This window comes from Paenibacillus sp. FSL L8-0663 (assembly GCF_038008125.1).
GTDB lineage: Bacteria > Bacillota > Bacilli > Paenibacillales > Paenibacillaceae > Paenibacillus > Paenibacillus polymyxa_D.
Genome location: NZ_JBBOYM010000001.1, coordinates 2,145,829 through 2,203,499, shown reverse-complemented (window position 1 = coordinate 2,203,499; position 57,671 = coordinate 2,145,829). Strand labels below are relative to the sequence as shown.

The following is a 57,671-nucleotide window of genomic DNA, read 5'->3' as shown; positions in this document are numbered from 1 at the left end:
CATATCGACCCTTGCATAGACCTTGCATTGCAGCAGTCGGTAGCTGGCCAGTGCCGCCTCGCGCACACGATGCTCAATAACGGGAGGAAGCTCGATCACCTCCTCCTTAGCACCACCGACCTCATATTTAGCTTTGTAGTCGAACCACTTCGAACGAGCGGAGCTAATACCAATAATCGGCAATACCTCGCCGTCCACGATCGAGCAGGTAATCTCGGTCCCTTTATAATAGGGCTCAATCAAAATCGCTTGATCCAAGCTGCAAGCCTCCTGAACAGCCGGTAGCAGCTCCTTCTCATTCTGTACAAGCTGGATGCCGATGCTTGATCCCCCCGTATTCGGCTTCACAATAACCGGGTAGCCCAGACGCTCCACTACCTGCGGATCATAATCGTCCATCCCCTGCCAGTAAAGGCCTGAAGGCGTATGCACACCCGCTGCCTTCAACAGCATCTTGGACAACTGCTTATTCATGCATAAGCTGCTTGCCAGGACACCACTGCCTGTGTAGGGAATGCCCAGCGTCTCCAGCGCTCCCTGCACCGTGCCGTCCTCGCCATACTGACCATGCAGTGCCAGCAGCGCGATATCGATGCCGGCCTGCTGAACCTGCGTGATTAAATCCGCTCGCTGCTCGATCACCATTGGAACCACTTCATAACGGCTGCGATCCAAATGATTGATCATCTCTTGACCTGTCTGCAGAGAAATCTCACGCTCAGAGGAAATACCGCCCATAATAACGCCAATTTTCATCATGACACCTCATTTTTCTTCAAAATTATTATGTGGCTACGGATTGTTCTTCCGATCGCTGGTGCTTCTCCAGAACAATATTTCATCTCTATAGCTCTTTTCTTAATCCTTATGCCTTAGGAAAGTTACGCGCCTGTTTGCCGATTATTTGAATACCCCGTTCGATATTTTCATCCGTTACTCGTGAAAACCCAAGCCGCAATGTATTCATCCCTTCGCCTTCTTGAATAAAAAACCTGTCTCCCGGTGTAAAAATGACGCCCTGTTCTGTGCAAGCTTCTAGCAGCTGGCGTGTATTCACACCTGCCGGGAAGGTAAGGAACAAATGCAAGCCCCCGTCACCAGAAACCTGCGCCTCAGGAAGATGTGCTTCACAGCATGCCTTTGTCAGCTCATATTTGCGCTTATACTCTGTCCGTGCTTTCTTTACATGTTTATCGAAATTTCCGTTAAGCATATATTGGTATAAAATCGATTGATCGATTGTTGAGGTATGAATGGTGCGCGCACGCTTAATGCTTTCCAGAGTGTCAATCAGTGCTCGGTCTCCAAGCACCCAGCCTACTCGCAAGCCAGGGAACAGCACTTTGGAGAAGCTACCAATATAGATTACTCCGTTCCCTTGCCCTGCTGTCGCTATTAAGGGCGCAACATGCGCTCCCGAGTAGCGCAGCTCCTCATTGAATCCATCCTCGATCACCGGAATCTGATAGCGCATCATTAATTTCATAACAGCGCTGCGCTTTGCTGGCGACATGACGATGCCTGTCGGATTATGATAGGAAGGAGTCAAATAGGCCAAATCGAAGCTATTGGTCTGCAGTACCTCCTCTAGCCGCTCCACATCAATACCGTCACGCTCCATCGGAATGCCAGTAATCTCAAATCCTTGCAACTTCAAATTTTTGATCGCTGTGTGATGGGTCGGATTTTCACAAATTGCTGCTCCGCGGCGTGCAGAAGGGCGTAAAGCCGACAGCACAATGTCAAAGCCTTCTGTAAACCCGCCTGTAATCAGCATATCCTTTCCAATTATATCGACGCCCTTGTTCTCCATATAATGCATAAGGTAAACAATCAGAGGCTTGTAGCCCTTGGCATAGCCGTAGTTGAGCAGCACCTGTCCTTCGATTGCCATCCGATCCATAAAAGCTCGCCTTACATCCCCCAGATCAAACAGCTGCTCATCCGGAGCGATGCTTGTGAACGAGATAGTTCCCTTTTGGGCACGAATGCCCTGCTTCATCATATCCAGATCAACAGCCGATACAGCATACTCGTTCATTCTTGCCTTCCAGTCGATCTCCCAGGTGGCAGAGCTGTCAGACCCTCCGTTATCTACATTCGACCGGCCCACCATGGCGGCCACATAACTACCCTTTCCGGGAATCGCATACGTAAACCCGTCATCCTCCAAGCCTTCATATGCTGCAATGACTGTATTGCGGCTCACCTTAAGCAGAACGCTCATTTCTCGTGTGGAAGGCAGCTTCTGATTTGCCTGAAGCGCCCCTTTTATAATTAAACGATTGACGTATTCTTTTACTTGTATCGAGACCGGGCGGTCACTGACGAGCTTGAAATCCTGGAACATCCTTCATCGCCTCCCCCTATAATGATGACATACAAGACGAGTGAAAAAAAAGAACCACCGCACTGGATTTTTCATCCTTCGGTGGTTCTTCCGCATTTTATCCCCTGTACGCCCTCATATTGTTGCCTCATTCCCCTGCATTCCTTGGCCGGGCCCGCGAGGGTCAGTAGTTTCAAACCTTCACCAAATTATAACACGGTGAGGGGATTGCATTGGGGAAAAGAAGAAAAAACAACTTACAATTAACGTTCAATATTCTGCCGGTCGACGAAAAAGCCACCCGCCTTGCGGTGGAGGAATATTTGGAGACAGTTCGGCAGTATCGTCAGATCGGTTCTGTTCGTCGGGAAGCAGCAACCACTTAGGCGTATTCATATAGAGAACATCAATCTACAAATGCTATCAGCAAGCAGACGGAGGAAATCGCCACATACAACGTGGACAAGGAGGCAGAACTGGAGGCGAAGGATAAGCTGCTGGAGCGGCAATGAGTAGATTGTCTAGTGTGCAGCGTGAGGTTATTATGCGGAGTTACTTGGATGATGAAGGTGAGTTTGATTTCATAGTTTGTGGAGATTTAGGCTTGGGCGACAGGACATTCCGCCGTATAAAGTCGGAAGCCCTTAATATTCTTGCCGCTGCCTTGAGAGTCGAAGTATATGAGGTGGGGTATGTAGAGAGGTTATATAGCTGAATTTATTGGTGTACGACTACTTATCTTTTTTTGGTTTCAGAATTGTGAAGAAGGATTCCGATTATGAGAACCAGTAAAATATAGGTAGTCTCATCACCTTTAATCACATGGATAGTAAACAGAGAGAGAATGAAAACCACGACATAAAACACTATGAGACTGATAAACATGTATAAATAGACCATGTTTATTACCTCCAACTTATTTAAAGGTACTGGGTGGAAATTATCCAGCACCTTATTCTTTTGTGAATTATTTTAGTAAGAAAGGCGTTCCCCGTTTTAATGAGAAACACCTTTTCAAAATACTTTATAATCTTTATTTTTTAATTTGGGGCTCTTCTAAACCGTTATTGTCTACTCCGGGTGGTTCAGCAGTAATCCCTTTTTCAAGTGTCGCCTCTACTTTGTCTTTACTGTTAGCAGCCTTCTCACTTTCAGGTCCAGAGTTCGTCCAAGTTTCACCGCCTAAAGCATCTGATTGCCACCAATAAAAATCACGATATACTAAATCTGCTGTCAAATAGAATAATACTTCATTATCTTTACCATTGATAGTCAGATCGTATTGAGAAATACCATTGCTGTCTTTAGCATCATTTAACGCCATTATCCACTGTTCAATTTTAGGAACCAGACTATTGATCTCGGAGACATCCGCTTTAATCACAATCTTTGCCAGCTTTCCACCAATAACGCTATCTGTAATATCTACCGATTTTACATCCATACCGTTTCCTTGAAGTTCACCATATACAGCTTCCAGGACCTTTGTCGACTCCAGGGAACCTTGGATTTTTTTCGAAAAGTCTGGGATATGAGTAACATCATTAGAAACTTCATCATAAATCGTTTTTCCATTTGCACCTTTAATAGCTAAATCAATATTTTTGATTTCATTGGTTCCGTTGACTCCACTCCGTACTTCATTTCGAACCGCGCGAATCGCTTTAATGTCATCAATTGTAGCTTTCCCAGAACTAGAAACTGATTTTGTTTCTACTTTTAAGTCCTCCTGTTGAGCACTAATGCTTGAAATGGATACTCCTTGCTGAGAAAGCTTGGTTTGGATAAGCTCAGTAGGACTCTCGGCAGAAATGGAATTTATATAAAAAGCCCCACTAAAAATGCCCAGTGCAGCCCCAACGATCAGCAACTTTTTATGTTTCATTATTACTTTCGACCTCCTTTAAAATTATTGGTTAATAGACTTTGTAATTTGAATTATCCGTTTTGCTGACATGATATGGACTATCGGCACGTGGGGCCGTATCATTTGCTTTCCACACACCATTTGTATTTTTGTATTGCACACCTGTAAATTGGAATGGTCCCATTTGGGTATTTGTAGAATGGGTTTCTGCATTCGCTTGTACATTATTATTTGTTCCTAAGCTCCAGCTCCCCTTATCATAACCTCCAATATATGCATGCCATTTACTGTCAGAACCATATTGAACCATATATTTTACAGATGAAGATAAAAGGTGAGTCCCTATTTCCTGCATGCCATAAGCTCCATTAACAGTATGTTCAACGTAAGTTGCAAATCCCGGATATCCTGAATAAAATCGGATACCTGTTTGAATCCAATCTCGACTTGGAGTGACATTTGTTACCCAAGCTGACTCACCGCTAGTACCAAGTGTAGGCAATTTACTCGGAGTTGTAATGGTAGCAGTCATACCCAAATACTGACTTCCGGGCTTCGTGACTCCAGCGTAATAACTCTCTGCATAAGTTGAACTAGAGCCAAAAAGGAAGAAAACTGTGCAAATAACAGAAAATAAAGATACCCACTTTTTCGTCATAATCTTTCCCTCATCCTCTCATGATATAGCGATAGGCTTCCCCTAATCTACATACAGGAGTTTGAATAAATTTGCACTTCCTTTCAATCTTAATTAGATTTGGAAAAAAAAGCCTTCTTAGATAATAGACTGATCATAGATGGAAAAAGTTGCGGAGAAAAAACACTTTTCACAGAAAATTTTTTTCGTGTCCTATATTTGTCCTTAAAGTGGCCTCTAAGTGGCCCGTCCCTGGACTTTTCATGTGGTAAATTTGTATCACGGAAAATCAAATGAGGAGCATGCCGCACAACATGGCAATCACGTGCAAACATCTTTAACTGATGATGAGAGCGGCTACCCGGTCGTTGAGGGCCAAGGCGATGTATATTATGCCTACGAGGATAAAACCTACATCAAGGGCAACAAAGGTGACGGCCAACTCATCCCAACACCGCCAGTGCTCAAACAGATCGCAGCAGAGCTCCTGTAATTCAGCAATATCCAGAGTCACTTCCCGAGTTATTCCGGGGCTTTACGGCACGTTCAGGCGGCAAGGAACCAGTTAACCAGCGGAAACAATAACAGCCTGGTCAGAACCCTTGCGCAGTTCAATTCCGCAACGTGTCTTCTATTCATTTCGATGGGAGCTGTACTTGTGAAATTTCAATCCACGCACTCACTCACATAGAGTGCGACTGAAACAATACTTATAGACCACCAGTTAGGCATATTTCAATCCACGCACTCACATGGAGTGCGACCAATTTCCTAATTACATCACACTTCAACTTGAAATAAATTTCAATCCACGCACTCACATGGAGTGCGACCAGCGGGCAAGGAGTAGCAAGCAAGCCCCTCTCTGACGATTTCAATCCACGCACTCACATGGAGTGCGACTTAGACTCATTCCCGTTTAGGTCATACGCAGACACGCTATTTCAATCCACGCACTCACATGGAGTGCGACTAACCCTGCGGGTCCTTATCACTGGTTTAAAGTGATTTCAATCCACGCACTCACATGGAGTGCGACAGCGAAAATGCAGTAATTGATACCCTAATGATATCAATTCTACACATTGTCGCAAAAACTGATGCCAAAAAGGCTTTAATCAACCATTGACTTTTACTGATGGCAACTGATTCAATTGATTTTCGACAAATTCGAGGTGCGAAGGACCCGGGATTTTTATGTGAGCTTCACATTCGCACCTTACAAAATGAGTGGGCTTTCCATATCATAAGCTTCCTTTGCCCCTATATGCTCTACTTTCTTTTTGTAGTTATCTCCTAAGTTGTAGAAGCGCAAGCTGTCTTCTTTTGGGTCTATTAATTCTTCAAGTTCATACTTTAAGCTGCGGAACTGGGTCGAGTCCAAAATACATTCAAACACAGAATTTTGCACCCTTTGTCCGTGATCTACGCACTTTTTCGCAACCTTTGCCAGTCTTTTTCTACCTTCTCTGTCTACTGTGCTTACATCATACGTGATCAAAATGAGCAAATGTTCACACCTACTTCCACAAAAATGGAGGGTACTCGTCCAAATCTCCCCGAATATATCTAGCCAAGAGCAAAGCCTGTGAATAGGGCACCAGTCCCCAAGACATTTTCTCATTCAAATAAGGATGAATCATTTTTTCCTGTTTTCGTTCTTGCCATGCCTTCAATACGATTTTCCTCGTATCATCGTCCATCATCACAGCCCCGTTTTCTTTTTTGTAAAATCCTTTCCCATGAATCAATTTTTTGTTAATCAATGTAAGGACAAAACGGTCGGCATATACTCCTCGAAGCTCTTCCATCACATCCAGTGCCAAGGAGGCTCGCCCTGGACGATCTCGATGCAGAAAACCTACATAAGCATCCAGACCGACAGCTTCCAGTGCAGATTTCATATCGTTGGACAGCAGTGTATAGGCAAAAGATAATAGGGCATTCACATTATCTAGCGGCGGGCGCTTATGGCGCCCATGGAAGTAAAAATCATCTTTTTGCTGCAAGATCAGATCATCCCACACGGAATTGTACTGAACTGCCGCCGTCCCCTCCAAACCGCGTAATATGTCCAGTTCCTCCACTTCTCGGACTTGCTTCATGATCTTTGTCAAAGAAGCGGTCACCTTCTTCATGCGTTCCGTATCAATACGAAGTGGATAATCCCTCGTTGCCCGTTCCAAAATCCATTTATGGTTATATATTTTGCCTATAATCATATTTCTGGCTACAAGAGCACTTCTTCTATCATCATCGGAAATCCGGTACTGTTCTTTTCTCAGTACCACATTTCCCCGGCTTTCCCCGGTAACTCTCGCCAAGAAGCGTCCGCTTCGTGTCATAAAGGTTAGGTCTATATTGCGTGTTGCACAAGCTCCCATGAGGCCTGGACTGGCCCCTGAATAGCCAAAAGTGCAAACCGCCTCCAAATTGTGCAAAGGATACCGTGCAAGAATGGACTCTTCTTGTTTGATCACGATATTTTCCCCATCTAGTGACAAGTACGTATCTGGCATGGTCACAAATAATGTGTTTAGTAATTTTTTCATTCAGCTATCCTGCTTTCAATAAAGCTTGAAACTGATTTTTTATTCAGTATTTCGGGAACACATATGTTATGTAGTGAGCAGCTCAGGCAGTGTGGTCCCGCTTTGGCTTTAGGTGTATGATTTCGCTCAAAATAATGCCGCATTTCCTGCAAGCTTGTACGCACACGCTCTCGGTCAGCCGCCGTGATGATGACCTCTACACGGTGTTTGATCTCATCGTAATAAAAGTAGCCTTTTGAAATCTCACACACGAGCATTTCTTCAAGACACATCACTTGTGCGACCAATTGTGCATGATCCGAGTCATTTCGTTTCGGTTTGCCACGCTTGTATTCAACAGGAAAAGGAAGGTAGGTACCTTCCTCCCCCGCAAGCGGAACACCAAGGGGATCACATATGAACTCTACCACGTCACAGATTCCTGTAATTCCAAGCTCTCTGGAATGTACAGGTAACGCGCGTACGATGAGCTTATCCCCTCTTTTTTCACGAATCATGGGCTGATCTGCTTTCCTATGCAAATGATTGCCCTCAATCGTCCGCACGTTTTCTTCCCATTGCTGCTCAATATGAATAAGCGCCCACTGTCTTCTACAAAAATTAAAATGCTGTAAACCAGATAGCAGCAAATAATCTTCTTCGTTATAGCCCTGCATACTCTTGGACCTCTAAGCCTTCGAGCGGTGTTAATATACATTCATAATGTGTATCAAAAGATTTGTCGATTGCACTTACATTTTCTTTCGGTTTCACTTCCAAAGATCGGTGTACTTTAGCAGATGAGTATTTTCCAAGTTTGGACTTGTGCTCCCACCAATAGACTTTATGAACCTCCATACTACCGTCAGGACGGGCGGATGAAACATCATTTTCAAACAACGAAATCAGCGCATCCTTGATCTTTCCAGCATCTTCGTTGGTAAATCCTGTTTTTTCTGCTAGTTGTGTATTGATGCTTCCTTTGAAAAGGTACACGCCGAAATCCACCCGATGCTTCATCCCCATCGTATCGGAACCTCTTTCTTTCCCTGGTTCGGAGTTTACACTTTTTGTAATTTGCATACTTGTAATATCAATAGGATCTATACTGGTTGCCGTATGTATAGATACAGGACCTCTTACTCCAACGGACACTCCTGCTCCCTTACTCGCCGCCTTGAACGCAAATACTTGACCGAAGCTACGAACATCTATCCATTCCTGACAGGCAATTTTAGCAAATTCATCACTTGAACCTTCCTTGCCCTTGAAGAATTTTTCCAATTCAGGATTGGCATCTGCACGTTCTCTTAAACTATTAAAAGCATCCGATTTCCGATCATTCGATTGAACAAAAATAGACTCTCCTATATCTTGCAGACGATTTCTCAATTTCCGTTTCAGAGCCACATCTGAAATCTCACCATAACCATCGTAATTTTGCCGCGGACGATTGCCATTCAGGGGATCGCCATTGGGATTTGCTCTAGTAACCGACAAAACAACTGCAAAATCAATTTTGTGATCCAACACGGACATATGATTACTCTCCTTTAATGTACCTACATATTTTTAAAGTTACTTAGGATTCCTGCTGTTCATTCATGTCTAAGGTGTTGTTCTCTTTGTTGTCGTTATTGCTCTCAAGATCTTTTTTATGATTATTATGGTAGATTTCATAGCGTTGGCTACTGAGTCCTAACAAGTATTTCCCGGTCAATGGTTTATTGTTGAATTCGTTGAAGGGGATTTTGTGAAGCACTTCATCAATCATATTGGAATAATAGCTTAAGCGTTTACCAAGTCTGGCCTGATGTGGCTGCAAGGCATTCTGAATGGTCCTCCAGGTTCTTTCTGGATGTTGTGAGAATGCATTCATATATCGGATTGCATTTGTAGATCGTTTCTCATCCTTGTCTAATGCGCTTCGTTCCATCACATCTGCTATCGCCAACAGTCTGCCAAATAAATAACTGCGATCCATATTTTCTTTATCTAATGCCACATTGTATCCCTCCCGTTGGTTAACCAAAGCACATGTCACGCTCAGTGTTTTCTCCCATTCCCACTTGTCCATGGATACCGGGTTAGAGGCGCGGTTAATAGCACTCCTCACAATATCCTGAGGAATGTTTTGACCATCTACTATACAGGGGAGCATTCGTTCCATCAAACCCTTAACGAGTTTATCATTAGCCTTTGAACCGTATGCTGCAAAAGCAATATCTTTCGTTGCTGGAGCACCCCAAAATTGTAAATATTCACCCTGCTCATCCTTCTGATAGCGATGAAGCCATACACAGGTGGAATGCCAGTGAATAAGCTTTTCAAAATACAATTTTTTATCCAAATTACGATAATAGATCACAGCCATCCGCCCTGTTGTTGCTGAGTCAAGTACAAGAATATTGACTTTTGCTTTGGAATTAGATTTGACAGCTAGTGTATTGGCATAACCCGTTAACGCTTTGGCTAATTCAAAAGCAAACTCTTCGTTTGTATGACTTTTTATTTCTTTAGCCTTGGATGGCAAGCCCATTGCAAAGATATTATCATTTTCGGTAAAATTCAGAATACTCGGTTCATCATTTCCCCACACTAGGAAAACACGTTGCTCCATGACTTTACCTTGACGATTAATGAGCCATTTTAAGGCATTATGAGCCTTTTGAGATACTTCATAACTGATACTTGCAGCTTCATGACTGTGGGCAAATCGTCCTCTGAACGTGAATCCACTCGTATCATTGGCGGAAATCAACTTCGCCTTATCCCCGGAATTTCTGATTTTATTGGCATGCTTGTCTGTGCTAGGGAGCTGCTTTCCAGTAACATAGCAAATGTCTTCTTCTCCCAGCAACTGGCTATAGTAACCAACAAATGAATCATACATTTCTTTATCTTCCCAAACTTTAGTTAAAACTTTATCTGGAGAGTACACATTAAAACGAATGAATACGCTCTCTTGTTCACCAGGAACCGCTGTAAATATAGGTGGTTTTTCCCCATGTATAGGTTCGTACTTCTTGTCCCATGTACTTATTAATTTCTGATCCGCATCAAGATATAAAATTGACTCGTCTACTAAGTCTTTAATCAGGCGGCGCTTGCTTAAGTAACCATATATGCTTTTCACCTTTGAAGTGGCATAATCTGAAGTAGCCCAGCCTTCTAACTGCTGAATATAAGCAGAAAATGGTTCTTCTTTTTTTATTTTTCCACCATATGCTACAAAATCTCCGGCAACATAGCTTAATTTATCATGCAGCGGATAAGGTGATATGACAGAGCCGGCTCTACTGGCGGATTTTTCAGAAGAAGGAATCAATGTACTAAACTCATTTTTATCCAATATCCTGGCTGAATGAAAATCACCTTGTTCTGTAACTTCGACTTCGATCTGCGCATTTTGGGTCGTGTGGGAAATAGGCAACAATGTATATTCACGATCATTATGTTTCTTCTCAATCACACCAACACGGTCAAGATTAGATTCATACGTTTCATATAAATTTAGCAACCAGCTCATTTAATTCACCCACCCTTCCCATTGCGCAAGCAACTCATCAGCGGATTGAACGTTATTTTCATCAAACCGTTTAGGTTGCATATTCGCTATTGTGCGAACTTGTGTGCATTCCTCCGGTCGAATAAAATCAATGACTCCGTCCTTCATTACTGGATTCCACAAACGGACTTCCATTTGATCCCTGCCTGTCTCATCTGGATAGTTAATTCCATGTACCATATTGCCTAAATGAATGTCACCATAGTTATCGTAAAAACCTGCTTCTATACCAAATTCACAAGGCTCTACATAAGCTTGGCATTCTCGTGTACCTAGGAAAATATCTCTACGCCCACCAGCAAGTAATGATCGCTTGAGAATGTTATGATGCTTATTCTCATTACGGTCATATTCCATCTCGGGGCGATGCGGATTAAATTCAAAATGAGCCTGAACCTCATAACAGGGATCTTTCAAGTAAGTATAATTAGCAAGGGTATTACCACCGCCATATTCGATGGGGCGAACGCCTTTGGATTCCATCCGAATAGCATGAAGAACACGAACTTTGTCTACTACCATCATAATCGTAGGCTTCCAATAAATACTTTCGACAATACCTTTTAACGCCTGATATGTTGGAACACTATAAGTTAATTTCTCACCACCAAGTTTGGTTAGTGGATCTGTGAACAGTGCATAATCTCCATAAACTTTAAATTCGATCGCATTTCTCAACTAGCATTTACCTCCTTTCTATGACTATTTTTTCCAAACACAGTACCAGAATATTACTTTTGGCAGGGTCAGTCAATGTAGAATATAAGTCCCTAGTCCCAATCAAAGAGTTTTTAAAGGATAAATCCACTAAGCAGACTGTCATTTTCAAGATTGAGGCCATAACAGTCATCGTAAGCTCCATCGGTTAGTGCATATATTTTTCCATCCAAAAAAGAAACTAACCCCTTATTTTGATCTAATCGGTCTTTCTCATAGTTAAATATATTAATAGTGAATTGTTGTGCCCTGCGTAACAAATCGGTAAGGTCTGCTATGCTTTGCTGTCCATTTAGGTCCGCGATGATCTCCTTTCCTTCTTTTTCTCCATCCCCATAAGGAACAATTACCGCGGTAGTATGATCCTTAATGACTTGAAAATGGTCCGCTGCCGTCCTATAGCTATTCGCTAAGAATAAGGGAAGAATCGTCTCATTTTCTTTGCAATAAGATTGAAAATAAGTATTTTCTATACGATTGCCATATAATAGCTCAGTCATATTTTTTCTCAATTTAGGAATAAAATAATTTAAGTCGGTCTTTAACTCGGAATAATATTTTTGAAAATATATTTCCATGGACTGAGCTGATAATACGTTTCCGCCTAAGCAAGTTTTGTTACATTTTAAGTCAATAAACATTTTTCTAGAAATCTCTTTACCTATTCTGATTTCTTTTAATCGCTTGAGATCTTCTTCTTCATGATCAATGACATATACTTGCTTCATTCTTTCTTCTCCGTGGCGATTACATCTGCCCGCCGCCTGAGCAATGGAATCCAAACCAGCCAAGGACCGAATGACACACTTAAAACTGATATCCACTCCCGCTTCAATTAATTGTGTACTGATGCAAACGACAGGCTCTTTATGTTGCAGGTGATTTTTAACTTCCTCCAATATGGAATTGCGATGAGCTGGACACATGGATGTACTTAAATGGTAGATCGGGGCTGTACCACTTCCTTCTTTTAATCTGTGATATAGGTTTTTCACCACCGTTTTTGTATTTAAAATAACGAGCACGCTTTGTTCATCAGCAAGTCTTTCCTCAACAAAGTCGGTAAGTTTCTCCGTATTAAATTTCATATCCGTTGCTTTATCCACAATTTCAACCCGCTTAAACGCTTCTATAACATGGTTCAGGTCATGCACCATTTCTGCATCTGGTTCAATTTCTAGCTTGTTATGTACAAAATCTAATTCGGGTTGTGTAGCCGTGCAGAGAACAATACTTGAATGAGCATATGTTTTCAAAAAATTTACTGCTTGATTAAATAATGAAATACAGTGAGTAGGGACTTTTTGTACTTCGTCAAAAATAATGACAGACTCGCTTAAATTGTGAAGTCTACGAATATTTCTACTGCCACCAGCATAAAAAACATTTAAAAATTGCACCATTGTGGTGAAAATGATCGGCGAATCCCAATTGTCCTTAGCCAGCTTTAATTTTTGACGCGTACTCACAACTACATCTTCAAGCTCATTACTCTCTCCCTCTTCTACATCGTCCATGGCTACATTAGAGTGATGTTCCAGAACATTCGCATCGTCCACTATTATTTTGCGAACCTCTCGGGCATTTTGTTCAATAATGGTCGTAAATGGAACGACATAAATAATATGTTTCTTCTTATATGTTACAGCATGTTTTAAGGCATAACGAAAGCTGGCGAGCGTCTTTCCACCGCCTGTGGGGATCGAGAGCGTATGTATTCCAGAGGGCCTTTCTGCAAACTGTTCGCATTGTTCGGACATTTCTTTTCGAAGTAGATTAATAGGTGTATTGGCATCCTTGGCTGCTTGTAGGGATTTGATGTGCATCATTAATTTTTCGTAATACCCATGAAACAACTTTTGATGATTCATGGCTTCAACTGCGATCTTATCGCCTGTGTTCTTATTTTCTTCAAAGCAGCGAGTATTGGTTCGATCTGCATCTATCAAAGCGCTAAACACAAACTTGGATAAATACATCAATTTGAGTTCAAAATCTGCCCCATCATCTCGGTTCATATATTGATCCAACTCAGCCTTTGCTTGATTCACATAATCAAAAAATGTAGATTTCTCCATGACCTGCTTATAGAAAAGCGCTACTGCATCTTCAAATCCCGCTATCTCTAGGTCACGCACCCGATACAAAAGTTTTGATTCAAGCTGTGGGTTTAGAAAATCCTGCAAATAAGAATGGTGAGAAATAATAGCGTTTGCTACAACTTCAGTCAATATATATTTGATAAATAAATCCTGTTTATCGAATGTGCCTTGAGGTTGAATGTGAAAAAGATTAAATAATAACTTTCCACCCGCACTAGAATGATCTACACTTCCTCGCTTCGGTGGATTGTCAGGATTTTGTACCGCCAAACGTATGTAATTTTGAAACTTTTCCGTGTACTTCCCCAAGTCATGAAGCATGCCAGCGAGTCCGGTGATATGTCGAATACCTATTTTGTCTCCATAGGTTTCTGCTAATTGTCGGGTTTCCAATAGATGTTCGGCAACCGTTTGAATCTCTTGGTCGCTTTCCCGTATGTGGGCGATATATTGCATTTTTTAATCTCCTTTAATTTTCTTCGTGAATAACCTCTTCCAAGTAATGACTAACCACATCGGAAGCCAAAAAAGCATAAATAAAATATAGATCGCAGCAATAACACCTTTCTGACCTATTAAATGATAAAGATCATGTAGAGATTGATAAAGACCCTCTCTAGCTGTTGACAGTTCCTCATCGTTTTCCTCTGGGTTCTCTTGCTGCATTTCCTGTGCACGTTCAGTTAATTCCTTAGATACAAACCAATATCCCACGATAAGGCCTATACCTAGATAGATATAAAAATATAGACCAGGAATAGATAATAAATTCAACTATTTTCCCCCTTTGAGCAAATACTTAAAATGTGTAATCGTGTCATAAGGTACAATATCGATAGCATCTACAATCCCCACTTGGACATTCCCCGTTGTTAAGTGAATCCATAGATAATGATAATATAATTGTCCTAGCGTTGTAATTTCTCTTCCTTTCCTCTCTTATCTACTTAATTTAAGGATTTCGGTTTCACACCCATAGCGCAATATTCATTTTATGACTTTTGGGTGTTTATTGTGAAGAGACTTGTATTTCGCTTAAAAATACTAGACTCTCTTCCACTTACTAATCATATTAGATCTATTCTCGTTATGTAAACAAATATTATTTATAGTCATGTGGAAATAGTATTTTAGAGAGAACTAAACTAATAATCTTAAAGTTCATAAAACAAATTATATATTGACTCCAAACATGTAAAGCCTCCTGGGAGTTATTATGCAAGGTTACGAACACTATAGATACTTCAACCACATACTCGTATAGAGTACGACCAATGACCGCCTGCGGCACTGTTGGACATTTGTGATTTCAATCCACGCACTCACATGGAGTGCGACTTAACGCCGATACATGGAGAGAGCTTGAGGATATATTTCAATCCACGCACTCACATGGAGTGCGACTAAACCCGATGAATGGTTGGCAGTTAATTTAGATATTTCAATCCACGCACTCACATGGAGTGCGACTTTCCTACATGGAGCCCTTCTGCATCAGCATATATAATTTCAATCCACGCACTCACATGGAGTGCGACCGCGCTCTGTCCGCGGCAATGGGAACCCGTTAACATTTCAATCCACGCACTCACATGGAGTGCGACCCTCCAACAGCAGCAGCGCCCTAACCTGGTCTTCGCTATTTCAATCCACGCACTCACATGGAGTGCGACCGCGAAAATGCAGTAATTCATACCCTAATGATATCAATTCCACGCATTGTCGCAAAAACTGATGCCAAAAAGGCTTGTATCAACCATTGACTTTTACTGAAGGTAACTCATTCAATTACTTTTCGACAAATTTCGAGGTGCGAAGGACCCTGGTTTTTTATGTGAGCTTCACATTCGCACCTTACAAAATCAGTGGGCTTTCCATATCGTATACTTCTGGGAATAGGACACCAGCCCCCAAGACATTTTCTCATTCAAATAAGAATAAATAATTTTTTCCTGTTTCCGTTCCTGCCATGCCTTCAATACGATTTTCCTCGTATCATCGTCCATCATGACGGCCCCGTTTTCTTTTTTTAAATCCTTTGCCATTAATCAATTTTTTGTTAATCAATGTAAGGACAAAACGAAACGGTCGACATATACTCCTCGAAGCTCTTCCATCGCATCCAGTGCTAATGAGGCTCGTCCTAGACGATCTCTATGCAGAAAACCTACATAAGCATCCAAGCCCACAGCTTCCAGTGCCGATTTCATATCGTTGGACAGCAGTCTATAGGCAAAAGATAATAGGGCACTCACATTATCTAACGGAGGGCGTTTATGGCGTCCATGCTGCAAGATCAGCTCATCGAGAACGGAATTGTACTGAACTGCCACCGTCCCTTCCAAGCCACGTAAAATCTACAGTTCCTCTACTTCACGGACCTCTTCATGTTTTCGGATAAAGAGGCGCTCTCCACTTATACGACCAAGTGGCGACTGCTCCGTCATGATCCACGTACTCACATAGAGTGCGACTAGTGGCATAGGCACTAATGGCAACTCCCAATATATTTCAATCCACGCACTCACATAGAGTGCGACTACGTTTCCCACGCGGCAAGATCAAACTTTGGCTTATTTCAATCCACGCACTCACATAGAGTGCGACGGAAAGCTCACATCCAACCTATTTTAATACTAGAATTTCAATCCACGCACTCACATAGAGTGCGACGAATCATTGGAGCTTATTTTCACTCTGGCGAAAGAGATTTCAATCCACGCACTCACATAGAGTGCGACTTCAGGCCACATCACCGCTGATTACTGGCAGGCGTGGCTTATTTCAATCCACGCACTCACATAGAGTGCGACAAAATATATAAATCATTAAAGTCACACCAGTCAATTTCAATCCACGCACTCACATAGAGTGCGACCCCGACCTTATAGCTGCCTTTACCGCGAACCGTCATAATTTCAATCCACGCACTCACATAGAGTGCGACTAATATGATCTTATTGTAATAAAAATTAAAAACATGATTTCAATCCACGCACTCACATAGAGTGCGACATCGGCACGCACTATTCACATTATTGCAACTGAAATATTTCAATCCACGCACTCACATAGAGTGCGACGATCTGGAGACTTTGAACGAGTTCGGCCAATGGCTTATTTCAATCCACGCACTCACATAGAGTGCGACTATTGCTCAAAAAGATGCCCTTGACCTCAAGGATATTTCAATCCACGCACTCACATAGAGTGCGACATACTGAGATGATCTAATTGGATTAAAGTTTCATCTATTTCAATCCACGCACTCACATAGAGTGCGACAGCGAAAATGAAGGAATTAATACCCTAATGATATCAATTCCATGCATTTCCGAAAAAAACGATGCCAAAAAAGCTTGAATCGACTATTGACTTCTAACGAAGAAAGCTAATTTAAAACCATTTCGACAAATTTCGAGGTGCGAAAGATCCAGGGTTTTTATGTGAGCTTCACATTTGCACCGTAACCAAGACATACACTCAGGATACCACAAAACATTTCTCTGTCCCAGACAATGCTCTATTTCTAAAACAATAACGACTCTGCCCCGTCAATGACAATTTGTGCGCCAGTAATGTGACGCGAATGATCTGAGGCCAAAAATGTTACCAAATCAGCTACCTGCTCGGGTTGACCCGGTCCATCTGCCAACGGTTGCCCTCCTTCAGGAAACTTGACGGGGATGGTAATTTGCTTTAACCCTTCCGACTTCTCCGTGGTTTCATCAATATTCGTCGAAATGGCACCCGGATAGATGACATTGACACGAATACGAAACTTAGCCAGCTCCAGTGCAGCCATTTTAGCAAAACCAGTTTGACCCGCCTTCGATGTGCTGTAGGCTGACATCCCAAAGCTGGTAAAGCGCTGATTTCCATTAATGGAGCTGGTAATAATAATGCTGCCGCCACCGTTCTTTTTCAAATGTGGTATTGTATACTTCACCGTCAGGAAGGTGCCGTCCAGATTCGTAGACAACGTTTGGCGCCAATCCTCAATGCTCAGATCCTCAATCGGTCCGACGACCCCGTTAATCCCCGCATTGGCAAAAATGATATGCAGCCCGCCAAATAATTCAACCGCTTCAAGAACTGCTTTTTCCACACGCACCGGATCGGCAATGTCCACGTCAAATGCCCGCGCTGACCCTTCACGTATAGCATTAATTTCTCTTTCCGTCTCCAAAATACGATCGCTACTTACGTCAAAAAGAGCGACATTTGCTCCTTCTCTAGCCATTTGAATGGCTGTTGCCTTGCCAATGCCAGAACCAGCCCCCGTGATTAGAGCAGTCTTCCCTTCAAAGCGCGCGCCTCCTGTATATGTGTACCTCATATGTATCGCTCCCTTCAGTAATCTGTATAATCACAAGATTACCCAAAAGGATATACTTTATAATCACCATTTTTGCGCATTTTTTTGCGATTCTTTTGCGATATTTAAGAAAAAGATGAATATTACGCGAATTAGCGCTTCTTTCCTTCTCCTTCTCGTTACATTTTATAAATATCTTAACGAATCGAATGTTCCATGCATTCATCAAAAATCAAAAAAAGGACGTATACATATCCATATCCATGGTTGTATAACGTCCTTTTGCTTATTTATTTACCACTGCAGCTCAATAAATGCAGCATCATCATCAAGTCCCCCGGTATGGGATGCATCCAGCAATACCTGTATCTGCTCATCAGGGACAGGCTCGCGAATGGGGTCCAAATCGGATAAACCGTCCGTATATACCTGTAATCTCATCGGCATATCTGCGGAAATGCTTCTTTCATACCAATGAGGCTTCCCTCCAATCGGCCCACGGCTTGTAGACCAGCGCTCCGCTGTTGAGAAGGTATGATCGAATAGCTCACTGATTTCCTCGGCACCGTTCCATAGTCGCAAACGTGAATCCCCTTGCCAGGCAAGTCGGAGACGACCACGGCTACCACGCTTCGGCAGTTCGATTTTACCACAAATATACATGGACTGGCTTCCCTGACGACGTTTATCTTCCAATACCGAACGCATTAAGCCTGATTCGTGATCCAAAGGCTGCCGATCCAGTTCCTCTGCCGCTGTACCTGCCAAACGTTCAAGGTACACTCTCAATTGATCAGCAGACAGATCTTGTCCCCGTTCCATCCAATCCAGTAAAGAAGAACCCAGATAGCGGGCCGCAAAATCTCCTCGGTAACTGAGCCCGACACCATCACACAAGACAAAACAACAGACGGATTTATGAATACGTACTGCGGCGAAATCCTGTCCGCTTTCTCCCATACTGGCAGATTCGGCAGACCTTCCATAGCCATAACGACACATAAAACGACTGTGATGAGATGATAAAGGCTGATCGCCTGTCTGAGAGCTTATGTAAGCAAATTGCTGAGTCAGCCTTGCATTCATTCCCTTTTTTTTGCTCGCGGGGAGCAGGGACAGCGGTGGATTCATGCTTTTACCTCCTTACCGTACAGGCGTTGCGGCCGACATTTGAAACCCAATGGACACCAGCTCCGCACAGGTTCCGGGCAGCATCATAATGGCTCCTTCACCTAACTGATAATCTGCCTCAAATAGCATTTCCCGATAGCTTTCAGGCAGCACAGAAGACATATCACGCAATTTCACAGCATGTTCATCCTGCAACGGCGTATTATGTGTCAGACCTTTCCAGCGACGGGGGTCCTGAATAGGCGTTTCCAGCAACCTGTCGGATAAAAATATATTTTCCACCAGTACATTACCGTCCGGTACGCTCATGCTCATAATACGCTTCGCAATCGGTTCGGGATCATCACCTGTGGAAACTCCATCTGTCATATGACAGACCAAAGGTGCAGGACAGTCCTGCATCCCTGGTAATTCCGCTTGCAAAATACGCTCAGCTTGCAAGAAGGCCTTTGCTGAATCTGAAAACCGTTTGGGCGTCAAATCGGGCAACGAACCAATGGCCGCGATTTCATCAATTCCCTTGACACCATTCAGCAGGTCATACACGTCGTCACTATAAGCCAAAATCGCAATCCGATAGCGCGCTGTCAGCCGATTTCCTTTGGTTGATCGAAAAACCATCTGCCGGATCGCCAACGATATAGCTTCATATACAACGTCAATACGCCGCCGCCCCTCCATCAGCATGTTCATCGACGCGCTGATGTCAATCAGGTAAATGATCAGGGCGGGAGTGCGTTGTGAAGCCTGTATTGTATAATTCATGGTTTGTACATGCTCCCCTCAGTTACCTTCTATCTCCATCTGTTTCGTATCTATCATTCCGCCTATATATAAACATATGAAATATTAAATTTTAGGCAGTCTAAAATTCGTATCTCCTAAAAAATTATAAATAGAGGAGGCCCGATATCCTACTTCACCTACCGAACGATAATAAGAAGGATTACTATCATATAGTGATCTAAAACGCTTCGCAAAGCTCTTTGCCTTCGCAGCGCTGCCACCTTCCTGAGAGGCATACGCCTTGTTGTACAGGGAAATAAGCTGAAGAACGTTCTCCTTGTTTCGTGCATGCATGGACTCTTTTTGCTTTTGTTCCGCCTCGGCTGCTGCCTTACGAGCTGCCTCTTCCTGGGCGGCACGAGCTTCCTGCTCTTTTTTCAAAGCCAAGTATTTTTCATACTTTGCCTGTTGATCATACGCTTTTTGCTTCGCCAACTTGGCAGCCGCCTGCTTATTTTGTTCCTTTTGAGCGAGATAAGCTTCATATTTAACCTGTTGAGCGATAAGGGCTTGCTGTTTCTTCTGCTCTTCCTGTTGCTTTTGAGCAGCAAGTGCCTGTTGTTTGGTCTGCTGTTCCGCTTCCTGTCGTTGTTTCTCCGTCAGCAATTTTTGAGCCGCTTTCTGCTCGGCTGCCAGCTTTTCCTCGGCCGCCTTTGCAGCCTTTGCAGCCTTCGCTGCCTCTTCCTGCTTGGCTGCCTCGATTTGCCGCTGATTGGACTGATCTGCAAGAATATTCACGGCTGGGATTCCAGCTGCCAATAGAACGACTGCGGCCGCAGTTGTCACGATAAACGCTTTGGAGCGATACCAGGCTTTTGTTTTTTCAGGTTGCTCTGGCGTCATGGGATTCAACTGCTCCTCTAGTCCTGTGATCGCAGCTGACACCTCCACATGCAAAGGACTGCCGTCTTCTACAAAATGATACAACGACCGGTATACTTCCAGCGCTGCAGCAGGTTTGTTTTGCTGCTCCAAATCACGTGCCTGTCGGAACAGCTTGTCCGTTACCCCACGCTCTCCTTGCTCCAGGGCGGCCTGATTTAGCAGTGCAGCCTGTTCAGTCTTGAGCGGTGCAGGCGCTGACAAAGAGGATGCAGCTTCACTGGAAAGGCCACCCACCGCTGCCGATTCTATTGTTTCTGTCGCAGCAGGTTCCGGTTCTATAGCCTCAACTGAAATTTCCTGCTCAGTAACCGCATTAAGTACAACCAGCCATTCGCCAAAAGTAGGGCAACTGCTTAAATCCTGACTATCCCAAGCACGGCTGAACAATTCTACCACCTTGCTGCCCCAACGAGATTCCAGCGATTTTCGTAAAATAAAATAACGTTCGCAAGGCGTCTGCATTTCATGCTGATCAAAATAACTTTCGCCCCACGCTTTGTCGACTACTACACGGTCAGACCAGCCTAACATTTCTCCTATAATGATTGCCCCTGCAAAACGGTCTGCATACGCACTCCACAACCCGCTGTGGACGGTACGATGGGCGGCATACCCTGGCGAACCTGCCAATAGAGCGTCTGGACGATCCATTTTAGTACTATACATTTGTTCCACGTCCACCAATTCCACAGCTGACGTGCCTTCAGGCAGTTCCACTTCAGAAAAAAACGGAAGCATCACATTCGGCGCCGATAAATCACAGTGCGCCAATCCTTTTTGCTCCATAGCTGAACCGATCCCTGCCAATGCTCTGGCTAAAGCCAGACTATCGGAAGCCTCAAGCTGACGCTGATCTGTGAGACAATCGAACCATGTCATACCGTGAACCCATGGCATCAGTACCGCATACAGCAAATCAGGCTGCTCGGCAATCAGACTTCCGTTTCTTTCTGGAGTGAGCACATCACGCTTGCATACCTGCAAACCGGGAATATCCCCGTATGCTTCCATATGCTCAGATTGATAAACCATAGCCGGGATGCGGAACTTCGGAAAAAACACCTTAAGGGCTTTTGCCTCATGTGGCGCTCCGTTTTTGGCATTTAGCTGGTATACAATTCCCTGACGCCCTGCTTGAGCATAGGCTAAACCGGGTGCAGCGGGATGTCGTCCAACCACATAAGCTGTGCCGTTTATGATCAATTCGTCTCCCGGATTCGGTTGAAAAGACATGAAACATCCCTCTCCTTACATCATTCAGTATGCTAGTTTTCCTCACCTTATTATATACATCTATGGATGGCAAGAAAACCGGGTATCCGAAGATCGCCCGGTTTTTCCTGAACATCCTGTGCCAAACCGTGAGGAATGGCTCACATATTGCTTCTTAATAGAGTGGTATATGATAAGTTAATGCCTATCAGGCAAGACAACTTATTTCGTTTGGTCAACCGTGCGGAATTTGTTAGCGATAGCTGTCAATTCTTGACTGATGCTGTTCAAAGTCGTTACGAAAGCTTGCATTTGTTTGCTAGCTTCCTGAAACTCTTGGAAGAAGCGTTGTTTAGTCATACCTTCCCATTGACCTTCCATACCTGAGATGGACTGTGTCAAACTGGAAACGATCTGCTGGCTTTGCTCACCACTTTGTTTAAATTGGTTAGCCACCTGATCAACCTGTTCTGGGGTAATTAAAATGCGTCCTGCCATTTTTTGAGTCCTCCTTGATGATAAATAATGTTTTTGTTTATCTGGTTCAAATTGTACTATGGCTATTTAATTCCCTACAAAAGGCAAAGGACCTAATTGTAACAATCCCACTTTTTAACTATAAAACAGCACCTAACAGTATAATATTAACAAAAAAACACCTAATAAGTCCCATAAAGCCGGGAATTGTGGAACGAGCTCAAGTAATTTTGCAATCGATCCAGATTGTCCCGGAACGCGATCCCAACTAAGCGACAGGCTGATCTCTTACTGTAGACGGATCAGTAAAATACCAATCCTGCGGACTGCTAGAAGACGCCTGCATCAGAATATCCTGATGCAACGTTTCTACATCCGAAGACTGTACACCAGAAATGGCATGTACGACAGACTGCGGGTTAGAAATCAGGCTGCTTCCTTCCGAAGCTTGCCCAGGCAGAATAGACGGTGATTGCTGATTCGACCAATCGAGCATCGTGACGGGTCGTCCCAATGGTTGGCTGGCAAATGACAGTATCGTTTGATAGTTGTGGTCAACAGACTGAAACTGCTCTGCCTTTCGGTTCAGTTGTGTACCTGATGTATGGAGGTAAGCATGGATCTGTTCTGACATCCGCTTGGCCTGCATCCAATGATTCAAGATCGCCTCGCGTGCAGATACATCCCAATCCAGCGATTGTAACGCCTGCTCCAAACCTGCTGTTAACTGTTGAATTTGCTCCGCCGCATGCTGTAGCTGCCCGCTAAGCCCCCGAAGCACATCCGGTTCAACTCGAATGCGCATATCCATCACCCTTCTTCTGTCACTTCTTCATTCACTGCCGACTGTTTCAACCAATTTAATAATAAATCCACAAACTGATCTCTTGAAGCCATAGCTGCAATCAGCCAGTCCCCGTTACCACTAGAGCTCATCCGAAATATCCAGTTCATTGCAGGACACAGGACAAAGGCTGCCCGTTGTGATTCCCACTCCCTGCCGTTCCAAACCAGCAATTGCAGTTCTCCCTCAGCTACACGGGAACTCAAAGACTGAGCCAGTCTTGCAGACCCCTCTGCATCTCCGCTAGCCTCGGTCAGTTTACTGCTGATCAAAGACACACTTTCCCCTGCCGATTGCTCGTAAATTTTATTAAACGCCTGCTTGGAGAACATTAGTGCGGGGGATTCAGGCACAAGTCGATCTACCCAACCCATTTTATCAATCAATGTCTCGCAAGCCTTTTCCACATTACCCAGATCGTACAATCGATACTCATCGGGTTCATCAGCGGATTTCACGAGTTCCACTACACGCTCGTTCGTGCAATGGAGATAGCCTTCAAATTGCTTACCTCCCCGCACATAGCGTATACGGCAAGCCCTGTTGGATAATCCCGCGATAGCGACTCTTGAAAAAACAGTAGGAGGCATTGCTAGCTCTTTGCCCTTATCTACCCGCTTTAGATAACCCTTTTCCAAAAGAGTAGCTTTTACTTGCTCCCACTCTTCCGCCAACTCCTCTGCTAGATAGCCCTTAAACGGATCTTCCACCCCAAGCAGTCGGTCAGAACCCAATACGCCTGCCAGAAAAAACAGTTCCTTCGCCTTGAGGGTTATTAACTTCTGCTTGGAAGCTTGAAACGTTAACATTATGAGCCACCTCCCTTCAAACTACAACATGCCATCGGTCACGAATTTTCGTTATCCAATCCTCACAGCTCACTTGCTCTGAGAAGGGAATTGCCGCTTTTATCCTGGTAAATTTGCGCCGTACGTAGTACCCCTGCCCAGGTGGCAGGACTTTTAGTCCACCAGTAGCGGCGTTCGCCTCCGAATAAGGGATACGAAAGAACGATAGATCATTCGAATCTAGTGTTCCAAATAGCATACCGCTTTGGCTTGCCTTGACATCATTAAACCAGTCCACACCAAAGGTAGGAAAATCAGATGGCACACCCGAGAGCACGACATGCACATTGCGATCACGTCCCAACCGTACAATGGCGGAGAGCTGATCCTTTATCATAAAATCATTCAGTTGCTTGCTTAACATATCCGCATCATCAATGACCAGGAGCAATTCGGGATCATTCCCCTCCTTGTTCCGTTGTTGAACAATATCATACACTTGCTGTACCAGAGGTCCCATTTCTTCCTCACTTTCAGCAGCAGCCTTAACATGAGGAAGATGTCGTAATCTAGATAGTCCCCCGCCTCCATAGCGTGTATCGATCGTATAGACTTCCAATTGATCGGGTGATGTATAATAAGCCAGCGATATAATCCAGCTCATTAGAAAGGAGGTTTTTCCACCCTCCATTGGACTACCCACAATAAAATTGGGCCCTTCTTTCAGATTCAGGAGAAAAGGCTCAAGATCGTCACTCTGTAGGCCTACAGGTACTTCGTAAGGTAGTGCGCCCGATGGTCCACTTGTCCGATCCCACTGCTGAAGCAGTTCCGATAGTGGAATCCGCTCAGGTAATGGTAGGATAGCTGGTGCGTGCTTGCCTTTCCATTCCTGCACAATGCCAGCAATATTGCGGCGTAGCCGTGCTGATCGCTCCGCCTCATCTTCTCCTGGTGAGGGCAGTGCCGTCTGGAACTCCAGCGGAGGAACATGCCCTTTAACCAGAGCGCGACCTGGAATTAACGGTCCTGGCGTTTTGGCTGGTCGCCCTACCGCATAGTAATAGTCACTCGGGTCGGACATTTCAAAAGAAACTGCATTCGGTATGTTACTGCGGAATTTCTCAAACACATCGGTAATCCGGTTCGCTGTAATGATAAACGTGATGCCTAGACTACCTCCTTCTCGCAAAAGAGATTCCAACAGTTCATTTTCATCTGGATAAGCATTACGGAAATTAAGATATCCATCAATAACTACGACAATTTGCGGGATATCCTCGACAGCAGAACGTCGATAAGAGCTTATTGTTTTGACTCCAGCCTCGGAAAGCATTTCCTTGCGTACGGCCACCATCTTGAACAGATAACGGAACAATCGCTTGATCCGGTCATCCTCCTCAGCCATCATAACAGCCCCGATTTGGGGAAGTTCCCCAAAGTCGCGCATCGTTCGACCCATGTCAATGATATAACCATTCCAATGATTCGCAGCAAAACGCTGAGCCGTGGACATCAGCAACGTATGCAAAAAGGTTGTTTTCCCCATGCCGGGCATGCCATACACAGCCCAATGACCATGATCTAGCGATGCATAAATTGGCTCCTGTCGCTGATTCGGCAAATCATCTACTAGACCAATAAGAGCCTTCAGATCCAAAGGTGATGATGTACTATCTATTTCGGTGCATACCGGCAAATTTGTTAAATCCAGCAATTCAGGCAGCGGCGGAAGCCACGGTCCCTGAAGTCGTTCGATCCCTGCCTTAGCAGCCTCATTCGCAATATAATCAATAAATACTTGAAGCTGTTTAGGGGCTTCTTCTCCTTTTAAGCCTGAGCTTGCCCGTTCGCCGCCCGTCAGTAGCGCTTCACGTTTTCCGTTCAGTCTCACCTCATGTACAGGTAGTGCAGAAGAAATATCGCTGTTGCCTATATACGGCGCACCGCTCCAAGCAAACTGCATCTCTTCAAATACTTCGTCACTACCCACTTGGAAATATCCTCGTCCCGGCTTCGTAATCCACGCGGCATTCGGTATTTTCAACATGTCACGGCTATCGCCTTCGCTTTGCACCCGTAAGCAGATGCGGAATCTGGAGTTACTCCAAATCTTGTCATCCACGACACCTGCAGGCTTTTGCGTCGCCAAAATCAAATGGACACCTAGTGTCCGCCCAATCGCAGCAATACTGATTAGCTCGTCCATAAACTCTGGCTGATCCCGCTTTAATTGTGCAAATTCATCAATAATAATAACCAGATGAGGCAGCGGTTGTTCCTGCCGCTGCCGGAGTAGTCTGTAATATTCATCAATATGCTGTAAATTGCCTGCATCGTTCAATATCTTCTGCCGACGAACCAGTTCTGCTTTAAGAGATATTTTGGCACGTTCAATCAAATTATTGTCCAAGTTCGTGATCGTACCCACAACATGCGGCAAGTTAACGAACGTGTTGGACATGCCTCCACCCTTGTAATCGATCAGCATAAAAGCAAGATCATGCGGATGAAACTCGGCAGCAAGCGAGGCTACGATGGACTGGATAACCTCACTCTTTCCTGAACCCGTTGTACCGGCGATCAAGCCATGGGGACCATGCCCTTGACGCTCTATCTTATCATGCAGGTTAATCATAATCTTCTTGCCGCCTGCTCGCACGCCCATTGGCACAGGTAAGGTATCAGGATGGCGGTTACGACGCCACCGATCTGTCACATCCAGTTCTTCCACACTTGCTACGCTCATCATATCAAACAGAGGCAGCACAGCGGGAATATCAGAAGCTGAGGAACGCTTCAAGCGAATAGGAGCCATGTACCGCGCTAATGCATCGGCTTCCTCTTTTGACAAACGATCCGGTTTAAAACTTTGCTGTTCAACCTCCGCCGACTCTGATTTACGGGCATATACGCCCTGCTCTTTGGTAGCCTCCACAATCAGCTGACACTGCATCGGCAAAGCCTCTTTACGAGAAGCCAGCACAATCGTACACGCATCAATGGCCCGGCCGTCTTCCAATAACAACGGCAGCAACGGTTCTTCCTCAATCAGCTGGGTGTCAGATAAAACAACGACATAACAAGGGACTTCCATCCCTTTGCCTTGACGATCATTACGATTATTTTTACGGCGGTTCAGTCTGGCAAACAGAAAATCTGCTAATTGATGTGCACTACTACTGCGGTCTGACATCATTCTCTGGATTCGGTCATCATCCCACACATGTGGAAGCCAGCGCATCCAGGTCCATTCACTTTCCTCTCGCTCGTCATAGAAGGAAGCAATTTTCACTTCATCTGGCGAGTGACGAACCGTCACTTGTGCCAAAATGACTCTTAACGCAGCAAGGGTATGTTCCCGATCGCCGACCAATCCAACCACTTTGGATTGAAACAGCGGTAATGCAATGGAAGCAGCGTCTACCAGACGAAATTCTTCTTCCAGTTCATCCGCAGCTCCCAACAAAGGATCTCGGTCATAACCGTCTGGGCGTGGAATTTGCAATTTTATATGAAAGGGAACTTGTCCAGTTCCAATACGCACCTGCAAAAAGTCCTCATCCTCCGGTGATCGTTCCCAAAGTGAACTGTTGCGGTTTTTGACAATTTGAGTGCATATTTGCGGGTCACCGTGAATTTCATATAGTGTGCGAATTTGCTCCTCGCGTTTCATTTCAAGTTCTTCACGATGCTTTTGGAGCTGTTCCCGGTACATGCGGTCCCGTTCCTCTAGCTTGCGCTTGTATTCCTTCTTATTATTTAGATAGACAAAAAAAGGAATCGTATAAGATGTAAGCATCATGACCACAGTGACCATTTGGAACATCAAATAGTTACTGTTGCCCATCTTGCCTGTTTTGCTCATATATACGTAAAAGCCTATAGTCACCAACGTCATCATTAACGGAATAAGTATAGATATAATAGAAAAAGACGGCTTGCTCGGCTCAGCCGGAGGCCGTAAAATCTCCAGCTTCTCCTCTCGGAGCGCCGGCCTTAATCTCGGGGATCGCTGGTATAATGCATTCAAGACAAAAGTCCCCCTTTTCGCTTACTATTTCATTTTACCAAGGTTTCATATAATTTCATGTGTGTATTTACCCATTTTTTTCATTTTGAAACAGAGAACGCCTTCCATACACAGGCGCTTCGTCCTGAGTTGTCGAAAAAGCGCGCTGAATACGCACAGTACAGCCTTCCCGCAAGCCGGATCCTGTAAGTAGCTGGTTATCTCCCACCCTGAACCAGAGCCCTTCCGGGAACTTTGCTTCCATAATATATTGCATGCCTTCCGCCGGAGGCTCGCCGAAAATGCGCACACCCAGCATCAGCTTTAAATGTTCCACCGAGTATTCATCAGCTACCTCGATGTCAAACCACTCTGTTTCCTGTCGTCCTGAAAGCACGGTCAGGATCATCTGTCATCCCTCCCGATCCTTAATATATAGCAAAGTTCACGCAAAAAGCCTATTTCCACGGAAATATGGCTATCGTAACTGTAGCATCCGACTATTAGACTGTCAATTTGTTACAAAATACCCACTCCAAAAATAAAATAGTGACTTTGGTCATAGTTTCTCATATTAGTAGAGTCATTGGTATCAATAATATGTATTGGATCGGTTCTAATATGGGTATATACGTCATTTTGTCGATTAGTTAGAACTAAATTCGATTGTTACCTAGATTGTTGTGAACACTTTGTAAATTTTTCAGACCTTTATGTTTTTATAAGGTGTTTTTAAGGTAATTTTAAGAAACGGGCACTACAATTAAGCCATGAAATAACTCAGGCGAGGTGATTTTTGTGAGAACATTAATTACATTTCAAAACAAACGTATTCCCGTATACTTCAATCAAGAAAATAAGCAACCAGTACAAAAAACATTAAAACTTCTAAGTAACACTTTGGAGAATAAAATCTCCAGCGGCAAGCGTGCCCTTCAAAAATGCCTTAACTCTTTGATCAGTATAGAGATTGTCGGTTGTGAAGCCATCCTGCATAGTGTTAGTGAAAATGATTCATTGGCATTGTCCCTCTATTAAGAGGGACTTTTTTTGTCCACTTTAGACACACAAAAAAGAGAGGGACATTTCAGCACCCTCTCCATATCAGCAGCTTTAAAACATGATACATGTGACTTACCGCAGCTTATGGATTGATCAGACTTTATTTAAAGTATTCTGCGATAACCTTTTTTACCGCCTCGTTCCTTATTCTGCGCCTTCTCAATCCGTATTCTAAACAGTTCTAGTAAATTAGCGCGTGTATGCTCTTCCCGGCAGTTGTCCAGCTTTTTTAAGATAAAACGGTCAATGGACATATGACTCAGGCTCCTTTACAGCAAGCTGCCCCTGCTTTTCAAGGGGATGATCAGGCTATCCATTTTTAACCATTCTGCCTGTTGTTTAAACAGGTACGTTCCTTATAGGATAAAGCAGGCGGGATTACATACCCTTTAATAAGGGTAAATACATAAAGTTTCGATAATTTTATCACGTTAAGCCTGGAAGCTATGGACAAGGAGCGAACAAAAACCATGAGTAAACACATGATTACCAAAATAGTCTGCAACCTTTTATTCGCATTCTTAATTCTAACGATGCTGGCTGCATGCAGCAGGGAAAAAGCTTCAACCCGGAGTATAGCCCAACATGAAGCTGAAGCACGTGCCTACACCGTAACGGGTAATCCCAACCAAGGTGCATCATCCCTTGATGAACGAGCTGCCAATCATACACCTGTCCATCAGCAAGGCAGCAGCTATGTCGAAATATCAGGTGGCGTCAGCATTGATAAAAATACCGTGAAGGTTACAGGACATTCCAACCTCCCGGCCGGAGCACGGATCAAAGGGAATCTTGCGGTCAAAAACTCCCTGTTAACTGGGTACACGGATGAGACAACCGTTCAAAAGGACGGAAGTTTTGTACTCCAGGTACAACGCCCCGGAATACAGGGCAGTATGGATCTGACTGTTCTGTTCCGTCCAGATGACCAAGACAATGAAATACGAAATCTGTATGGCAGCGGTGGCAACAAATTGGAAGGTCCTTATGTATATCAATACGAAGAAAACAAACAGCTTCTGCATGAAGTTCGGATTGGGGCTGAATTTGATCCTGAACAAGAACGCAATACCCCTTTAGTTAAGCCCGTCTGGAACAAACCTAAGGACTACGGCAGCCCTCAAGTGTGGATTAAGCCTGATGTGAAGCAAGAGGGTAACTATTATCATGTATATGCGCGCAGCAATTTGCTGGAAGGGTCGGACGTCAAACTCAAGATTGATTTTCCGGGACGATGGCAGTTTGGCTACGATGATCAAACCAAAGTTATGCCTGACGGCTCCTTCAGCATGAGGGTCAAAAAGCCGAGCCTTGCCAACCGCTACATCATAATCATAAGTTTCGAACCAAACGAAGATATGTGGACCAACGCCAAACAGGCGTATGGTACACAAGGAGAACGTCTTTCGGGACCGTTAGTCAAATCTGCAGACGAAAAAGAGGGCTCCAAACAGATTGAAGCCCGTATCCCTATCCAACCCAAATCGTAACTAAACGCAGCATCTAACTTAAAGTTACGGCCGTTCGCCATGAAATACGCTTCACAGATACAGTCTATGACGCGGTTTCCACGTATGAGTAGATACAGAGTCTCATGTCGTCTAGCCGCTACGGCTGTATCGTGACTGGCGTGCCTATACTTACCCTCTCCTGAAGCTCAAGCACATCCTTATTCTGCATTCGAATGCAGCCATGTGACACCATCTTGCCAATGGACCATGGCTCATTGGTGCCGTGAATGCCATAATGCGGCTTGGACAGCCCCATCCAGAACGCTCCGAAAGGTCCGCCCGGATTAGGTTGTTTGTTAATAATCGTAAATTGCCCATGCGGTGTCTGTGTAGCCAGCTTGCCAATACCGACTGGATAATTAAGAACAATCTGATCTCCATCCTTCAAATATAAACGACGATCCGATAAATCCACCACAATGCTGTAGTTCGGCATATATTCACCCCTTTATACCATATGCCGACTACAACATAGATTTTCGTATATTTTTACATTTGATACTTCACTGCAGTTCGGCTCACCACTCCACATCACGTCGCCAGCCACTTCGCTGATCCCTACGCCCCGGGGTTGTGCTTGAACGACTATCTTTCCTGCGCCGGTCTGCTTCCTTACGCGCCTGATATTCCAGTTCCCGCTGCATTTTGCGATAATTGTTCACTCTGGATTCCGACAATTCCCCTCTCTCTATAGCTTCCTCCACTGCACATCCAGCTTCGCCCTTATGCTTGCAATCTGCAAAACGGCACTGCTGCGCCGTTTCCATAATATCCGTGAAGGTATGAGCGACACCCATGGAATCATCCCATAGATTAAGCTCGCGCATACCAGGTGTATCCAGCAAAACGGCTTGCTTTGCGATAGGAAAAAGCTGTCGGTGAGTGGTTGTGTGCCTGCCCCGACTGTCTTCCTCCCTCACATCCTGTGTCAGTTGAACCTCAGACTCGGAGAGCCAGTTTACTATCGTGGATTTGCCACTACCGGAAGAGCCTGTCAAAGCAACTGTAGAGCCAGGCTGAAGAAACGTCTCCAGTTGCTCTCTGCCTTCATTCTGCAAAGCAGAAATAACGATAACAGGTACACCAGGGGCAACTCCCTCCGCTTCAGCAACCCGTTGTTCGACATCTTCACAAAGGTCACTCTTACTCAAAACGACAACCGGGTTTACCCCGCTGTTCCAAGCCATAATTAAATACCGTTCCAGTCTGCGCATATTAAAATCATGATTCAGCGCATTAACAAGGAACAGCGTATCCACATTGGTAGCGATCAGCTGCTCCCTCGTCTCAAAGCCCGCTGCCTGTCTAGATATTCGACTTTTCCGCGGCAAGACGGCATGAATTACTGCATCCGACACTTCATCTGGCGTAGTGATTGCTAGCCAGTCCCCTACAGCAGGCATTTCCGCCGGATCGACAACAGCATGTCGTAGCTTACCTGAAGACACTCCCCAGCGTTCTCCATCCATTGTGATAAGCTTCACCTTTTGTCCGTAATCGGCAATCAAGCGAGCAGGACGTACCTGTGTATTTCCTGTGCGTTCCTCAAAGCCTTGCTTCCATTGGTCCCAAAAAACGTTCCAGTAATCAGACCAACCGTATTCATGTATACTCATTGTTTTCCTCCTGAATTCATTGTTCATTTTTGATCGTAATGTTATTTGATAGGTGTACATTTTCTCCCCGCATGCGAACAACGCGAAAAATCCGCAGGGGTTTCCCTGCGGAGGGTATACGATTCAGGTCGATGCGATCCGTTCGTTCACTTAAGCAAGCAGTCTCTCACAGACCACTCCCCAGAACCAACAACTGGATAACAAGACGCCTAACCATAAAAAATCCGCAGGGAATCACTCCCTGCGGATTTTGTTGGTTCTACTGTCCAACCAACTGCTAAGCCAAGACTATAGATCTATACAGTCTTTAACTGTGCATTGTCCGTGCGGGAGACAAGTCATTCTGCTGCTGAACCCATCCATTCATGTTCGTACGCATATAACATCGCCTCCTCCTAAAATTTCCTTTATCATACAAGTCCATCAATTGTCTGTCAAGGCAGCTACGAAACTTTTTTGAAATCTTTGTCAAGTTTCGTTTAGCGTACCTGATCCCAGCGCGTCCACATCTCACGCGGGTTCAATTCGTACATTTCCCGTTCCCTGTACATAAACTGATGCATAATCAGCTCACGCCGAATCGTTGCAAAATCCTCATGGTATTGCTTGATCCACTCGTTTAATTCACGTTCAGGATACATGCGGCCTGGCTCCAGCTTTTCTGCCAGCATCTGAAGTACGATCAATTTTTTCTTATACTGCGCAGGGATTTGGCGCAACTTGCCGTCCTTGGAAAAAAAATTGCGTAAGACCGATGCCTCCAGCGTTTCATTCAACTCTGACATCTCTTCCTCCCCCTCTCCTTTTTCGAAAATAAATCGCACCGTCGCCTCGGCATGCTGCCGGATCAATTCTGGATTCAGTGTAAAATACACCGTGTTTTTATCACGTCGTTCCTTAATCAACCCAGTCTCACGAAGTTTGGAAGCATGATGCGTAACAGTCGGTTGGGACAAATTCAGCTTTTTCGCCAAAGCTTGGCCATGCATCTCCCCACGGGACAAAAGAAGTAATATCCGCATTCGCATTGGATCAGCAAGTGCTTTATGATAATTGACCATTTTATCCAGTTGCATCGTTATTGCACCTCTTTTCACTAGTACATACTTGCTATGCAAACGAATTCAATCACATATAATTAGATATATATCTAATTATATGTTCACTAAATGTGGCTGTCAATCTTCACCGTCTGTCATCTTTTCTGAAAACGGCTGGATATTGTGTTCGCATTGCGGTAGGATTATTATTTGAAAACTTCTCACATACTGAGCGATTTGCTTCAATCCTGAGATCCGTTTTTAATCGTCAAAATAATGTTAACCCTACAAAACTGGCGTAATAAACCAATACAACTGGAGGTTCATCCAAATGCACGACGTAATCATTATCGGTGGCGGACCCTGTGGACTATCTGCTGCAATCGAATGCACCCGCAGAGGTTTGCAAACTGTCATTATTGAAAAAAGCAACATCGTTCACTCCATTTTTCTGTATCCGACGAACATGCAGTTTTTTAGCACCGCCGAACTACTGGAAATCGGTGATGTACCGTTCAGCACCCCTAATGACAAACCTTTTCGTCATGAAGCACTGGCGTACTATCGTAAAGTAGCTACACATTATAACTTGAACATTCAGCATTATGAGGAGGCCCAGTCTATTCATCGCCAGGATGACGGTACATTTACTGTACATACCCTGAGCAAAGGAGAAATAACCAAAACGTGTTCGTCACGCTATGTCGTTGTGGCTACAGGATATTTTGATCATCCGAACTATTTGGGCATTCCCGGGGAACAATTGGATAAAGTCACTCACTATTTCAGCGAAGCCCATCCCTATACAGGAACCCGGGTCGCAGTTATCGGTGGCAGTAACTCTGCGGTAGATGCTGCGATGGAATTGGTGCGGGTCGGAGCTACGATTGATATGGTATATCGTCGAAGCGAGTTGTCCCAATACATCAAGCCGTGGGTTCGTCCACTGTTTGACAGTATGGTACAAAAAGGGAAGATCACGCTGCATTTAGGCGCACGCATTACCGAAATTCATCCAGACCATGTCGTAGTCACTCCGCTGGACACTGAAGCATTCCGACTCGAAAATGATTTTGTACTGGCACTGACTGGATTTCACCCGGAACGAAAACTACTGGAGTCTGTCGGCGTTCATATGGCTGAAGATCTGGACAAACCAGAATTTAATCCTGCCACGATGGAAACGAACATCCCAGGTATATATGTCGCGGGGGTCATCGCTTCAGGCAGCAATGCCAATGAAGTGTTTATTGAAACAGGCCGCTGGCACGGGCGTCAAATCGCGGAGCATATCCAAAGCTAAATAAACGAAGGAGAACATCTGTATGGATTACAGCTCACTTATCTTACTGGTATTGGCTGGTCTTGGGATTGTTAGTGGCAACTCTACCGTGACTATTGCCATGGTTGTATTACTGCTACTGCGGGTAACCAGCTTTCACACTGCTTTCCCCTGGCTTGAAAAGTATGGCCTGACGATCGGAATTATTATTTTGACGATCGGGGTCATGACCCCGCTAGCCAGCGGTAAAATCAGTATCAATCAGGTGATGGAGTCTTTCCTGCACTGGAAATCTCTGCTCGCGATTGGTATCGGAATTCTGGTAGCCTATCTTGGCGGCCGCGGAGTAACTTTAATGTCTGGACAGCCCATTATTGTGACAGGTCTACTGATCGGGACCGTCATTGGCGTTGCCTTCTTTAAAGGAGTTCCTGTTGGACCTCTAATTGCTGCCGGATTGCTTTCCTTGTTAATCGGCCGCAGCTAAATTCGTACAACAAGTATAGGAATACATGATAGCAATCTGCATGTCGGGCTGAATTCAGTCCCGCTTTGTGGTATACTCATATCGCATAATTTGGTAAATGCAGGAGGCTTGACCGATGTCTCGACAATTTGTAACGGAAGCTGTAATGGTGGCTATATACGGCCAACTACTTACATCTCCCGCCCCTGTGGAATATATAGTGCCTTACACATCACTGCTAGAGCTATACGAATTCCAGGACAGCACAGAGCCGCTTATGGATAATCCTATGGACGATCAACATGTGAAGCGGAAGGTAAGCGAGTTAATCAGTTATTTTGAAGAACCGTTGAATCAGAAAAAAATTCGGCGTGCCCTTCAGATGCCTTGGGCCAAGAGCTTGCCTATTCTATTCGATGCCAATACATCACTTATTATCATTAATGCTGTTGATACAGCACATTACGGAGAATATTTTGATCCAATTGAGACTGAACTGGTGTTGACAGCTCAGCGTGAATCATTACCCATTCTGACGGATCAATTGGACTGGATTCACCGCATTATCGAAGCTTCCGTACCTGTACATGTGTACGACATTGATGATTTTGATTTTGCACTCGATGGTCCTATGCTTAACAACCCTTAACATACGACATACCTGCCTTAACCACAAAAAAGCGGCAGAGCATCATGTACAGGTTCATCTCCTGTAACACGATACTCCGCCGCTTTTCATGTCCAAGAACAATTATTTGCACGCTATGATTGACAGTGGAGCACTAAGCTTGTCCATCCTCAACATAGGTATAAATAATGTCATCATGTTCCTCCAAATACTTAACTTCCAGATGATGGCCCTTTAGATACCAGTAATCCTGGTCCTCCATATAAAACGTAATGCCAGCCGCTTCATGCTGTAATACGGGGTGCTGCGGAGGCTCTACGGCAATTCCCAGAGAAAAGCCTGGATGCAACCCACCGCCAGAGCTATAGCGAACAAAAAAACGGATCGAATCTCCACGTTTCAAACCAAGCTCCTTAATATACCACTGTGCCGCAGGTTCAGTTACCTGTATGCTCATGCGCTATTCTCATCTCCTTATACAATGACGTCTGCTAACTATATCATAGCATTTTTTAGAATGACCACCAACCGTCCTAACCCAGCCAGTTTTTTGGACAAGCCATATACATTTTTTTGAAAAAGGTTTGACAATTCGCAAAAAAGGGTGTTAAGATTCAACCATACGAGATCCATTTTGAAATTTATTACCAATTTGAACGATTACTCATGTTAGAATGAACCCATTTTGAGGAAGAAAGGAGTGTTACCGGTGCTAAAATTTCCTATTGCATTTTACCCACATCTACAAACACAACAACTTCATACCGGAGCATCTCCCCTGTCGCATCCTTCAGAATTGGGCCATTCATGTTGTATGGTTTAATACGAGTGGCTGCCTGCGTTTGAGCAGTTTTTCAGTGGTGAGTGTGCTGAAAATACCTGCGCGCCATATGATATTGAGATTTAAGGCATATCGTCTGCGGACGGTATGCCTTTTTTGCGCCTGTTGTCGGATCATACTTGTGGCAGCAAGCCCTGTTGTTTCTTCAAAATGGTACACAACTCTCGAATGAACTTGTCATGAAAGGATGGGATTCCTCTTGTTTTCAGTACTTAAAAATTTAAGCTGGTTTTTTAAAAGAGAACGAAGCCGATACTCCATTGGACTGTTTTTGCTGATAGCTGTTGGTGTACTGGAGCTTGCTCCACCTCGGCTGCTAGGTAGTGCCATTGATGAAATTGTGCGCGGTTCGATTTCCTGGTCCTCACTTTGGCATTATATTTTGTACATCATAGGCATTCTAGCCGTCATTTACTACATTACGTACATATGGATGCACAAGCTGTTTGGTGGTGCCAATCTGGTGGAGCGCTTACTGCGCACACGCTTTATGAATCATCTGCTGCGGATGACCCCTCCATTTTTTGAACGTAATCGCACTGGCGATCTGATGGCTCGTGCTACGAACGACCTTCGCTCCGTAGCAAGTACAGCGGGCTTCGGCATGCTGACACTGACAGACTCTACGGTCTATCTGAGCGTGGTATTAGTTGCCATGGGCACCCTAATCAGTTGGAAGCTGACACTGGCAGCTATCCTGCCCCTACCTTTTATTGCACTGGCTATGAGCATTTACGGTAAAGCCGTTCATGAGCGTTACACACTGGCACAAGATGCATTTGGTGATATGAACGATCAGGTGTTGGAATCCGTGGCTGGTATCCGGGTCATTCGCGCCTATGTGCAAGAGCGAATGGACGAAAAGCGTTTCGCTGATATTACTGACGATGTATTTCGTAAAAATCTGGCTGTCGCCCGGATGGATGCCCTCTTTGAACCAACAATCCGTTTATGTGTAGGACTTAGCTACGTCATTGGACTCGGGTATGGTATTTATCTGGTATTTCATAACGATATCACGCTAGGCGAATTGGTCTCCTTTAATATGTATCTAGGAATGATGATTTGGCCGATGTTTGCCATTGGAGAGCTGATTAACATTATGCAGCGCGGTAGCGCTTCACTGGACCGGGTCAATGAAACTCTCGATGTCCAGCCAGACGTTCAGGATGCCGCTCAACCTGTTCCAGTGGACCGCCTCGAATCCATCAGGATGAAAGACGTTACCTTCCGTTACCCAACCTCTACTATTGACAATCTGTCACATGTGAGTCTGGAGCTCAAACGCGGAGAAACGCTAGGTGTCGTCGGTAGAACCGGCAGCGGTAAATCCACTCTACTCAAACAGCTACTGCATGAATATCCAACAGGTAGCGGTGATATTTTAATCTCCGACATACGTTTGGAGGACATTGCAGTAGAACAACTACACAGCTGGATCGGCTACGTGCCGCAAGAGCAAATTTTGTTTTCCAAATCAGTGCGCGAGAACATTCAATTCGGGAAACCTCATGCAGATGATGACGACATTATGGAAGCAATCCGTACTGCTGCCTTCGATCAGGATTTAGGTACCCTGTCTGACGGGCTGGATACACTGGTCGGAGAAAAAGGTATCGCCCTGTCTGGCGGCCAGAAGCAGCGCGTTTCGCTGGCACGCGCCTTTATCGGTGACCCGGATATTCTATTGCTCGACGATGCACTGTCTGCAGTAGATGCCCGGACGGAAGCTAGAATTATTGACAATATCCGACGCAAGCGCTCAGGTAAAACGACTCTGATCTCTACCCACCGCCTCTCCGCTGTAGAACATGCAGACCGGATCGTCGTGTTGGAGCAAGGACGCATTATTGAGGAAGGAACCCACAGCGAGCTGCTTCATACTGACGGATGGTACCGACAACAGTATGAACGGCAACAAGTGGAATCTGATCTGACCTCAGGGGAGGTATCCTAATGAAACCCAATATCGGCAAAAGGCTATTCCAGTACGCACTGACGAGCAAAGCAGGCTTTATCGCCGCTCTCATCGCTTTGGCTATCGGAGTAGCCGCCGAGCTGGCTGGTCCCTTCATCGCCAAAACGATGATCGACGACCATATGCTCGCTATTGAAAAACCATTTTATGAAACAACTCGTGTGGACGACGGCACTGTAAGCTATGCGGGAACCCACTTTAAGCGTGAAGATCGCTTTGAGTCCGGGGAGACTAAAGGTCGCGAAGCGAGAATTTTACAAGTTGGAAAATCTTTCGTATTTGTGGATGGCTCGGTTCAAGTGGCTGACGGTAATCGCTCCTTTACGAACGGAACGCTGACTGTGACACGTGGCTCCGACACCTTTCGCTATGAAGCCAAGGCTCTGACAGCTGATGAACTGTATAGCTTTTACAAACCGGAAATGCCCGGTATCTTTCAACTGATTGGTTGGTATTGCTTCTTCCTGGTTATTTCCATTTTTGCTGAATTCGGCAAAACATACTGGCTGCAATCCTCGGCGAACAAGGTCATTCAAAAGCTTCGGCTTGATCTCTACGCGCACATCCAGCGGTTGCCAGTTTACTTTTTTGATAACTTGCCTGCAGGCAAGGTCGTATCCCGTGTTACGAATGACACTGAGGCAGTCAAAGATTTGTTTGTGGCTGTGCTGTCAAATTTCACTTCAGGGATTGTAACGATGGCAGGGGTATATGTTGCACTCTTTCTGCTGGACTTCAGACTGGGTCTTATCTCACTGTTTATTGTACCGTTACTGATCTTGTGGATTGTATTGTACCGCAAGGTCGCCACCCGCTATAATACGATCATTCGGTCCAGACTCAGTGAGATTAATGCGATTATCAATGAATCGATTCAAGGGATGTCCATTATTCGCGTATTCCGGCACCAGAAACAAACGCAGCAAGAGTTTGAAGAATTGAATGATGACTACATGAAGCATCAGAATAAAATGTTGAATTTGAACGCCTTCACTTCGCACAATTTAGTCAACGTGTTGAGAAATCTCGCCTTTGCCGTCGTGTTGTGGTATTTCGGATCTGAGGCGCTTGGCACTACAGGTAGTGCTGTTTCACTAGGCGTATTGTATGCCTTCGTCGATGTGCTGGGTCGACTGTTCCAACCTATGACGGGTATGGTCAACCAACTCGCTGTACTGGATACTTCCATCGTATCCTCAGGACGCGTATTTGAGTTGATGGACGAAACTGGAGAGCCGGTGACCGACGGCATGATGCCGCGCTACAAAGGCCAGGTAGAGTTTAACGACGTTTCCTTTGCCTACAAAAAGGATGATGTACTTAAACATATTTCCTTTACAGCACAGCCCGGCCAAACGGTTGCCCTTGTCGGACATACCGGATCAGGCAAAAGTTCGATTATCAACCTGCTATTCCGGTTCTATGATCCGCAAAAAGGAACGATCACCATTGACGGAACGTCTGTCAAAGACATCCCTAAGCAATGGCTTCGTCATCATATGGGTATTGTTCTTCAAGATCCATATTTGTTCACAGGTACGGTAGCCTCCAATGTCAGTCTCGGAGACAGCCGAATCACGAGAGAACAGGTGAATAAAGCGCTGCATGATGTTGGAGCCGACAAACTGTTGGCCCATTTGCCGCAAGGATTCGATGAGCCCGTTATTGAGAAAGGCAGCACCTTATCAGCCGGGCAACGCCAGCTTATTTCCTTCGCTCGTGCACTAGCCTTTGATCCCGCAATTTTAATTCTGGATGAAGCTACTGCCAATATTGACACCGAAACAGAAGCGCTCATCCAATCCGCTCTTGAGGTACTCAAGAAGGGACGTACGACCTTTATCATTGCTCACCGTTTGTCCACCATTCGCAGTGCGGACCAAATTTTGGTGCTGCATCGGGGTGAAATTGTTGAACGGGGTAGCCATGACGAGCTTATGGCTCAAGGCGGTCGTTACTTCCAAATGTATCAGCTCCAGTCGGGAACAGTTGCAACAGAATCAGATTCATCCTCTGCTACACCTCCTGCGCAAAATGACTTACTTACTGGCAAAGTCAGCATTTAAAGCTTGAATAGCCCTATTCTTTAGGGCTAACGATGAACATTTGGCATGAAAAAAACCAGCAAGTCTCCCCTACACATTGGAGACTTGCTGGTTTTATTTTATATAGGACATATGGCTTGTAATTTTATTTAGCTACAGACGTGCCTGTTCCTGTGGGTGGAAGCACTGTTCCATCTACTGCTTTGAGCGTAACCTTATACTTGCTGTCTACCAACGTACTTGTGTGGGTATCCGTAATGACCTGAATATTCATTTCCCCTGGCTTTGGACTAGTCAGCTTGTAGTAAATTACTGCATTCGTATCATCTACGTAGTCGATGTGATCCACTTCAATGCCGTAACCTGGATTAGGTGCCTGCAGACGGGTGATTGTCACTTTGTTCTGCTGGTCATTTGCCTTCTCTATACTCATACTAATATTGTTTTGTTGAACCGGATCTACAGGCTCAGCCGGATTTTCAGGAGTAGCTTCAACCGTTTTATGACTTTGTACAAATTCGGATGCGTTATAGACCATTTCTGCTGCCTCCATCCGCGTTACTTTACGATCCGGGTTAAAGTTGCTCTGTTCGTCCAATTTTGCAATTTTGGTCAGTAGCAGGAATTGAACTGCTGCGTTTGATTCCTGGTCTAGTTTATTGCCATCCGCTACATTAATTAACATACGGACAGTTGGATATTCACCCGTTGCACTCACTGCTTTATACAGAATATTAGCAAATTGTTCTCTTGTCATACGAGTGCTTGGATCAATATCTGGTGACAAAGGGATTTGGTGTTGGGCTGCAATCCGATAGGACTGAGCATACCATGCGGAAGCCGGAATGTTTGCAAAGGAACCCGTTGTGAAATCAGGCATTACCTGAAGATCCATTGCACGAACAACCAAGTGTACTCCTTGTGCATACGTGAGCGTTTGATCCGGTGCAAATTTATCCTTGGTTATTCCTTGAATAATTCCTTTGTCCTGAAGTGAGTTTACGATCTTCTCCTGTTCAGCTCCCTTTATATCACGAAAAGCAGAGGCCGACGTTGCTACTGCCAATGAGCAGATGACAAGCAGGGCAGCTGTCACGCTTTTGTTCTTTTTCATGAGATACACCTCCATGTTTACTTTGCTTCTACACTTACCGACGCAATAAAAGCATCAAATGTTTCAAATATGCACAAATTGGTTGCAAAACAGTGGAATACCTGCGATTAGTGTAACCCGTCTAACTCTTTTCTGCTCACAATCTTTATGTATGCACCTATCATTACAAAAGCATACACCGCGGGAAGCAGCAACGCCCAAATAACATCTTCCGTATGCATCTGATCCAGGTTCATCATTGCATTTACTATAAGATGAGCAGGGGGAAGAATCCATATCATCCACTGAACTCCGACGGGAAGCAACTCCGTCAGACGCGGTCCGGCAAGCGATGCAGTGAGCGCGATGATAACCAATGACAGGCTACGATTCATTTTCGCTATAAAAATTCGCTGGCAAAATAGGGATAAGGACAATCCTAGTAATGCAAGCGATAAATGACCTATAACACCAACGATCCATTGCAGCGTAGAAGGTACATGCTCAAACATTTTGAAAACTGCCGGGTAAATCACTGCAACACCTGTCATAAAAACAAGCAGTATATACGCGGCTATTAACTCAGCGCTAAAATAGATCCAGTGACGTCGAGTATGTTGAACTGACAGCTGCTTTTGTACCGGATGCTCGTGGTTCAATAGACTGACTCCCAGCCATGCGGAAGCAAAAAATAATAAAAGGGCAGTAACACTGTAGCTGTCGGCTATAGGGCTGGGCTTGTAAGAATAGATCAGCATCATGGCAAATAAATAGATTACAGCAGGCGGTACATAACGTCGTGAACGCGTATAGCTTTGCAATACGTAACGGATAGCAAAAATCATAAGGTCGTTCCCTCCCCCTTGCGTCCCCGACTTACAACAGAATGGGAAGCATCAGCAATATCATTGGACCACTTCGCGTCCTGATGTACGGAAACAATAGAGGCTCCTGACTGAATCAACTTCATCAACAGCCGATCTCCCGCCTCCTTCTCTACAGCCACACGAATACGATCACCATGATTATCGACCATCCACTCTGTCTGCTCACTAGAGAGCAAACTCTCTACCTCCGACGCCGAGATACCTGCGCATACAATCTGTTGTACTGTGCGCAGTACATGATGCGGGTCGTATTGTGCCACAAGACGCCCATACTCCAGAACAAGCACCTGCTGCGCTGCCTGCTGTACAAGCTGTGGCTCATGAGTGGAGGCCAATACTGTGATGCCCTGTTCCCTTAAATCGCACAGAAGCTGAATTAACGTAATTTGCGTTTCCTCATCCACGCCACCAAGTGGCTCGTCCAGCAACAGTAACTCCGGTCTCCCCAAAAGTGCCTGTGCCAGGTTAACCTTTTGCAGCATCCCTTTGGAAAAACCACGCATGTCACGATCAGCGGCATGTATTAATGCAAATTGCTGCAGCCGAAAATCAATTTCTCGCCTCAATTCGTCCCGCTGCATCCCCTGCATGAAGCCCATATGCTGTAAATACTGCCGTGGTGTAAAATTCAGCTGCGGCAGCCGATCAGGCGCATAACCAATGGTTATCAAAGATCCTGGTCGCCATTCGATACTGCCAGAGCTGGGCCGCAGCAATCCCGCCAGCAAAAGCAGCAGTGTGCTTTTGCCGGAAGCGTTTTTACCTACAATCGTAATCACATTTCCCTGCTCAATAGTAAAAGTAACGTCATCCAAGGCAGCTACATTTTTGTATCGTTTACTTACATTACACATGGTTGCAAGAATACTCATTTGTCTCTCGCTCTCCTTTATTCGCTTTGTTTACATCCGATTCGGTGCTTTCAGACCAAGAAGTTGCAGCGCGCATGCCAGAATATCGGCAGTTTGTTCCGCCAACTGAATACGCCATTGTCCACCATCGACAATCCTTTCCTTGGCGTAAAACCGGTTAAACGCCTGGGCCGTATCCAATGCAAATCTCGCAATTACCGAAGGCTCTAGTTGGCGAGCCGCTCGTATCAGTTGACCGTGATAGCGACCCAATTGCTTAAGCAGCGCCCAACCTGCGTCACCCAATATTTCATCCGATACGTCATTCAAATCATGAGAATGGCTATCTTGGAAAAGGTCATTGTCGCTAGGGTTAGTATTAACATCAACATCGGCGCGAGCGTGAGCTTTCTCCAGAAGGCTGCGTATGCGCGCATGAGTATACTGCACATAAGGCCCGGTCTCGCCTTCAAAGGTCAGCGCCTCCTCCAACGAAAAGTCCACTTCATTCAGTCGGTTGTTTTTTAAATCACCAAAAATAATCGCCCCGATGCCAACGTCCTCCGCTATTGCCTGTTGTTCCTGTAAACCAGGGTTCTTCTGAGTAATGATGCCTTGAGCACGCGCTACAGCTTCATCCAGCACCTCCTCCAGCTTCACAACCTTGCCACGTCTTGTGGACATTTTCTTACCCGCAAACCGCATTAATCCAAACGGCACATGCTCACATTGCTCCGCCCATGCCTCCCCTGCATGCTTCAGCACCGCAAACACCTGCTGGAAATGCAACTTCTGTTCTCCACCAACGACGTACAGCAACCGATCAGCCTTCATCACTTCATGACGATAAATCGCTGTTGCCAGATCACGTGTCGGATAAATGGTGGTTCCATCCTTTTTCAGAATAAGACACGGAGGCAGTTCCTCGTCTTCCAGGCGAACTACGAGCGCCCCATCACTTTCCTCCAACAATCCTTTTGCTCTTAAATGATCAATAACTGCCTGCATCTTATCATTGTAAAAACTTTCTCCCAGCACATGGTCAAATGTAATGTTTAGACGCTGGTACATACGATCAAATTCACCCAGACTGATTTCAACAAAAAACTCCCATAGTTGTCGAGCCTCCGCATCCCCATGTTCCAAACGTCGGAACCACTCGCGCCCTTCATCCTCCAAAGTCGGATCATGATCGGCCTCCTGATGAAAACGCACATATAGCTTTAGCGATTCACCAATCGGATCATGTTGTAACTGCTCCTCATTTCCCCATCTTTTATAGGCCGCAATTTGCTTACCAAACTGTGTTCCCCAATCCCCAAGATGATTCACACTAATAGGTACATAACCTGTTTCATCAAGTATGCGATACAAGGCAGCACCGATAACCGTAGAGCGAAGATGACCGATACCAAACGGTTTGGCAATATTAGGCGAGGACATATCAATAACTACCCGCTGCCCGTTCCCGATATTAGGCCTGAGGAAATCAGCCTTGCTCAATTCAGCAAGCATAAGCGGAATATGAACCGATCGATCCAAGGTTATGTTTACATAGGCACCCGATGCTGAAGCGGTTAAACCTTCTTTATGGCCTACTAGTTCCGCCAATTCCAGTGCAATGTGCTGCGGAGACTTTCGAAACTTTTTAGCCAGCATAAAACAGGGAAACGCCACATCTCCCCATTCAGGCTGCGGAGGCACCTCAAATAAAGATAAAATTTCTTTCTCCTCCAAGCCCGTATGGGCTAATATCGCTTGAGCAGCAATCCTCATTAACATGATGATCTCTCTCCTTCTTTTTATAGAATCTAACAAAAAAAGCCCCCGCCTCTTGAAATCATTCAAGAGACGAGAACTTCAATATCCCGCGGTACCACTCTTCGTAAATCGGTTGTGCAGCTAAAGCTAACTACACAAATCGCGATTTCACTCCAATGACTAATAACGGTGTCTGCCGGGCTGATCTACTAGAAGTTCTGCTCGTTGGATCAACCGTCTCCCGGGTGCGCTTCACATCGGACCTCATACCGGCTTCCACCTCTTCCGGCTCGCTGTAATGATACGGCTCAGCTGCTACTCTCCCGTTCCGTGACGTTAATTCCATTCATTATACAAACCTATTCAGTAGAAAGCAACCTATTATTTCCTCTTCAGGCACTAGTTCCATATATGTAATTACACTGCCACCAATTGGCGGCATGCCTGAACGCAACGACGGCAGGCTTCTGCACAATGTTTACAATGATCATGGGAATGCTTGCTGCATTCAGCAGCACATACCTCACAGGCGTTGGCGCACAGCTCACAGATTTGCTCGGCAAAATCCGTTCCACGCTGCAGCATTTGGGCAGCAAATCCGCATATTTCTGCACATTCCCTACTCACTCGAATACATTCACGCAGCATAGCTAAATCATATTCCTTCAAACTCGCTACGTAACATACATTGCAAGCGTTCATACATTCCAGGCAAGCATCCACGCATTGTTGGTATGAATGATTCATATTACATTACCTCCCAGTTGTTGACCCTGCTGTACTATTACCCGCTGTCCCTTGAGGTTAACCATTTGATGTGCGCGCTTTCAATAAAACAAAACAATATAATCCCGACTTATGTAAGGAAGTGTACTATATTCCAGTGTGCAAATGCAAGGATATTAATCACATAGATTTTTAGCCCCTGTTTCTGACTTGCATACGCTCAGTCATTGCTCTATTGTAAAAAGTGTATGTCTAACCGCCGATCAAGGAGTGAACATTTTAATGAATATGTCTTCTGTAGAGGAACACCGTCAGGAATCCCCCCAACAAGTGAATTGCATGGTCGTGACTGTCTCGGACACACGCACCGTGGAAACAGATACTGGGGGACGACTGCTCATGGATCTACTAGAAACCAATGGATATACAGTTGTTCGATATGTCATCGTCAAGGATGACTACGAAGGTATTCAGCAGTTAGTATCCGAAGCAGCGGCACAGGATGACATCGAGGCTGTTCTTTTGACAGGTGGTACCGGTATTTCTCCACGTGATACTACATATGAAGCTGTCTCTTCTCTACTGGATAAGGAACTACCTGGCTTTGGGGAAATCTTCCGTTATTTAAGCTTTGCTGAGGACATTGGTTCAGCAGCTATCTTAAGCCGGGCTGTAGCTGGCACTGTGGGCCAGACAGCTGTATTTTCTATGCCTGGTTCACGCGGAGCCGTTCGTTTGGCAATGGAACGCATTATTGTCCCTGAGCTACGACATGTGATGAGAGAAATTTATAAATAAGCTCCTATTTCCTACATGCTCCAACACAAAGAGGCACCCCATGCATTCATGAGGTGCCTCTTCCAACTATTCTTTTTCTTCAACTTCGGGCTGCATATAACTGTCGATCAGCTTTTGCTTTAGCTCCCATACCTTCTCGCTCAGATTTACACGATAAATTTCAGGGTTCAGCTTCCGCAAATATTCTGGCCAGAACAGTTTTAACTGTGAAGTATGGTAGGCTCGAATTTCATCCAGCTCGGGAAGCTCATATACCTTCTGTCCATCTATAAAAATAGGCTCAAGCATCGGCACGGCTTCGTAATTTTCTACATACTTCTTCATATACGGATGCAAAGGGTTAAACAGCTTCAGGCGCTTACCATTACGCGGACGCTCTTCATCCGGAAAAGAAATATAATCGGCTACAGCTCTCCCTTTCTTCTTATCCACAATGCGATATACATCCTTTTTGCCTGGTGTGGATACTTTTTCTGGATTCCCCGAGATCTTGATCGTCGGCAACATTTCGCCATCCACTTCACGTTCAACTAGCTTGTATACCCCGCCAAGCGATGGTTGATCTGAAGCCGTAATAAGCTGTGTTCCTACACCCCATACATCAATACGTGCCCCTTGGGCTTTCAGGTTAAAAATCGTATTTTCATCCAAATCATTGGAAGCTACAATTTGTACGTAATCCAAACCTTCAGCATCGAGCATTTCCCGCGCCTGAATGGATAGATAAGCCAAGTCACCGCTATCCAGACGAATTGCATTCATACGCTTACCCTGACTCTCCAGCATTTTTGCTGTCCGAATCGCATGAGGAACACCGCTTTCCAGCGTGTCAAAGGTGTCTACCAGCAGTGTAACCTGATCTGGCAATACTTTCGCATACACGTCAAACGCCTCCTGCTCCGTCATAAAGGTCTGCACCCATGAATGGGCATGTGTCCCCTTCGTCGGGATTCCAAAATGTTCGCCTGCCAGCATATTAGAAGTCGCGTCAAAACCAGCCACATAAGCTGCTCGTGCTCCCCAAATCGCTGCATCTGCTTCCTGCGCACGCCGTGTTCCAAATTCGAGCAGTGTATCATCACTTGCCACCTGCTTGATGCGCGATGCCTTTGTCGCAATAAGCGTCTGGTAGTTCATAAAATTCAGCAATGCCGTTTCGACAAGCTGCGTTTCCATAATCGTTCCTTCAACACGTACCAAAGGCTCGTTGGGAAAAACAAGGGCCCCTTCTTTCATCGAATGGACCGTTCCACCAAACTTAAACTGGCGAAGCGCCTCCATGAACATGGGATCGTACTTCTCCTCCTGTTCAGACAGGTAGCGAATGTCCTCTTCTGTAAACCGCAAATTTGCAATATAATTCACAATGCGTTCCAGACCCGCGAACACGGCATATCCATTACCAAAAGGGAGTTTACGAAAATACGCCTCGAACACAGCTTTACGCTGGTGACTTCCGTTCACCCAGTGGGCGTACATCATATTAATCTGATATTTATCTGTATGTAATGCGAGGCTCGTTGACTGCATTGTAATCATCCTCTCTGACTGTCTCCAGGTTTGTGGCGCTACCGCCTCATCTGCCCAGATTCAGCAATATCCGGCTCCATTTTGTTATCGGACATTGGTACACAATCGTTAAGTTATTTTACTTCTTCTGGCGTAAAACCGTATCCTCAGCCGATCGTACCGCGGCTCCAAGACTTCCCTCAAAATGACCCAAAGCCCAATCATGTCCAGCTTGATTAAAGCTCGCCACAGCGTCCTTGTATACAGTAATAGCAAAACCTTTGTTATAAGCATCTACAGCCGTATGCAGTACACATATATCCGTACACACACCAATCAGATGAACTTCCACAATACCACGTTCACGCAGCCTGAGTTCCAGATCTGTGCCCGCAAAAGCACTATACCGTGTTTTATCCAACCAGTTGATAAGATCACTTTGTTGCTCATAGAGGCTATGAAGCTTGCCATACAAATGTCGTCCGTTGGTTCCACGTATATTATGTGGAGGAAACAGCTTGCTCTCTGGATGATAAAGGTCGTTCTCCTCATGCAAATCCACAGCCATGACGACAAAGTCCCCTTGATCTACATATGCCTGCGTAATTGCTGCGATCCGTTCATCCAACTCAATCGCAGGTTGTCCTACAGGCAAACTACCGTCCACAAAATCTTTCGTGTAATCAATCACAATTAGTGCCTGCATCGTACGGTCAGCTCCTTATCCTCAAAGTGAAATTGTACGTTCTATGCGTAACCTATTACATTAGACGTTACGTGTAGATAGATAAACGTGGTACTCTGTCACTAAAACGGTACAACTGTGCCGGTCTTTGTGAATACTGGTTGGAACTGAGCGGTTTGCCGTTCTCATCACGCACCTCTTCCAGAATTCCCTGTCTGCTACGAGTCGATGTTATTTTGCGAATAAAGTTTGGCTCTTCGAAGTCCGGTACGACACTCTGTATCACCTGATATAATTCACCCAGTGTAAAATGTAGCGGTAAAAACTGTTTGGCGATCGTCGTCTGAAGCATCTGCAACTGAATTTTGCGATAAGCATCTACTATGATATCCCGGTGATCGAATGCCAGTTCCAATTCCTCCAACGCTTCGCGGATTGTGAATAGCCCGACCTCGGAAGCATCATCGGCCGCCTGACGCTGTTCCAACATCCATTCTTCTACCAGCGCAAAAAATGCATGCGATATGATCCAGCCGCGCGGATCACGTCCCGGTCCACTATATACACCCAAATACTCTAGATGCCCGCCGTCCACACCCGTTTCCTCTAACAGTTCCCGCTTGGCAGCTCCATACATGGATTCATCTTCCTGACAAAACCCTCCAGGCAACGCCCACCGTCCTGCAAACGGCCAACTGCGGCGCTTGATGAGCATCACTTTCAGCTCCCGAATCGGCAATGTCTTTGTTACCGTCTTGCGCTCCCGCTTCGTTAAGGTAAACATAACGATATCCGCCGGAGCTCCATCTGGAGTGCGGTATTTCTTAATGTTATACGACGCCTTTTGCGCCTCTTCGTTTATACGATTGCTATCCATTGGCATCACCATATTATATCGTTTTGATAAATTCATTATGACATAATAAAAATTTTTGTCAAGCGTCAGGCCTTGCCTGAATCACTTGCTTGTGTACGTAATACTCGGAAGGTTGCTGTAGATGTAGACCCGAGTGTGCCTTCACTATCCCTTACTTCCGCCTCAGTGGTTATAGTCCGACCTCCCTGATGAAGAATCCGCGCCCTAACCTCCAGTCGGCCTTGCCTCATGGCTGACAAGAAATGAACATTTAGGTTCGTCGTTACACATGGATCCATATTTCGTGAAGCCATACTGACCATCCCCATCGCCTGATCCATCAATGAAGTAAGCACACCCCCATGGACAATCCCCATCACATTGGTATGCTCTTGTTTGGCTTCCAAAGCGATCTGTACCTCGTTTGCATCAGCTGCAATCAGCTCACACCCTAAATACTCCCAAAAAGTATTATTTTCGCCCTCTAGCATCTTACCCAACTTATCCATTCCCTTGCTTCCATCCCTTCTATGTTGTCCCATTTCTCTTGATGTCTTATAAACATATACGATGGCAAATTGCTTTCGAAAAAAAGGCGTGGAAGCTACGCCTCCACACCATAAATTTCATTCTAATCACTGCAATTCGACGAGGAAGTACTTTTTCCCTCTTCAACGTTCACCTTCTCAGCAACGGTATCACGGATCGCCATGATCACCATTTGCAGTAGCTCATTAATTTCCACCTGACTCTGCTGAAACTCCGTTACAATTGGAATACCGTCAAGTTCTTCCTGTAGCTCCTGTAGCTCGGCCTCGATTTTGGCAATCATTTTTTGATTTTTTAAGGATTCAAATGCAACAATTTCCTTTTGCTTCTTTTTCATCGTTGCAATCAGTTGCTGGATTCGCCCATGATCCTGAATCTTTTCTTCTGCTTTCCGGAATACCTGTACTTCCTCACTGCTACCCAAAATACCTGCTAATTCTTTGGCTTTTGCCAATATCATTTCGCGATTGACCAAATGATCATTCTGGCGCGCCGCCGATTGAAGTTCTGTTTGTTGCAACCGCTCCTCTGTCATTGTCCATCGCTCCTTTTCTCACTTAGACGGCCTAGCACACAGCCCTTTACCAGACCGCACGCAACCCGCTAGAATATTCTTTTATCCGTTAACTGCTACAGCCGTTTCAACCAGATCACCTTTGATGTAAAAGGTCATAGGTTCCGTAATTTTCACTTGAACAAAGGAACCAATCAGGTCCTGAGAACCCTCAAAATGTACAAGCTTATTGGAACGGGTCCGACCGGCAAGCACTTTGCTGTCATTTTTGCTCTCGCCTTCCACCAACACTTCAACCACTTCGCCACGCAATCGACTATTAAAGCGAAGGCTGTTTTGGTTCACAGCAATGTTCAGACGCCGGAGACGCTCTTTTTTGACCGACATAGGCACATTATCTTCCATCGAAGCAGCTGGCGTACCTTCACGTGGTGAATAAATGAATGTGTAGGCAAAGTCATAGCCCACTTCACGCACCAAAGATAGAGTATCTTCAAACTGCTCGTCTGTTTCGCCCGGGAAACCTACAATGATATCCGTTGTCAGAGAAACATGCGGAACAGCTGCTTTAATCTTCGCTGCCAGTTCCAGAACACGCTCACGGGTATATTTTCGGTTCATTTTCTTCAATATATCCGTATTACCGGATTGAACAGGGAGATGGATATGCTCCACCAAATTGCCACCCTTACCGAGCACTTCTACCAAATGGTCATCAAAATCACGTGGATGTGATGTTGTAAAACGTACACGCGGGATATTGATTTTGCGCATATCATCCATCAGATCCCCGAATCTGTAATTCAAATCTTTCAAATCCTTACCATAAGCGTTAACATTCTGCCCCAGTAAGGTGATTTCTTTAAAACCTTGACGTGCCAAATCCCGTACTTCACCGATAACATCCTCTGGACGACGGCTTCTTTCCTTACCACGTGTAAAGGGAACAATGCAATAGGTGCAAAATTTATCACAGCCGTACATAATGTTCACCCAAGCCCGCATACCCTCGCGCTTCTTCGGCAAGTTTTCGATAATGTCGCCTTCCTTAGACCACACTTCGACCACCATTTCTTTGCTAAAGAGTGCTTCCTTGACGAGCTGAGGCAGACGATGAATATTATGGGTACCAAAAATCATATCGACAAAACCGTGTTTTTGCATAATCCGGTTAACGACGTTCTCTTCCTGTGACATGCAGCCACACACGCCGAGCAGCAGTCCTGGCTTTTCTGTTTTGAGATGCTTGAGGTGACCCAGCTCGCCAAACACTTTATCCTCCGCATTTTCACGGATAGCACAAGTGTTTAGTAAAATGATGTCTGCTTCCTTCCGATCCTCGGTTGATTGGTAGCCCATTTGTTCCAGCAAACCTTTTATGGTTTCGGAATCATGCTCGTTCATTTGGCAACCAAATGTGTATACGATATAATGCTTTCCCTCACCGATATGCTTTAGCTCATCCGGGACTGCGTTATCATATAATACCTGTACATCCTCTTTACCGCGTTGCTTTTCTTTTCTATGGTTCGGCTCCGCCATAATGTTGATTTCACGTCCGCGAATACGGATCTTTTTGCTATGCTCATCTTCAGAAATAATCTTCGCATCCGAGAAATCAAAATATTTGGAGTAATCTTTTGTTTTCTTTTCCATTCCTTAGTCACTCCTTACACCATCTATTTCACGAGCTAATTTGTGATTTTACTGTATCTTTAGGCATGGGTAAATTTATTTTAAGTTCTAAAAAACCTTTAAAAAAGGCATTACACTAAATTATAGCATGATTTATAGGCCATCGCCATAGATCAACCGCAGATACCATTGAAAAGTGAACTCATGTTCTTTTTGTACATAAGTGAAGTATTTGTGAATTATATAGTATGTAAAAAGCCCGATTCTTTTGCAAGAATCGGACTCTTTAAGCCTTCCGGCATTTAAATCGTGTATATTAGTCTACGATTTCAGCGTTGTCACCGTTTTTCACACCGGCACCGTTCGCTTCATCTGTATCAATGTGCATATCCAAAGCAAAAGAATCGGACACACGTGCAAGAACATTTTCAAATACAAGACCACGTTCGCCGCCAACACGTACTTTCAGCAACTGCTTGTCCTTAATGTCCCATTTAGCTGCATCAGATGTATGGAAATGAATATGGCGGGCTGCTACAATCACGCCTTCTTGCAGTTCCACTTCACCAGCTGGTCCTTTTACTGTGATTCCTGGTGTACCATCAATGCTACCCGATTCGCGTACAGGTGCTTTTACACCAATAGCAAAGGAATCAGTGCGAGAAATTTCCAACTGGGAAGCGGGACGAGCAGGTCCCAAAATGCGAACCTTATCAAATTGGCCCTTAGAACCAATTACAGCTACCGTTTCATTTGCGGCAAATTGTCCTGGTTGGGACAAAGGTTTAAATTCGGTTAATTGATAGCCTGCTCCGAACAAAATTTCAATATGCTCTTGAGTCAGGTGAATATGACGGGCGGAAACGCCGACAGGTACGATTTTACTCATCGTGTGGTCACTCCTTTTTCTCTATACAATACTTTACACATCCATGCTATTATACTCCTATTTTGCCAAGAAAGAAAAGGAGAGCGTATAAAGTTCCCTTTTTCGCCCCAATCAGCGTTAAATATCATCCCATCCCTATAAATCAAACCGTCGTTTTAGCGAACAGGAGAAAGAAAAGCATGATTTCAGCTACAATGAGATGAGGGGGGACGACAATAAATATATTAAGAATAAACAGGACACAGAGTATTCCAGTTAAGAAAAAAATGATTCTGAGACGAGGTTTAAGATGACTTAATCTGTACTGATGGAATACCAGTAAAACCGACAAAAAGTAAATAAAAACAGAAGCAAAGGTAAAGCAAAGCACAAAAATATAGTCTACTTGTCCCAAAAACAAGAGCTGAATCGAAGCAGCTAGCATGCTAAGGGAAAGATAAATAAACAAATGACCATAAATAATAGTCTGTCCTGCTGATTGTTTTGATTTATCTACGCATTTCTCCATATTCTCAAAATATTGCCACCAGATTCCGATGACTAATACAAAAGCCAAAGCAGCAAATACAACAGAAGAAACCGTAAAATGATCGGATTGTAAAACAGAAAGCATACTTATCACAGATTCGCCAAGCAGAATTAAGGTGAACTGTGCAAAGCGTTCTAAAAGATGCTCCGTATGGATTGGTGTGATCACCAACTTTTTACAGCCAATCAAAGGAACGAGGATATCAACAGCTATACCGGTATATAAAATCAAATATCGAACCCAAGAGTCAAAGAATAAGGAGAAACTAGAGATGACTATTCCAACCCAAAAATAGGTTCCGAAAAAACGAGCTGTTTCCTGTTTATGAGCCGTTTCTTTCGGTGCCGAAAGTAAATATTGAACGACAGTTAAACCTCTTAACCCAATATAGCCAACAAAAAAAGATACGTAATACGCATTAAAATCTATATTCAAGCTGGCAGTCATGATTAACACGAAAAACAATTGCAGAATCATAAAGATTCGATGCGTTATACTGTCTTGACCAAAACGGTTGTTGTAGACAGTTTGCCCCACCCAAGCCCACCATATCGGGATAAAAATCATAATAAACTTTTCCATATGTCCCCACGAGATACTACCATGCTCAACATGTAGTAAAACATGAGTGGCCTTAGAGACAGCAGCTACGAATAGTAAGTCATAAAAGAGCTCAAGCCAGGTAACCTTTTTTATTAACATTGTGTAATGGAGCCCCCTCTGGTATAGCGGTGCAGCATGGTGCACCATCAGTCTCGCTCCATTGTCTGCCGTATTTCTGCAAATATTACTTAAAATATAAGATACTTCTCATTATTTCGTAATCGTTCTCGCTTTGTCAAGAGTGTTCGCAGCCAAAACATCTCCTTAAATAGCTATTTAAGAAGACATTTTAGAAGACATTTTAGAAGGCAGATTCGTTTGCAGGTATTCCAGGGCATGAGCTCCCAGCCATCCTTTGACTAGCTCCTCAGGGTAATGCTTCAGCAGCAGTTCTGCAAAAGCCGGATATTTCCCCGAGTGTTCCAAGCCTTGCACATGGTGCTCGATACCGTCAAAATCAGAGCCAAACATCAAATGCCTTTCGCCCCCTAATGAACAAATATGCTCAATATGCGGTAGCATATCCTCAGCAGTTACTGTACCCTGCTCTTTGAGAAACATGGTGACGAAGGTCAAACCAATCCGTCCGTTACGGGCGATCAGTGCACGAATCTGTTCATCCCGCAGATTACGAGGATGAGCACATCTCGCAAAGACATTCGAATGCGAGGCGATGGGCGGTAGAGTAGCCTCCTCCAGCACCTCCCAGAAGCCCTGTACGGACAGATGTGACACATCTAACAGCAGTCCCAGGTCATTACAGCGATTGACCAAATCGCTCCCCTTGCTAGTCAGCCCGCCACCTCTATGTTCCATAATGCCGTCAGCTGCCCAGTTCGCATAATTCCATGTCAGCCCAATCAATCGTATTCCCATGGCATAGCACAATTCTGCATAAAAAGGGTTCCCTTCCAGCGCATCTACCCCCTCCAGTGAGAGCAATGCCCAAGGTGCCCATGTATGATCCGTCCCATTACCATCCAAATACGTTATCTTTTCCGTGCGCTTCTCTTCTCCTGCCTGCTTTACTTGCTCCTCCTGATGCACTGCGGACGCATTTTTACACATTGCCAAGTCTTCCTTCCACAGCAATGGTCTCAACCCACCGGAGATAGAGGTAACATGCTGCCTGAACAGCTCAATTTGACGAACCACATGCTCAAATCTTGGAGTGCCTAATACCTGTGAAATATATATAGCAAACGTTTGCAACTGCACGTTACCTTCTAGCAAACGTTCTTTTGTGACATCAAGCGATGGATGACTGAAATCGATCTGCGCATCGAGCTGCATTTTACATAACACATCACAATGAAAGTCAACAACTGGCCAATTCACTTTTAGCTTATCATTCATGCATCTTACCTCCATTTATAGATTGAAGCACCACAAATTTATTTTAAAAATCATAGCGACAGACTCAAATGCAAAAAAGCCCGTTTACAAATCGTAAACAGGCTCAGGCAACTTACATTTATTATCTTGGCTCTACAATCAATTTGATCGCGGTCCGATCTTCTCCATCAATAACAATGTCTGTAAAAGCAGGAATACAAATCAAATCCACTCCGCTTGGTGCGACAAATCCCCGGGCAATGGCTACCGCTTTAATGGCTTGGTTTAGTGCACCCGCTCCAATCGCCTGTAATTCTGCATTTCCGCGTTCACGCAGTACTCCTGCGAGTGCGCCTGCAACTGAATTAGGATTGGATTTTGCTGATACTTTTAATACATCCATAGTAAGTACCTCCCCTGGGAATGATGATGGTTTGATTCCACTATTAGATGTTATTCGAGGGTCAGCAAAAAATTCCTGCTTTTTGGTGACAGTTTTCCTTATTCTTTCCTTAAGCAGCTCACAAAAAAGTTAATCCATCCGCCATTCATCTTCTTTGAGTCTGATTTTCTGAATTTTGCGGGCTTTTCCATCGTTATCATTCAGCTCTACGCTGATGGCATGGAAATGCCATTTGCCCATGTCCACTTGAAAACGCACCGGAAGCTGGGTCTGGAATTTCTGTAACACAGCCTCTTTCTGCATTCCAAGCACTCCCTCATAAGGACCTACCATTCCCGCATCTGTCTGATACGCAGTTCCTTGTGGCAAAATTGTATCGTCATTGCTCTGTACATGTGTGTGCGTACCTACCACGATTGAAGCACGTCCATCCAAATGCCAACCCATAGCGATTTTTTCCGAGGTTGCTTCGGCGTGAAAATCAACTAGGATATGTTTATGTTTTTTGCGCAACTCATCGACAATTTCATCTGCTGCACGGAATGGATCGTCAATAGCTGGCAAAAAGGTTCTACCTTGCAGATTAACAATAGCCAGCTCCTTACCTCCACCCTTTACAACGGTATAACCTCGGCCCGGTGTTCCTGGTGGAAAGTTAGCCGGGCGAATGATCCGTGGCTCATCATCTATAAAATCAAATATTTCCTTATTGTCCCAAGTATGATTTCCCATCGTAATCCCATGGACGCCCCAATCAAAAAACTCTCTGGCGATAGCAGGGGTTATGCCTCTTCCCGAAGCTGCATTTTCTCCGTTCACGATAATAACATGCGGATTGTATTTTGATTTGAGCGAAGGAAGGTTTTCCCTCAGTGCCTTTCTGCCTACACTGCCGACGATGTCTCCAATAAATAATACGTTGATAGAAAGCCCTCCCTAGTCTGCCTTACATAAATGAAAAGTGGCCCTACAAACAGCGGCCACTTTTCATTGAAATGCTTTTATTTTGCGTATTCTACCGCACGGGTCTCGCGAATAACAGTAACTTTGATATGTCCCGGATAGTCCAGTTCATTCTCAATCGTTTTCGTAATATCGCGGGCAAGTCGGAATGCTTCCGCATCATCAATTTTCTCTGGCTGTACCATGACACGAACTTCGCGTCCGGCTTGAATCGCGTATGATTTTTCAACGCCTTCAAAAGATTCGGAGATGCGTTCCAGCTTCTCAAGACGACGGATGTACGTCTCTAGCGTTTCACGCCGCGCTCCCGGTCTTGCTGCTGATAGAGCATCTGCCGCCCCAACCAGCATGGCGATCACTGAAGTCGCTTCGCAGTCGCCGTGATGTGAAGCAATGCTGTTGATGACGACCG

Annotated in this window: 53 protein-coding genes, 1 pseudogene, 3 CRISPR repeat arrays and 1 other annotated feature (2 of these 58 only partly in view); of the genes and pseudogenes, 10 read left to right on the top strand and 44 right to left on the bottom strand. The window is 44.8% G+C overall.

Annotated features, from left to right (window positions below):
- Both MKY75_RS10135 and MKY75_RS10130 read right to left on the bottom strand, forming a co-directional pair.
- Positions 1 to 756: the 5' portion of a D-alanine--D-alanine ligase gene (locus MKY75_RS10135; RefSeq protein ID WP_340887084.1), read on the bottom strand. Its footprint begins 174 nt before the window's first position; the window shows 756 of its 930 coding nt (coding positions 1-756); its start codon is at positions 754 to 756; the stop codon falls past the left edge of the window.
- Positions 757 to 865: 109 nt separating this feature from the next.
- The gene (locus MKY75_RS10130) at positions 866 to 2,350 is read right to left on the bottom strand and encodes an aminotransferase-like domain-containing protein (protein WP_340885130.1); all 1,485 of its coding nucleotides are present in this window, start codon (positions 2,348 to 2,350) and stop codon (positions 866 to 868) included.
- A 212-nt stretch (positions 2,351 to 2,562) separates the two neighbouring features.
- On the opposite strand from MKY75_RS10130, the gene MKY75_RS10125 reads away from it, so the two are divergent.
- A complete protein-coding gene (locus MKY75_RS10125; RefSeq protein ID WP_238437776.1) occupies positions 2,563 to 2,715 on the top strand; it encodes a hypothetical protein in 153 nt (50 codons plus the stop codon).
- A 647-nt stretch (positions 2,716 to 3,362) separates the two neighbouring features.
- On the opposite strand, the gene MKY75_RS10120 is transcribed toward MKY75_RS10125, so the two are convergent.
- Positions 3,363 to 4,214, bottom strand: a complete 852-nt coding sequence (locus tag MKY75_RS10120) for a hypothetical protein (protein WP_340885128.1) — start codon at positions 4,212 to 4,214, stop codon at positions 3,363 to 3,365.
- A 31-nt stretch (positions 4,215 to 4,245) separates the two neighbouring features.
- Positions 4,246 to 4,854, bottom strand: a complete 609-nt coding sequence (locus tag MKY75_RS10115; protein WP_165147449.1) for a hypothetical protein — start codon at positions 4,852 to 4,854, stop codon at positions 4,246 to 4,248.
- 220 nt (positions 4,855 to 5,074) lie between these two features.
- Here MKY75_RS10115 and MKY75_RS10110 point away from each other — a divergent pair, with 220 nt between their 5' ends.
- On the top strand, positions 5,075 to 5,326 hold the full coding sequence (locus MKY75_RS10110) for a hypothetical protein (RefSeq protein ID WP_165147452.1): 252 nt from the start codon (positions 5,075 to 5,077) through the stop codon (positions 5,324 to 5,326).
- 239 nt (positions 5,327 to 5,565) lie between these two features.
- Positions 5,566 to 5,872: direct repeats of the CRISPR family, unit length 32 nt; unit sequence ATTTCAATCCACGCACTCACATGGAGTGCGAC.
- A gap of 180 nt (positions 5,873 to 6,052) precedes the next feature.
- Here MKY75_RS10110 and cas2 read toward each other — a convergent pair.
- From cas2 to MKY75_RS10015, 18 genes and pseudogenes are all read right to left on the bottom strand, one after another.
- Entirely contained in the window at positions 6,053 to 6,343 is a 291-nt protein-coding gene (cas2, locus tag MKY75_RS10105; RefSeq protein ID WP_023988276.1) for a CRISPR-associated endonuclease Cas2, read from the bottom strand.
- 10 nt (positions 6,344 to 6,353) lie between these two features.
- Positions 6,354 to 7,385 carry a type I-C CRISPR-associated endonuclease Cas1c gene (gene cas1c / locus MKY75_RS10100; RefSeq protein WP_165147455.1) on the bottom strand — a complete coding sequence of 344 codons (1,032 nt, stop codon included), beginning with the start codon at positions 7,383 to 7,385 and terminating at the stop codon, positions 6,354 to 6,356.
- Positions 7,382 to 8,041: a CRISPR-associated protein Cas4 gene (cas4, locus tag MKY75_RS10095; RefSeq protein WP_076264226.1), complete on the bottom strand. Its 660-nt coding sequence runs from the start codon at positions 8,039 to 8,041 to the stop codon at positions 7,382 to 7,384. The genes cas1c and cas4 overlap by 4 nt, the downstream gene beginning before the upstream one ends.
- A complete protein-coding gene (gene cas7c / locus MKY75_RS10090) occupies positions 8,028 to 8,903 on the bottom strand; it encodes a type I-C CRISPR-associated protein Cas7/Csd2 (protein WP_165147458.1) in 876 nt (291 codons plus the stop codon). The genes cas4 and cas7c overlap by 14 nt, the downstream gene beginning before the upstream one ends.
- Positions 8,904 to 8,946: 43 nt before the next feature.
- Positions 8,947 to 10,893, bottom strand: a complete 1,947-nt coding sequence (gene cas8c / locus MKY75_RS10085) for a type I-C CRISPR-associated protein Cas8c/Csd1 (protein ID WP_165147461.1) — start codon at positions 10,891 to 10,893, stop codon at positions 8,947 to 8,949.
- Complete coding sequence (gene cas5c / locus MKY75_RS10080) at positions 10,894 to 11,610, bottom strand: type I-C CRISPR-associated protein Cas5c (RefSeq protein WP_165147464.1); 717 nt, start codon at positions 11,608 to 11,610, stop codon at positions 10,894 to 10,896.
- A gap of 113 nt (positions 11,611 to 11,723) precedes the next feature.
- Positions 11,724 to 14,207, bottom strand: a complete 2,484-nt coding sequence (gene cas3, locus MKY75_RS10075; RefSeq protein WP_165147467.1) for a CRISPR-associated helicase Cas3' — start codon at positions 14,205 to 14,207, stop codon at positions 11,724 to 11,726.
- A gap of 3 nt (positions 14,208 to 14,210) precedes the next feature.
- On the bottom strand, positions 14,211 to 14,525 hold the full coding sequence (locus tag MKY75_RS10070; protein WP_165147470.1) for a hypothetical protein: 315 nt from the start codon (positions 14,523 to 14,525) through the stop codon (positions 14,211 to 14,213).
- A 532-nt stretch (positions 14,526 to 15,057) separates the two neighbouring features.
- A CRISPR array of direct repeats spans positions 15,058 to 15,424; the repeat unit is 32 nt.
- 216 nt (positions 15,425 to 15,640) lie between these two features.
- Positions 15,641 to 16,161, bottom strand: a pseudogene (gene cas1, locus MKY75_RS25580) (CRISPR-associated endonuclease Cas1); the annotation flags it as partial.
- A gap of 31 nt (positions 16,162 to 16,192) precedes the next feature.
- Positions 16,193 to 17,036: direct repeats of the CRISPR family, unit length 32 nt; unit sequence ATTTCAATCCACGCACTCACATAGAGTGCGAC.
- Between the two features lie 244 nt (positions 17,037 to 17,280).
- Positions 17,281 to 18,090, bottom strand: a complete 810-nt coding sequence (locus MKY75_RS10055) for an SDR family oxidoreductase (protein WP_340885122.1) — start codon at positions 18,088 to 18,090, stop codon at positions 17,281 to 17,283.
- Positions 18,091 to 18,363: 273 nt separating this feature from the next.
- Positions 18,364 to 19,200: a hypothetical protein gene (locus MKY75_RS10050; protein WP_069011423.1), complete on the bottom strand. Its 837-nt coding sequence runs from the start codon at positions 19,198 to 19,200 to the stop codon at positions 18,364 to 18,366.
- A 12-nt stretch (positions 19,201 to 19,212) separates the two neighbouring features.
- The gene (locus tag MKY75_RS10045; protein ID WP_013309992.1) at positions 19,213 to 19,965 is read right to left on the bottom strand and encodes a vWA domain-containing protein; all 753 of its coding nucleotides are present in this window, start codon (positions 19,963 to 19,965) and stop codon (positions 19,213 to 19,215) included.
- An 84-nt stretch (positions 19,966 to 20,049) separates the two neighbouring features.
- On the bottom strand, positions 20,050 to 22,104 hold the full coding sequence (locus MKY75_RS10040; protein WP_340885119.1) for a hypothetical protein: 2,055 nt from the start codon (positions 22,102 to 22,104) through the stop codon (positions 20,050 to 20,052).
- A 201-nt stretch (positions 22,105 to 22,305) separates the two neighbouring features.
- Positions 22,306 to 22,581, bottom strand: a complete 276-nt coding sequence (locus MKY75_RS10035; RefSeq protein WP_013309990.1) for a WXG100 family type VII secretion target — start codon at positions 22,579 to 22,581, stop codon at positions 22,306 to 22,308.
- A 247-nt stretch (positions 22,582 to 22,828) separates the two neighbouring features.
- The gene (locus MKY75_RS10030; protein ID WP_029517064.1) at positions 22,829 to 23,365 is read right to left on the bottom strand and encodes a WXG100 family type VII secretion target; all 537 of its coding nucleotides are present in this window, start codon (positions 23,363 to 23,365) and stop codon (positions 22,829 to 22,831) included.
- Between the two features lie 5 nt (positions 23,366 to 23,370).
- On the bottom strand, positions 23,371 to 24,213 hold the full coding sequence (locus MKY75_RS10025) for a hypothetical protein (RefSeq protein ID WP_029517063.1): 843 nt from the start codon (positions 24,211 to 24,213) through the stop codon (positions 23,371 to 23,373).
- A 16-nt stretch (positions 24,214 to 24,229) separates the two neighbouring features.
- The gene (essC, locus tag MKY75_RS10020; RefSeq protein WP_165147479.1) at positions 24,230 to 28,225 is read right to left on the bottom strand and encodes a type VII secretion protein EssC; all 3,996 of its coding nucleotides are present in this window, start codon (positions 28,223 to 28,225) and stop codon (positions 24,230 to 24,232) included.
- A 67-nt stretch (positions 28,226 to 28,292) separates the two neighbouring features.
- Complete coding sequence (locus MKY75_RS10015) at positions 28,293 to 28,613, bottom strand: hypothetical protein (protein ID WP_029517061.1); 321 nt, start codon at positions 28,611 to 28,613, stop codon at positions 28,293 to 28,295.
- 389 nt (positions 28,614 to 29,002) lie between these two features.
- Between MKY75_RS10015 and MKY75_RS10010 the strand changes: the two genes are divergently transcribed.
- Positions 29,003 to 29,242, top strand: a complete 240-nt coding sequence (locus MKY75_RS10010; RefSeq protein ID WP_013370782.1) for a hypothetical protein — start codon at positions 29,003 to 29,005, stop codon at positions 29,240 to 29,242.
- A 128-nt stretch (positions 29,243 to 29,370) separates the two neighbouring features.
- On the opposite strand, the gene MKY75_RS10005 is transcribed toward MKY75_RS10010, so the two are convergent.
- Positions 29,371 to 29,520 carry a hypothetical protein gene (locus MKY75_RS10005; protein WP_023988262.1) on the bottom strand — a complete coding sequence of 50 codons (150 nt, stop codon included), beginning with the start codon at positions 29,518 to 29,520 and terminating at the stop codon, positions 29,371 to 29,373.
- A 216-nt stretch (positions 29,521 to 29,736) separates the two neighbouring features.
- Between MKY75_RS10005 and MKY75_RS10000 the strand changes: the two genes are divergently transcribed.
- Positions 29,737 to 30,756, top strand: a complete 1,020-nt coding sequence (locus MKY75_RS10000) for a hypothetical protein (RefSeq protein ID WP_029517060.1) — start codon at positions 29,737 to 29,739, stop codon at positions 30,754 to 30,756.
- Positions 30,757 to 30,874: 118 nt separating this feature from the next.
- Here the strand turns inward: MKY75_RS10000 and MKY75_RS09995 are convergent, their stop codons facing one another.
- The 3 genes from MKY75_RS09995 to MKY75_RS09985 form a co-directional block, all read right to left on the bottom strand.
- The gene (locus MKY75_RS09995) at positions 30,875 to 31,213 is read right to left on the bottom strand and encodes a L,D-transpeptidase (protein ID WP_029517059.1); all 339 of its coding nucleotides are present in this window, start codon (positions 31,211 to 31,213) and stop codon (positions 30,875 to 30,877) included.
- A gap of 82 nt (positions 31,214 to 31,295) precedes the next feature.
- Positions 31,296 to 32,393: a ribosome small subunit-dependent GTPase A gene (gene rsgA / locus MKY75_RS09990; protein ID WP_029517058.1), complete on the bottom strand. Its 1,098-nt coding sequence runs from the start codon at positions 32,391 to 32,393 to the stop codon at positions 31,296 to 31,298.
- Between the two features lie 479 nt (positions 32,394 to 32,872).
- Positions 32,873 to 33,469 carry a DUF2087 domain-containing protein gene (locus MKY75_RS09985; RefSeq protein ID WP_165147482.1) on the bottom strand — a complete coding sequence of 199 codons (597 nt, stop codon included), beginning with the start codon at positions 33,467 to 33,469 and terminating at the stop codon, positions 32,873 to 32,875.
- A gap of 295 nt (positions 33,470 to 33,764) precedes the next feature.
- On the opposite strand from MKY75_RS09985, the gene MKY75_RS09980 reads away from it, so the two are divergent.
- The 3 genes from MKY75_RS09980 to MKY75_RS09970 all read left to right on the top strand — a co-directional run bounded on the left by MKY75_RS09980 (position 33,765) and on the right by MKY75_RS09970 (position 35,830).
- Positions 33,765 to 34,736, top strand: a complete 972-nt coding sequence (locus MKY75_RS09980) for a YpdA family putative bacillithiol disulfide reductase (protein ID WP_165147485.1) — start codon at positions 33,765 to 33,767, stop codon at positions 34,734 to 34,736.
- Positions 34,737 to 34,758: 22 nt separating this feature from the next.
- Complete coding sequence (locus MKY75_RS09975) at positions 34,759 to 35,202, top strand: DUF441 domain-containing protein (protein ID WP_029517055.1); 444 nt, start codon at positions 34,759 to 34,761, stop codon at positions 35,200 to 35,202.
- Positions 35,203 to 35,317: 115 nt separating this feature from the next.
- Positions 35,318 to 35,830: an ADP-heptose synthase gene (locus MKY75_RS09970; RefSeq protein ID WP_165147488.1), complete on the top strand. Its 513-nt coding sequence runs from the start codon at positions 35,318 to 35,320 to the stop codon at positions 35,828 to 35,830.
- A 133-nt stretch (positions 35,831 to 35,963) separates the two neighbouring features.
- Here the strand turns inward: MKY75_RS09970 and MKY75_RS09965 are convergent, their stop codons facing one another.
- Positions 35,964 to 36,266, bottom strand: coding sequence for a HesB/YadR/YfhF family protein (locus MKY75_RS09965; RefSeq protein ID WP_039273555.1), 303 nt, complete (start codon positions 36,264 to 36,266; stop codon positions 35,964 to 35,966).
- Positions 36,267 to 36,849: 583 nt separating this feature from the next.
- Here MKY75_RS09965 and MKY75_RS09960 point away from each other — a divergent pair.
- Together MKY75_RS09960 and MKY75_RS09955 are read left to right on the top strand one after the other, a co-directional pair.
- A complete protein-coding gene (locus MKY75_RS09960) occupies positions 36,850 to 38,607 on the top strand; it encodes an ABC transporter ATP-binding protein (protein ID WP_165147491.1) in 1,758 nt (585 codons plus the stop codon).
- Positions 38,607 to 40,694, top strand: coding sequence for an ABC transporter ATP-binding protein (locus MKY75_RS09955; RefSeq protein WP_165147494.1), 2,088 nt, complete (start codon positions 38,607 to 38,609; stop codon positions 40,692 to 40,694). Before MKY75_RS09960 ends, MKY75_RS09955 begins: the two co-directional genes overlap by 1 nt.
- A 124-nt stretch (positions 40,695 to 40,818) precedes the next feature.
- Here MKY75_RS09955 and MKY75_RS09950 read toward each other — a convergent pair whose 3' ends face one another.
- The 5 genes from MKY75_RS09950 to MKY75_RS09930 all read right to left on the bottom strand — a co-directional run bounded on the left by MKY75_RS09950 (position 40,819) and on the right by MKY75_RS09930 (position 46,012).
- Complete coding sequence (locus MKY75_RS09950) at positions 40,819 to 41,787, bottom strand: S-layer homology domain-containing protein (RefSeq protein WP_165147497.1); 969 nt, start codon at positions 41,785 to 41,787, stop codon at positions 40,819 to 40,821.
- A 107-nt stretch (positions 41,788 to 41,894) separates the two neighbouring features.
- Positions 41,895 to 42,611, bottom strand: coding sequence for a hypothetical protein (locus MKY75_RS09945; protein ID WP_165147500.1), 717 nt, complete (start codon positions 42,609 to 42,611; stop codon positions 41,895 to 41,897).
- The gene (locus MKY75_RS09940) at positions 42,608 to 43,525 is read right to left on the bottom strand and encodes an ATP-binding cassette domain-containing protein (protein ID WP_165147520.1); all 918 of its coding nucleotides are present in this window, start codon (positions 43,523 to 43,525) and stop codon (positions 42,608 to 42,610) included. The genes MKY75_RS09945 and MKY75_RS09940 overlap by 4 nt, the downstream gene beginning before the upstream one ends.
- A 30-nt stretch (positions 43,526 to 43,555) precedes the next feature.
- Complete coding sequence (gene argS, locus MKY75_RS09935; RefSeq protein ID WP_340885116.1) at positions 43,556 to 45,286, bottom strand: arginine--tRNA ligase; 1,731 nt, start codon at positions 45,284 to 45,286, stop codon at positions 43,556 to 43,558.
- Between the two features lie 62 nt (positions 45,287 to 45,348).
- Positions 45,349 to 45,605: a binding site (T-box leader), on the bottom strand.
- Positions 45,606 to 45,682: 77 nt separating this feature from the next.
- Positions 45,683 to 46,012, bottom strand: coding sequence for a four-helix bundle copper-binding protein (locus MKY75_RS09930; RefSeq protein ID WP_165147526.1), 330 nt, complete (start codon positions 46,010 to 46,012; stop codon positions 45,683 to 45,685).
- Between the two features lie 261 nt (positions 46,013 to 46,273).
- Here MKY75_RS09930 and MKY75_RS09925 point away from each other — a divergent pair, with 261 nt between their 5' ends.
- On the top strand, positions 46,274 to 46,789 hold the full coding sequence (locus MKY75_RS09925) for a MogA/MoaB family molybdenum cofactor biosynthesis protein (protein ID WP_029517048.1): 516 nt from the start codon (positions 46,274 to 46,276) through the stop codon (positions 46,787 to 46,789).
- A gap of 66 nt (positions 46,790 to 46,855) precedes the next feature.
- On the opposite strand, the gene MKY75_RS09920 is transcribed toward MKY75_RS09925, so the two are convergent.
- The 12 genes from MKY75_RS09920 to rny form a co-directional block, all read right to left on the bottom strand.
- Positions 46,856 to 48,319: a nicotinate phosphoribosyltransferase gene (locus MKY75_RS09920; RefSeq protein ID WP_165147529.1), complete on the bottom strand. Its 1,464-nt coding sequence runs from the start codon at positions 48,317 to 48,319 to the stop codon at positions 46,856 to 46,858.
- A 118-nt stretch (positions 48,320 to 48,437) separates the two neighbouring features.
- Positions 48,438 to 49,004, bottom strand: a complete 567-nt coding sequence (locus tag MKY75_RS09915) for a cysteine hydrolase family protein (protein WP_165147532.1) — start codon at positions 49,002 to 49,004, stop codon at positions 48,438 to 48,440.
- A gap of 67 nt (positions 49,005 to 49,071) precedes the next feature.
- Positions 49,072 to 49,860, bottom strand: a complete 789-nt coding sequence (locus MKY75_RS09910) for an NUDIX domain-containing protein (RefSeq protein ID WP_023988247.1) — start codon at positions 49,858 to 49,860, stop codon at positions 49,072 to 49,074.
- Between the two features lie 65 nt (positions 49,861 to 49,925).
- Positions 49,926 to 50,348 (bottom strand): PaaI family thioesterase, encoded by a 423-nt coding sequence (locus MKY75_RS09905; protein ID WP_025719091.1) that lies wholly within the window; start codon positions 50,346 to 50,348, stop codon positions 49,926 to 49,928.
- Positions 50,349 to 50,470: 122 nt separating this feature from the next.
- A complete protein-coding gene (locus MKY75_RS09900) occupies positions 50,471 to 50,923 on the bottom strand; it encodes a RicAFT regulatory complex protein RicA family protein (RefSeq protein WP_165147535.1) in 453 nt (150 codons plus the stop codon).
- A gap of 81 nt (positions 50,924 to 51,004) precedes the next feature.
- Complete coding sequence (gene miaB, locus MKY75_RS09895) at positions 51,005 to 52,558, bottom strand: tRNA (N6-isopentenyl adenosine(37)-C2)-methylthiotransferase MiaB (RefSeq protein WP_165147538.1); 1,554 nt, start codon at positions 52,556 to 52,558, stop codon at positions 51,005 to 51,007.
- Between the two features lie 295 nt (positions 52,559 to 52,853).
- On the bottom strand, positions 52,854 to 53,426 hold the full coding sequence (pduL, locus tag MKY75_RS09890; RefSeq protein ID WP_013309962.1) for a phosphate propanoyltransferase: 573 nt from the start codon (positions 53,424 to 53,426) through the stop codon (positions 52,854 to 52,856).
- Between the two features lie 142 nt (positions 53,427 to 53,568).
- Positions 53,569 to 54,657 (bottom strand): low temperature requirement protein A, encoded by a 1,089-nt coding sequence (locus tag MKY75_RS09885; protein WP_340885114.1) that lies wholly within the window; start codon positions 54,655 to 54,657, stop codon positions 53,569 to 53,571.
- Positions 54,658 to 54,834: 177 nt separating this feature from the next.
- Positions 54,835 to 55,914, bottom strand: a complete 1,080-nt coding sequence (locus MKY75_RS09880) for a dipeptidase (protein WP_165147544.1) — start codon at positions 55,912 to 55,914, stop codon at positions 54,835 to 54,837.
- 121 nt (positions 55,915 to 56,035) lie between these two features.
- On the bottom strand, positions 56,036 to 56,296 hold the full coding sequence (locus tag MKY75_RS09875; protein ID WP_007430104.1) for a stage V sporulation protein S: 261 nt from the start codon (positions 56,294 to 56,296) through the stop codon (positions 56,036 to 56,038).
- A gap of 129 nt (positions 56,297 to 56,425) precedes the next feature.
- Positions 56,426 to 57,220, bottom strand: a complete 795-nt coding sequence (locus tag MKY75_RS09870) for a TIGR00282 family metallophosphoesterase (RefSeq protein ID WP_013309959.1) — start codon at positions 57,218 to 57,220, stop codon at positions 56,426 to 56,428.
- A gap of 77 nt (positions 57,221 to 57,297) precedes the next feature.
- Positions 57,298 to 57,671 carry the final stretch of a ribonuclease Y gene (gene rny, locus MKY75_RS09865; RefSeq protein ID WP_013309958.1) on the bottom strand. 1,171 nt of this gene lie beyond the right edge of the window, so 374 of the gene's 1,545 nt are visible here — the last part of the coding sequence; the start codon falls outside the window, past its right edge; the stop codon is at positions 57,298 to 57,300.

Excerpts from the sequence above, each read along its gene's own strand:
- miaB (WP_165147538.1), bottom strand. The coding sequence starts at position 52,558 with ATGGAAAAGAAAACAAAAGATTACTCCAAATATTTTGATTTCTCGGAT.
- MKY75_RS09970 (WP_165147488.1), top strand. The coding sequence starts at position 35,318 with ATGTCTCGACAATTTGTAACGGAAGCTGTAATGGTGGCTATATACGGC.
- MKY75_RS10005 (WP_023988262.1), bottom strand. The coding sequence starts at position 29,520 with ATGTCCATTGACCGTTTTATCTTAAAAAAGCTGGACAACTGCCGGGAA.
- MKY75_RS10040 (WP_340885119.1), bottom strand. The coding sequence starts at position 22,104 with ATGTCTTTTCAACCGAATCCGGGAGACGAATTGATCATAAACGGCACA.
- MKY75_RS10130 (WP_340885130.1), bottom strand. The coding sequence starts at position 2,350 with ATGTTCCAGGATTTCAAGCTCGTCAGTGACCGCCCGGTCTCGATACAA.
- cas4 (WP_076264226.1), bottom strand. The coding sequence starts at position 8,041 with ATGCAGGGCTATAACGAAGAAGATTATTTGCTGCTATCTGGTTTACAG.
- MKY75_RS10030 (WP_029517064.1), bottom strand. The coding sequence starts at position 23,365 with ATGCGCATTCGAGTTGAACCGGATGTGCTTCGGGGGCTTAGCGGGCAG.
- MKY75_RS10000 (WP_029517060.1), top strand. The coding sequence starts at position 29,737 with ATGAGTAAACACATGATTACCAAAATAGTCTGCAACCTTTTATTCGCA.
- MKY75_RS09985 (WP_165147482.1), bottom strand. The coding sequence starts at position 33,469 with ATGCAACTGGATAAAATGGTCAATTATCATAAAGCACTTGCTGATCCA.
- MKY75_RS10115 (WP_165147449.1), bottom strand. The coding sequence starts at position 4,854 with ATGACGAAAAAGTGGGTATCTTTATTTTCTGTTATTTGCACAGTTTTC.
- MKY75_RS10050 (WP_069011423.1), bottom strand. The coding sequence starts at position 19,200 with ATGAATCCACCGCTGTCCCTGCTCCCCGCGAGCAAAAAAAAGGGAATG.
- MKY75_RS09930 (WP_165147526.1), bottom strand. The coding sequence starts at position 46,012 with ATGAATCATTCATACCAACAATGCGTGGATGCTTGCCTGGAATGTATG.
- MKY75_RS09940 (WP_165147520.1), bottom strand. The coding sequence starts at position 43,525 with ATGAGTATTCTTGCAACCATGTGTAATGTAAGTAAACGATACAAAAAT.
- MKY75_RS09885 (WP_340885114.1), bottom strand. The coding sequence starts at position 54,657 with ATGTTAATAAAAAAGGTTACCTGGCTTGAGCTCTTTTATGACTTACTA.
- rsgA (WP_029517058.1), bottom strand. The coding sequence starts at position 32,393 with ATGAGTATACATGAATACGGTTGGTCTGATTACTGGAACGTTTTTTGG.
- cas7c (WP_165147458.1), bottom strand. The coding sequence starts at position 8,903 with ATGTCCGTGTTGGATCACAAAATTGATTTTGCAGTTGTTTTGTCGGTT.
- pduL (WP_013309962.1), bottom strand. The coding sequence starts at position 53,426 with ATGAGTAAAATCGTACCTGTCGGCGTTTCCGCCCGTCATATTCACCTG.
- MKY75_RS09880 (WP_165147544.1), bottom strand. The coding sequence starts at position 55,914 with ATGAATGATAAGCTAAAAGTGAATTGGCCAGTTGTTGACTTTCATTGT.
- cas3 (WP_165147467.1), bottom strand. The coding sequence starts at position 14,207 with ATGCAATATATCGCCCACATACGGGAAAGCGACCAAGAGATTCAAACG.
- MKY75_RS10015 (WP_029517061.1), bottom strand. The coding sequence starts at position 28,613 with ATGATCCTGACCGTGCTTTCAGGACGACAGGAAACAGAGTGGTTTGAC.
- argS (WP_340885116.1), bottom strand. The coding sequence starts at position 45,286 with ATGTTAATGAGGATTGCTGCTCAAGCGATATTAGCCCATACGGGCTTG.
- MKY75_RS10035 (WP_013309990.1), bottom strand. The coding sequence starts at position 22,581 with ATGGCAGGACGCATTTTAATTACCCCAGAACAGGTTGATCAGGTGGCT.
- cas8c (WP_165147461.1), bottom strand. The coding sequence starts at position 10,893 with ATGAGCTGGTTGCTAAATTTATATGAAACGTATGAATCTAATCTTGAC.
- MKY75_RS09950 (WP_165147497.1), bottom strand. The coding sequence starts at position 41,787 with ATGAAAAAGAACAAAAGCGTGACAGCTGCCCTGCTTGTCATCTGCTCA.
- MKY75_RS09875 (WP_007430104.1), bottom strand. The coding sequence starts at position 56,296 with ATGGATGTATTAAAAGTATCAGCAAAATCCAATCCTAATTCAGTTGCA.
- MKY75_RS09955 (WP_165147494.1), top strand. The coding sequence starts at position 38,607 with ATGAAACCCAATATCGGCAAAAGGCTATTCCAGTACGCACTGACGAGC.
- cas1c (WP_165147455.1), bottom strand. The coding sequence starts at position 7,385 with ATGAAAAAATTACTAAACACATTATTTGTGACCATGCCAGATACGTAC.
- MKY75_RS10055 (WP_340885122.1), bottom strand. The coding sequence starts at position 18,090 with ATGAGGTACACATATACAGGAGGCGCGCGCTTTGAAGGGAAGACTGCT.
- MKY75_RS09975 (WP_029517055.1), top strand. The coding sequence starts at position 34,759 with ATGGATTACAGCTCACTTATCTTACTGGTATTGGCTGGTCTTGGGATT.
- MKY75_RS09900 (WP_165147535.1), bottom strand. The coding sequence starts at position 50,923 with ATGACAGAGGAGCGGTTGCAACAAACAGAACTTCAATCGGCGGCGCGC.
- MKY75_RS10045 (WP_013309992.1), bottom strand. The coding sequence starts at position 19,965 with ATGAATTATACAATACAGGCTTCACAACGCACTCCCGCCCTGATCATT.
- MKY75_RS09915 (WP_165147532.1), bottom strand. The coding sequence starts at position 49,004 with ATGCAGGCACTAATTGTGATTGATTACACGAAAGATTTTGTGGACGGT.
- MKY75_RS09980 (WP_165147485.1), top strand. The coding sequence starts at position 33,765 with ATGCACGACGTAATCATTATCGGTGGCGGACCCTGTGGACTATCTGCT.
- MKY75_RS09945 (WP_165147500.1), bottom strand. The coding sequence starts at position 42,611 with ATGATTTTTGCTATCCGTTACGTATTGCAAAGCTATACGCGTTCACGA.
- MKY75_RS09905 (WP_025719091.1), bottom strand. The coding sequence starts at position 50,348 with ATGGATAAGTTGGGTAAGATGCTAGAGGGCGAAAATAATACTTTTTGG.
- MKY75_RS10025 (WP_029517063.1), bottom strand. The coding sequence starts at position 24,213 with ATGTTAACGTTTCAAGCTTCCAAGCAGAAGTTAATAACCCTCAAGGCG.
- MKY75_RS09995 (WP_029517059.1), bottom strand. The coding sequence starts at position 31,213 with ATGCCGAACTACAGCATTGTGGTGGATTTATCGGATCGTCGTTTATAT.
- MKY75_RS09925 (WP_029517048.1), top strand. The coding sequence starts at position 46,274 with ATGAATATGTCTTCTGTAGAGGAACACCGTCAGGAATCCCCCCAACAA.
- MKY75_RS09910 (WP_023988247.1), bottom strand. The coding sequence starts at position 49,860 with ATGGATAGCAATCGTATAAACGAAGAGGCGCAAAAGGCGTCGTATAAC.
- MKY75_RS09920 (WP_165147529.1), bottom strand. The coding sequence starts at position 48,319 with ATGCAGTCAACGAGCCTCGCATTACATACAGATAAATATCAGATTAAT.
- MKY75_RS10120 (WP_340885128.1), bottom strand. The coding sequence starts at position 4,214 with ATGAAACATAAAAAGTTGCTGATCGTTGGGGCTGCACTGGGCATTTTT.
- MKY75_RS09965 (WP_039273555.1), bottom strand. The coding sequence starts at position 36,266 with ATGAGCATACAGGTAACTGAACCTGCGGCACAGTGGTATATTAAGGAG.